The organism is Citricoccus muralis (genome assembly GCF_029637705.1).
Taxonomy (GTDB): domain Bacteria; phylum Actinomycetota; class Actinomycetes; order Actinomycetales; family Micrococcaceae; genus CmP2.
Genome location: NZ_CP121252.1, coordinates 2,991,435 through 3,047,989, shown reverse-complemented (window position 1 = coordinate 3,047,989; position 56,555 = coordinate 2,991,435). Strand labels below are relative to the sequence as shown.

Below are 56,555 nucleotides of genomic sequence, written 5' to 3'. Positions count from 1 at the left end.
AGACGCACCGCCACCTGGGCCGGGCTGCGTTCTCCGGCGGGCGGGCCGAGCCAGGGGCGCAGGCGCTGAGCCCACTGTTCGCGTAGTCGCTCGCGCAGGCGGGGATCGGCGAACAGGGCAAGATCCGAGGCGTCAAAGTCATGCACGCAGGCAAAATCCAGGTAGGAGCGTAACCGGGCGGTGGCGGTGCTACGGAAGGGGGTATCGCCCGCGTCCGGCCCCATCTGTGAGGGGAAGCGACGTAGCTCGACAGTCCACCGGTCCACCACCTCGTCGACGGCGCGCAGCATCAGATTCTGCTTGGATCCGATGTGGTGCAGCACCCCGGGTTTGGTGAGGCCGGTGGCACGAGCGACGGCGTCGATGGTGAGGACCTCGCCGTCGCGCAACAGCTCCAGGGCGGCGTTCACGACGTGGCGGTCGGTGGTGGGCTGAGAGCTCTCGTCCATGAAGGAATAGGTCACCCCTGCAGGCTACCTACCAACTGGAAGGTAGGCGAACTGCCAGGGAGGTATTTGGCCCCGGTGAGAGGCTCAGTCTCCGCCGCCCAGTTCGCCGGTGAGCCGGGTGTGGAACGCGGTCGTGTACTCGTTCATGCCCACGAATTCTGCGGTTTTGCCGTGTCGGGCGTACTTCGTCTCGATTGCGTCGAGCGCTGCCACGGTGGAGGCGTCCCAGACATGGGAGCGTGTGAGGTCGATGATCACGCGATCGGGGTCGTCCGCGTAGTCGAACAGGGTGGTGAGGTCGTTGCTGGACGCGAAAAGGAGCTGCCCCTCGACCGTGTAGTGCGCCACGGGTACGCCGTCGTGGTCGGTGACCTCGCGCTGGACGTTGATGAGGTGGGCGACGCGGCGCACGAACATCACGGAGGCGACGAACACGCCGGCGATCACGCCGATGGCGAGGTTGTGGGTGGCCACCACGACGGCCACGGTGATGACCATGACGGTCGTCTCGCTCTTGGGCATCCGTCGCAGGGTGGAGGGCTTGATGGAGTGCCAATCGAAGGTGCCCACACAGACCATGACCATCACGGCGACCAGCGCTGCCATCGGGATAATCGCGACGACGTCACCGAGGACGACGATGAGGATCAGCAGGAACACACCGGCCAGGAAGGTCGAGATGCGGGTGCGGGCACCGGAGGCCTTCACGTTGATCATGGTCTGGCCGATCATCGCGCATCCACCCATGCCGCCGAAGAAACCGGACACGATGTTGGCCACGCCCTGCCCCCAGGATTCGCGGGTTTTGTTCGAGTGCGTGTCGGTGACGTCGTCGACGAGCTTCGCCGTCATCAGTGATTCCATGAGGCCGACCAGCGCCATGGCCAGGGCGAAGGGGGCGATGATCGCCAGGGTGTCCCAGGTCAGGGGGACGTTGGGGATGAACAGCTCGGGCAGGCTGCGGGGGAGTTCACCTTGATCCCCCACGGTGGGCACCTGCAGCGCGAAGACCACCACGATGGCGGTGACGATGACGATCGCCACCAGCGGCGCCGGGACGACGTGGGTGATTTTCGGCAGGACCACCAGAATCACCAGCCCGACGGCGACGAGCGGGTACACCAGCCAGGGCACGTCAATGAGGTGCGGGAGCTGGGCGATGAAGATGAGGATCGCCAGGGAGTTGACGAAGCCGACCATGACGCTGCGCGGGATGAATCGCATGAGTTTGGCCACCCCGCACACGGCGAGCACAATCTGCAGCACGCCCGCGAGGAGGACGGTGGCAATGAAGTAGTCCATCCCGTAATCGCGGGCCACGGGAGCGATGACGAGCGCAACCGCTCCGGTGGCGGCGGAGATCATCGCCGGACGTCCGCCGGTGAAGGCGATGGTCACGGCCATAATGAACGAGGAGAACAGGCCGACCTTCGGGTCAACGCCGGCGATGATCGAGAAGCTGATCGCCTCCGGGATTAACGCCAGGGCGACAACCAGGCCGGCGAGGACTTCGCGGGTGAGGATGCGCGGAGTCTTCAGCGCGGTCATCACCGAGGGGTCGGGCTGGTAGCGAATGCGATCGTCGGACATGAGCCGAGAGGCCTCGTCCCTGGAGGAGTTAGTCACTCCTGCAGAATACCTACCAACTGGAAGGTCATCGATGTCGGGGGGTGAGCTCATCTCGACGACGCACAGGTTCGTCACAGCGTGCGCCGCTGCTGGCCACAACCGGGGCGTGGATCATGAGGACATGGTCCCCCCGAATGACTCGAATGACTCCTCCGCTTCGCCCCTGGAACCCGGATCCGGCACCGGACTGGCCGAGCTCAAGAAGGTACTGCCGATGTTGCAGCACCCGGATGGTTCCCCGGTGCGCGCCCTCGTCGTCGACGATGAGCCGATGCTCGCGGACCTGGTGTCGATGGGGTTGAGCATGTGCGGCTGGACGGTCAAGACAGCGCACGCCGGCCGCGCCGCTGTGGAAGCGGCACGCTCCTTCCACCCGGATGTGCTGGTGCTGGACTGGATGCTGCCCGAACTCGACGGCACCGAGGTGCTTGCGAAAATCCGGGCCTCGATGCCCGAGGTGCCCGCGCCGGGGAGGACATCGAGCTGACCGCCACCCAGTTCGAGCTGCTGCGGTATCTGATGGAGAACCCGAAGGCGGTGCTGTCGAAGTCGCAGATTCTGGACCACGTGTGGCAGTACGATTTCGCAGGTCAGGCCAACATTGTGGAGCTGTACATCTCCTACTACGCAAAAAAATAGACACCGGACGCTCACCGATGATCCACACCCTGCGCGGGGACGGGTATGTCATCCGTCCGGCCTGAACGCACGAACCGTGAGCGCACGAGCCAGCCTGAGCGGGTGCGCCCGCGACGCTCGGTGGCGAACCGCACGGTGGCCGGGGTGCTCGCCGTGCTCGCCGTCGTGCTCATCGCGCTCACGGCAACCACGATGACGCTGGCCACCCGGGTGGTGGAGACTCAACTGCAGGACCGCCTCGACGAAGTGTGGCAGCGCGCCGCGGGCTTCCTCTCCGAGGGGCGCGATGATCGTGACATCGACCGGCTCGAACCACCGGAGGGAAGCCCCGAGGCACCGGACCCGTTAGGTGCCCCCGGCGTGCCGCTGGACTCGGTCACGCTCGTCATCGACGCGCAGGGCAACCTCGACGCCGGTCACCTCACCGTGGAGCGTTCCGATCCGATCGAAACACTGGTGGTGGGGGTGTCTTCCGCTGAGGCCGATACCACGGTGGCCACGCTGCTCAGCGTGCAGGTGGCCGGTGGCGCTGCAGCAGCACCGGGTGCCCGCTGAACTGGGACAGCGCCGCGATGAGATCGACGACGTCGGCTCCGCCCTGAACACCCTGATCGATTCGGTCGATACCGCCCTGAGCGCCCGGAGTGACTCCGAGCGTCGGCTGCGGGAGTTCGTGGCGGATGCCTCCCACGAGCTGCGCACCCCGCTGGCTGCCATGCGCGGGTACGCGGAGATGCTGCAGCTCAGCGAACCGCTCAGCCCCTCCGGGCGCGACCAGCTGAAGCGGGTGATGCTCCAATCCGGGCGCATGAGCGACCTGGTGGAATCCCTGTTGCTGCTCGCCCGGCTCGACGCTGCGGAACAGCCAGAACAGTTAGAACAGTCTGCCACCCGGGCGGTGCCGCGCCGCAAACAGGTGGACCTCGGCGAGCTGGTGGTCGACGCCGCCATGGACGCGCACGCCGCCGCCCGCTCCACCACCGAGGGCTCCACCGGGCTGGGCCTGGCGATCGTCCGCTCGGTCGCCCAGGCGCACGGCGGCGACGTCGTCATCGAGACCCGCCCCGGCCGCACCGTCTTCACGGTCACCTTGCCCACGGACAATTCATATTTGAAGGAATGATCTGGCGCGCGGGATGGTTGAGATAGGCATGACTGAGCTTTCCGCCCCGCACCCCGGCGCCGCGCCCACCCCGAATCCGTCCACTCCGCTGGCTGACTCTCTGACCGAGGGCGTCATCGAGTTCGGGCTGCACACCTTCGGTGACGTCACCCAGGACGCCGCCGGCACCCGGGTGCTCGATCACCCGGAGGTGCTGCGCAATCTGGTGTCCGAGGGGGTGCTGGCCGATCAGGTCGGCGTCGACGTCATCGGCATCGGGGAGCACCATCGCCCGGATTATTCCGTCTCCGCACCCGACGTCGTGCTCGCCGCCATCGGTGCGCAGACGGAGCGCATCAAGCTGATTTCCGCCGTCACCGTGCTCTCCTCCGATGATCCGGTGCGTGTCTACCAGCGCTTCGCCACCCTCGACGGGATCACCTCCGGACGCGCCGAGGTGTCGCTGGGGCGCGGCTCGTTTATCGAGTCCTTCCCGCTGTTCGGTTATGACCTGAATGACTACGAGGTGCTCTTCGAGGAGAAGCTGGAGCTCTTCGATCACGTCCGCCGTGAGGAACCGGTGACCTGGTCCGGCACCACCCGCGGTGCGCTCGAGCGCCAGTCGATCTTCCCGACGACGGCGCACGAAGACGGCGTACCCACCTGGGTCGCCGTCGGCGGCTCACCTGAGTCCGCTATTCGAGCCGCCCGCTACGGGATGGGCCTGGAGCTGGCCATCATCGGCGGCGCCCCGCAGCGCTTCGCCCCCTTTGCGGATTTGTACCGCAAGCAGATCGAGGCCAACGGGTTCGCGCCCCGCCGGGTGGCCGTGCACTCTCACGGGTTCGTTGCGAACACCGATGAGGAAGCCATGGAACGGTACTACCCGTACTGGCACAACGCGATCAGTACCCTTGGGCGCGAGCGCGGCTGGCCCGCCCCCAGCCCCGAGCAGTTTGCCCAAGAAGTCCGCCACGGCGCCCTGCACCTGGGCGGCCCGGAGACCGTGGCCCGGAAGATCGCGAACACCGTGAAATCCCTGGGCGCGACCCGGTTTGGCATGAAGTACGGCAACGGACGGCTGCCGCACGAGTACATGATGGAGTCCATCGAACTGTACGGCACCCGGGTCAAGCCTCTGGTGCTGGACATGCTCAGCGAGTCCTGAGACCCACGCCGGGCGCGGCGAGAGGCCATCACCTGATGTTCGGCGGACTAGGGACGGTCCTCGGCGGTGACCGTTGGCCAGCCGCCTGATGTTGCGCGTTCCTGGGATATGCCCCCAATGTAACCAAGGTGATGCGCTCAGCCTTGAGTAAGGACGTCGATCAGACAGCGATGCGCGCACCCCTGCCGGTGCGCGCATCGCTACTGTAGGGGTGGGTCAGGTGTCGAGCTTGCGACGTCCGGTCAGGCGCAACACGGTGGTGATCAGCATCATCACCAACAGGATGATGCCGACGTAGCCGTTGATCACGTACACGATGTTGACCATCTGCGAAAACGGCAACACCAAACCGATCAGCGTGCCGACGGCCGCGAGGATGATCGTCAGGTACTTGAACTTCTTAGTCTTGTCTTGGTAGAAGCGTGAGGACACGGTCCACAGCAACGGAATCGCGGTGGTGTAGATACCGGCCAGGATCATCACGGAGATCGCGCCCGCCACCACGGGTCCGACGTCGCGCGCCAGAACCAGCATGGGGATCTCAGTGCCGGCGGTGCGGGAAATGTGTGCCAGCAGGCCCAGTGCGACGATCATGCAGGCCACGGAGAAGGCCACGCCACCGGTCACCGCACCCGAGGCGGCTTCTTTGCGGCTGGGGGCGGTCTTGCCCAGGGCCGTCAGGAAGGCTGCGAGCCACAGCATGCAGAATCCGACGTAGGACAGGGCGGCCATGAACCAGTTGCTCGAGGCCTGGGTGACGTCCAGGGTGGGCAGTAGTGCGTTGCCTTCGGCGATGCCGCCCGGATTGCTCATGACCCCGTAGATACCCAGGGCGATCGCGATGATGACGATCAGCGGGCCGATTTTGCCGATGACGTCCACGAGTGAGTTCAAGCCGAACCAGACGGTCACACCCACGGCCAGTGCGAGGGCGACGCCGCCGATGTATTTGGAGAGGCCATAGTGCTCTTGGAATACCGCGCCCGCTCCGGCCACCATCACGGTGAAGCTCAGGAAGACGAAGAGGATGGAGAAGAAGTCGAAGAAGGTGCCCAGATACTTGCCACAGTAGTAGTGGAAGATCGACTTGGGCTTGTCGAATTTCTTGGCCTGGCCGACCACGAGGAACTCGACGCTGACGTAGGTGATGAGCAGCAGGACCACGAGTCCGGTACCGAAGATGCCCCAGTATCCGTAGGACGTGAAGTACTGCATGATCTCTTGGCCCGTGGCGAAGCCGGAGCCAATGAGGAAGGCGATGATCGCACCCGCGTAGGTGACGACGCGAAGCAAGGAGGACTTCTCCGTGCTCTGCAGGTGTGCCTGAGTCGGCGCTTTCTGCGACATATGCGCTCTCTTACTTTCGGTTGGAGGGGGGCACAGCCTGATCGACGTGACACCTCTTCACTGATATATCAGTGATTCAGATCGTATTCCGAGGGAGAGGAGCGGTCAAGAGATTTCTTCCGTTGATTTCCTGGCGTGCGTCTACACCACCTGTGATCACAGAAGACTCGGGGCACAGCAAAGCCGCCGCCCGTCTTGGGGAACAGGCGGCGGCTGAGTTGTCTATGGACTGCCGGTGGGGCAGATCAGTAGCGAGCGGCGGTGCTCATCGGCGGGTTGTACTGCTGGTAGTGGGCCAGCGAGTTGACCGAGATGCCGGACTGCGGATTGCGGGCCTGGGCGATCTGGCCGTCGCCGACGTACACGGCAACGTGGTAGATGCCGGAGGCCGAGCCGTTGGAGGACCAGAACACCAGGTCGCCGACCTGGAGGTTGTCCAGGGAGACGTACTGGCTGGCGGCCGAGTACTGGGCACCGGAGGTGCGCGGCAGGTCGATGCCTGCTGCGGCGAAGGCGGCGCTGGTGAAGCCGGAGCAGTCGTAGCTGGTCGGGCCGTTGCCGCCGTAGGAGTAGGTGGCACCCGAGTTCGCGATCGAGATCGCGGTGGATGCCGCCGTACCCTGCCAGCCGCTGGCCGAGCTGGTGGTGGAGGCGGTCTGCATGGTCATGCCGGCGGACTCGGTGGAGGCCGGGTCGGCGGACGCCGTCTGCGTGGTCTCGGCGGAGGTGCCCGTGGAGGCGGTCTCGGTCGAGGTGCCGGCGGAGCCCGAGAGCTGCAGGGTATCGCCGGGGTAGATGATGCTGGAGGCGCTCAGGCCGTTGGCCGACATCAGCTCGTTCAGGGACACGCCCTGAGCGGAAGCGATGGAGGAGAGGGTGTCACCGGAGCGGACGGTGTAGCTGCCGCTGGTGCTGGCGGTCTCCGTGGTGGCGGAGCCCTGCTGGGTTTGCTCGGTGGCGGGAGCGGTAGTATCCTCCAGCGAGGCCGAGGCGGGGGTGATGCCAGCGACGGAAACGCCGGCAACTGCTGCGGCACCGGCCAGGCCGAAAGTCAGGGACTTGGCGCGGCCGAGGCGGTGCTGACGTGCCTGCTGGGCGGCTTCGATGCGCTCGGCTTCGATGCGGGCGCGGCGGGTCAGGTAAGACATGGTGTTTCTTTCGGTTGACGACTGGTTCGTGATCAGATCGTTATCAACCGTGACAGTCTCGTTATCAAAACGCAACTTGATCTCACCGGAGGTGGCGAAAATCGGCCAGATGCTCGGGGTGTGCACCGCGCCATGATGCGGATCCAGGCGGAGTCTGAATGCAACCTGTTATTAAACTGTGATTATTGATGCGGGGTGCGCGCGAAAAGTTCGCTGGCCGCTGCCGCAACGGCTGCTGCACGCGAGGTGAGAGGAACCTGATGGTCATGAGCGAGCACGATCGGCTCCGCTGGCAGGGCTGGTTCTGTGGGTAGTGACGCCAAGGCTCGGCCCTCATGGGAGACGTCAATGTGAGGGCGTTGAAAAAGGAGGGAGTAGCCGAATCCCCGGGCGACCATGGAGCGGACCAGTTCAAAGCTGGTGGTGCGGTGTGCGATGCGAGGGCGTAGGCCGTGCTGGCGCATCAGCTCCAGGGTGTTCTCGCCCGCCGGTGGCAGGTCCAAGAGGATCAGTGGATCCTCGGCGAGTTCCGTCAGGGGGACCGGGGCGCGGTGGGCGGCCAGGCGATGGTCGGCGGGGAGGATGACCTGCGGCTCGGTGGTGAAGAGGGTGCGCGCGGCCAGTTCGGGTGAGAGGCCGACCTCGTAGGCGATCAGCATGTCCAGGCGCCCGGCGGTGACTTGCTCGGCAAGCTCGGTGGCGGTGCCCTCCACCATGTCGAGCCGCACTCCGGGTAGGTGGGCGCTGACGTGTTCCCAGAGTGGCGGTATCAGGGTGGCGGCCAGGGTGGTGTAACAGCCGAGGCGGACCGGGCCGCGCGGGGCGCCGTCGTGGTCGCCAATATTTAGAACGAGGTCCTCGGCGGTGACGAGAAGGTGTTGCGCGCGGGCGAGGAGGGCCTCCCCGGCTCCGGTGAGTTCCAGGCCGCGGGCCCGGCGTCGCACGCAGAGGCGGACTTTGAGTGCGGTTTCCAGATCGGTGACGGCGCCGGCCACGGCGTTGGGGGTGACGTAGCGTTCCTGGGCTGCGGCGGTAAAGGAGCCCGTGCGGGCGGCGGCGCAGAAGAGTTCGAGCTGGCGCAGGGTGATCTGCGGGGAGCTCGGGGAGGTCGGTGACGAGGAGTCTGCATCCATAACGCAAGAATAGTGCGTTTTTATCGGAGAGATTCTCAGTTGAACTCCGGTTGAGAGGTGGCTCACAGTTAACGGTATGACGACGACTCAGATCGGACTGCTGTGGGGCGTGCACGCCCGGTTCCGCGGCTACCTCGAGCGCCTGGAGGATGGTCGCATTGAGGTGAGTGACGGCGCTCTGATCGATCCCGACCAGCGAATTTTCTTCCCGGCGATGGCGGAGGAGCCGGGGTGCTTCGCCGGGGCCGTTCACTTCACCGGACATCACGGGATGCTCGCCCTCACACTGGCGCGCCCGCAGTTGATGGACGGTCTGCTCACGGTGGAGGATCCGTTTCCGGATTCGGTTCCGGGGGCGCGGCTCGACGTCGTCGTCGTGCGTGAGACCGACGGAACCACGACGCTGACCGAAGCCGGCGCCGACCTGTTTTTGGGCACCTACGCGCCGGGGATGAGCTTCGACCCGGTGACTGTGACTTGTGGAGGAAACGGATGACCACGTCTGCTGGAATGACTGCTGATATGCCTGTTGATGTCGGTTCTGCGCGTCCGGCGCCGGTGGCTGACTGGGTGAGTATTCCCCAGCTGTACCGCGACCCTTTCCCGACGTTTGAGCGGTTGCGTGCCGAGGGTGGGGTGCATTGGGTGCCCGCGGTGGGCCGGTATCTGGTGACCAGCTACGACGCGGTGCACGACACCGAGTTAGACCAGGGCACCTTTTCTGCCGATGAGCAGGGGTCGTTGATGATCCGGGCGATGGGGCACTCGATGCTGCGCAAGGACGACCCGGCTCACCAGGTGGAGCGTCGGGCCTGGCAGCCCGTGCTGCGACCCTCGGCGGTGAAGAAAGCGTGGATGCCGATTTTCCATCGGAACGCCGAACGCTATCTGGCCGAGCTGAGGGCGAAGGGTCCGGAGGCCGACCTGGTGTGGGATTTTGCCGCATCCTACGTGTCGGAGAATCTGCGCGCGATCACGGGGCTGCACAACGTTACCCAAGCTGATCTGCAACGGTGGAGCCAGACCCTGATCGACGCTACCGGCAACTATGCGGACGACCCCGAGGTGTGGGCGCGCGGGGAAGCCTCGTTTAGTGAGGTGGATGCGGCGCTGGACGAGATGCTCGCCTGGCACCGGAAGCACCCGGACGAGTCGCTGATTTCGGCGCTGCTGGCCGCGGGGCAGGAGCAAATGCCGGTGGAATCGATCCGGGCAAATCTGAAGATGACCATCGGCGGCGGACTCAACGAGCCGCGCGATGCGATCGGGGTGGCGGCCTGGGCGCTGCTGCGCGACCCGGAACAGCGCGCACTGGCCACCGCCGGGGCCGGGAACTGGGATGCCGTGTTTGACGAGGCAATCCGCTGGGTGGCGCCGATTGGAATGTATTCGCGCCAGACCACCCGCGACACCGTGCTGCAGGGGGTGGCGCTGCCAGCCGGGGCGAAGCTGGGTATCTGCCTGCTCTCGGCGAACCGGGACGAGAGCCAGTGGCCGCATCCGGAGCGGTTTGAGCAGCGGCGGTCCGGGGAGGGCGCGCACCTGGCATTCGGCAAGGGCGTGCACGTGTGCCTGGGCGCCTGGGTGGCCCGCGCGGAAGTGGCCGAGGTGGCGTTGCCGCGGTTGTTCGCGGAGCTTCCGGAGCTGCGGTTGGTGCCAGAGCGGCCGGCGGTGCCGGGCGGTTGGGTGTTCCGCGGCATGGACGAGATGCCGGTGCGCTGGGGTCCCGCATCGGCGTCGCCGACGGTACCCGAGGCACCTGAGACGGCGGCGGGACCGGCGGTAGCGGTGGTCGGAGCCGGCCCTGCTGGTTGCTATGCGGCCCAGGCGCTGCGTCGTCGCCTGCCGGAGGCGCGGATCACCGTGCTCGATGCCGCCCCGGTGCCCTACGGGCTGGTGCGCACCGGGGTGGCGGCTGACCATCAGGGCACCAAAGCGGTGGCCTCTCAGTTCGCCACCCTGTTTGAGCGCGACGGCGTGGAATTCGTGGGCTCCACGCGGGTGCGGCCCGGTGCGGTGGCGGATGTTTCGATTCACGGTCGCCCCGCTGTGGGTGCCCCGGAGCTGACCAGCCAGCAGGCCGAGGGTGCGGAGCTTTCGTTGTCCCAGCTGCGGCAGTCGCACGACGTCGTGGTGGTGGCCACCGGGCTGCACGCCGATCGTGAATTGCCGGTGCCGGGCGCGACCCTGCCCGGGGTGTACGGATCGGGGCGGATCACCCGGCTGTTGAATTCGTGCCCCATCGAGCACGGGCGGCTACACGACGACGGCGCCTGGCCGGAGTTGGGCGAGACGGCGGTAGTGATCGGCCACGGCAATGTGGCCATGGATGTGGTGCGCCTGCTGGCCTCATCAGAGCAGGCGCTGGCCGCATCCGACGTGCACGCCGAAACGCACCGCCGGCTGCGGAACGGGCTGCGCACCCTGCACGTGGTGGGGCGCTCGCAGCCGGAGCAGGCCAAATTCGACCCGGTGATGCTGCGCGAGATTGTGGACGTGCCGGGACTACGGCATCAGGTGCGCGGTGTCGACGAGGCTCAGCTGGCTCGCGGGCTGGCCGCCGGTGACCCGCGCTGCCAGCTGGTGGCCGAGCTGCGTGAGGCCGGGGAATCGGAAGATCGTGAAGATCCGGACGGGCTGAAGCTGATCTGGTGGTTCGGCACGGCCCCGCACGCGGTGATAGGCACCCCCGACCAGTCCCGTGTGTCCCAGCTGCACCTGAGCTCGGCCGAACATGAGCGCCTGGAGGATTCGGTGCGGCTGCCGGTGGACGCGGTGATCACCGCCATCGGGTTCGAGGCCGAGCACGGGGTCGGCACCGCTCCGTTGGTGCGCGTGGATCCCGAGGCCTCGAGCACCGGACGGGTGGAGCCGGGGCTGTACGTGGCCGGGTGGCTGCGCCGCGGCCCCGTCGGGACGATCCCCTCGCAGCGCACCGACGCCCGCGAACTCGCCGAGACCATCGCCGCCGACCTGGAATCCCGGGGTGTTGTTGACGCCTCCGACGCGTCGGGGCTGACCCCGCTGCGCGCGCATCTGGCTCGGTCCACCACCTACGACGGGTGGCTGATGGTGGACGCCCGGGAGCGCCTCGAGTCCGGAAAAACGGGAGAACACGGGAACCGGCCCCGCACCAAGATCACGGATGCCCGCACCCTGCGGCTCATCGCCGCTTCGGCTACCTCGGTGCCGCAGGGCCAGCGGAGCGCCGGTGCGGCGTCGTCGGAGGGATCCGGGAAGCAACGCACGGACCTGCCAGAGTTGAGCATCCTGTTCGCCACCGAATCCGGGAACGGGGAGTTGGTGGCCGAGGAGCTCGCACAGTATCTGGCCGACCGGTTCGCGGTCACCCTAGTGGATGCCGCCCAGCTCACGGGTGCGGAGGATCTGCGCACTGACGTCCCGACCGTGGTGATCTGCTCGACCTACGGCGACGGCGAACTTCCGGCCTCGGCACGTCCGCTGCACGCGGGCCTGGCCGAGTACGCCCCGGATCTGTCCGGCCTGCGGTACGCGATGTTCGGGCTCGGTGATCGCTCTTATCACGCCACGTATTCGCGCGGTTCGGAGATTCTCGACGCCGCGCTGCGCGACCGCGGCGCTCAGCGGGTTGGGGAGTACGGCCGCCATGATGCCGCCGGTGGGCTGCTCGCCACCGACGTCGCTCGGGACTGGGCCGATGCTACGGTGACTGCGCTGACGGACACTCAGCCCGTCACCGTGAGCTGATCACTCAGCCTTCGGCGCGGCGGTTGGTGCGACGGCGCTGGCCGCCGGAACGAGCTGCCGTTCCGGAGGAGGAGCCACCGGTGCTGGTGCTGTAGCGCGTCTGGGTGCCTGAGTTGCTGGATGAGCCACCGGAGGAGCCGTTGCCGCGACCGCGGTTCCGGCCGCCACGGCCACCACCCTGAGGGCGCTCACCTTGCGTGCGGTCGCCCGGGGCCTCGCCGCCGGAGCGGCCTCGACCGCGACCGCGCGAACCGCTGCGCTGGGCGCCGCCGCGTCCGGCGTTGCGCGAGCCATTCGAATGGCCCGAACCACCGGAGCGGAAAGGCTGCTGGGGCGCCGGAGCCGCCACGGCCAGCTGGGTCTCCAGCTCGGAGGGCGACAGGAACACGCGTGGTCCGGGGGCCAGCTCGTCGAGCAGGGACTCGGTGATGCCGTCGGCGTGAACGGTCGGGTTGATCTTCGCGGCGCGCATCAGCGAGCGAACCTCTCCGCGCTGTTCCTGCCCGGCCAGGGTGATCACGGTCCCGGCCCGACCGGCGCGGGCGGTGCGACCCGAACGGTGCAAATATGCTTTGTGTTCGGCAGGCGGATCCGCGTGTACCACCAGGGCGACGTCGTCGACGTGAATCCCTCGAGCCGCAATATCCGTCGCCACCAGGGTTCCGGCCGAGCCATCGTGGAAGGCGTTCAGGTTGCGGGTACGGGCGTTCTGGCTCAGGTTGCCGTGCAGTTCCAGGGCGGCCACGCCGCGACCGCGCAGCTGCTTGGCGGTGCGCTTGGCGCCGTGCTTGGTGCGGGTGAACACGATGGTGCGGCCCGGGGTGGCGGTCAGCTCGGCCAGGGTGGCCAGGCGGTCGTCACCGTTGACCACCATCACGTGGTGATCCATTTTCGCCACCGGAGACACGGCAGAATCTGCTTCGTGGGTCACCGGGTCCTTGAGGTACTGGTCCACCAGCACCCCGACGCCGGCATCGAGGGTCGCCGAGAACAGCATCTTCTGCGCAGGGCGCGGCACCTGGTTGAGAATGCGGCGCACCATCGGCAGGAAGCCCATGTCGGCCATGTGGTCGGCCTCGTCGATCACCAGCACCTCAATGCCGGAGAGATCCGCGTGGCCCTGGCCCATCAAGTCCAGCAGGCGGCCGGGGCACGCCACCATCACGTCGACGCCGCGCTGCAGCGCCTTGACCTGGGGGTTCTGCCCGACGCCGCCGAAGATGGTGGTCACGCTCAGCCCGGCCACCTCGGCCAGTGGGTCGAGGGATTCGGCGATCTGCAGGGCCAGCTCCCGGGTCGGAGCCAGCACGAGGGAGCGCGGACGGCCCGGCTGGGTGCGGCCGGATCCGGCTTCCATGAGCCGTGCCGCCAGCGGCAGCGAGAAGGCGTAGGTTTTGCCCGAGCCGGTGCGACCCCGGCCGAGCACGTCGCGCCCAGCGAGCGAGTCCGGCAGAGTGGTCTGCTGGATCGGGGTGGGGGAGGTGATGCCGCGCGGGGTGAGGGCCGCTGCCAGAACAGCGGGCACACCGAGGTCGGTGAAGCCTGCGGGCGCGTCAACAGAAAGTACAGAAGAAGTCACGAAAAATAATCCGTCCGGGTGGATGAAAAGTCCCGGCCCTGGCACATCGGAAAATTGCAGCGGCATCAGTGGGCGGCCCGTCAGGGCGCCGGGATGGTGCTGAAAAGAGTGGTGCTGACCGGCATCAACGAGGAAGGTCCAGGTCGATGGGTACTTTCCATTCTACGCTACGACGACGCCGACTGGCGCATCGGCTCGGTCACGCTGTCGCTGCGCTGGCCCGTTCGGTCGGCCCAGCGCGGCGCCGGCGGCGCCCAGTGGGCCAGCCCTTCCAGCAGCTCCTCCGGGGCGCTCGCCACGATGAGTCCCGCCCGGGCCTCGGGCTTCATGAATCCCTTGGCCACGAGGTCGTCGAGCGCAGCGATCAGCGGATCCCAGAATTCGGCGGGGGAGTACAGAGCGACCGGTTTGCGGTGGTTGCCGAGCACCTGCCCCACCCAGACGTCGAAAAACTCCTCGAGAGTGCCAGCGCCGCCGGGTAGTGCGACCATTGCGTCCGAGAGCAGTGTCATCTGCGCTTTGCGGGCGCCCATATCCGGCACCACGGCCAGGTCCGTCAGCCCCGGGTGTGCCAGCTCGGCATCCACCAGATTCTGCGGGATCACCCCGAACACCTCGGCGCCGGCCTGAAGAGCCGTATCGGCGACGACGCCCATCAGTCCGGAGCGACCGCCACCGTAGACCACCGCGTGGCCGGCCTCGGCCAGTGTCCGGGTGACGACTGTGACGTCGTCCACCCAGCGCGGGTCATCCCCGACGGCGGCACCGGTGAACAAGGCAATGCGCAGTGAAGTCATTCTCTTATTCTGCCCGAGCCCGGCCGTCGATTCTCGTTGCCGCCGCGACAGGGACGGTGTGCGGCGCGAGCGCGTTGCTCAGCATGGACAGCGCTTCGGGCACGATGGCGTAGTAAGCCCATCTGCCGCGCTGCTCACGGGTGGCCAGGCCGGCATCGACGAGCTGTTTCATGTGGTGGGAAACCGTGGGCTGCGACAGGCCGACCGGTTCGGTCAGGTCGCACACACAGGCTTCCCCGCCGGACTGCGCCGCGATCATGGACAGCAGCCGGACGCGTGTCGGATCGGCCAGGGCCTTGAACATCCGAGCCAACTGCTGGGCGTCTTCGACCGCGAGTACTCCGCCGGTGACCGGAGTGCAACACTCACCCGCACCAGCGGAGATCAAGGGCAGTGATGTCGTCATGCGTCTGATTCTAGGCCACGTATTGACAAGTATCGATGTATCGAAGAATATCGATACATGGTTGGCCATCCAAGGACGAAGGAGCACGACGATGAGTGCAAGCATTGAGCTGCTCGAGCAGGTCCGCGCTACCAAACCCGCCCACTAATCCCTGCGTTTCCGATATGACGACACCCCTGAATACCACGAAGACCCCAGTGCCTGCGGCTACGACGAGGCGACGGTTGTCAACCCTGGATCAGTGGCTGCCACTCTGGATCGGGCTGGCGATGATCGCTGGCCTTCTCCTTGGCCGCTTCATTCCAGCCCTGGCCGACCAGCTCGCGCGAATGGAAGTTGCCGGTGTTTCGGCGCCGATCGGACTGGGTCTGCTGGTGATGATGTATCCGGTGCTGGCGAAAGTCCGTTATGACAAGATCGCGGCCGTCACCGGTGACAAGCCCCTCCTCGTGTCCTCGCTCGTGTTGAACTGGCTCGTCGGACCGGCGGTCATGTTCGCCCTCGCCTGGGTGTTCCTGGCCGACCTGCCCGAGTACCGCACCGGGCTCATCATCGTGGGCCTCGCGCGGTGTATCGCGATGGTGGTGATCTGGAATGACCTGGCCTGCGGCGATCGAGAAGCCGCCGCCGTGCTGGTCGCGATCAACTCGATCTTCCAAGTCATCGCGTTCTCATTCCTCGGCTGGTTCTACCTCACGGTGCTTCCTGGCTGGCTCGGCCTCGATACCCAGGGACTGGACGTCTCGGTATGGCAGATTGCCCTCAATGTGCTCGTCTTCCTGGGAGTGCCGCTCATCGCCGGGTTTGCCACCCGGTGGATCGGTGAGAAGCGCAAGGGTCGCGACTGGTACGAAGAGCGTTTCGTTCCGAAGATCGGGCCGTGGGCGCTCTACGGTCTGCTGTTCACCATCGTGCTGCTGTTTGCCCTCCAGGGCGAAGCCATCTTGTCCAGCCCACTCGACGTTGCACGCATTGCCCTTCCGCTGCTGATCTACTTCGGCATCATGTGGTTCGTTGGCCTTTTGCTCGGCAAGGTTCTCGGCCTGGGCTATGCGCGCTCGACCACGTTGGCGTTCACCGCAGCAGGCAACAACTTCGAGCTTGCCATCGCTGTCGCCATCGGCACGTTCGGAGCCACCAGCGGACAGGCCTTGGCCGGGGTTGTCGGGCCGCTGATCGAAGTTCCCGTCCTCGTCGGCCTCATCTACGTCTCCCTCTGGACAGCCCACCGGTGGTTCCACGTCAACCCCTACCCAGAAGAAACCGAGGCATCATGACCACCTCACAGCCCCCGATGGTGTTGTTCGTCCGCGTACACAACGCCGGACGATCCCAAATGGCCGCCGCCTACCTCACCCGGCTGGCGGCCGGGCGGGTCGACGTTCGTTCTGCCGGCTCCGAACCCGCCGACCGGCTCAATCCAGCCGTGGTCGAGGCGATGAACGAGGTGGGCATCGACATCACGGACGAACACCCGAAGCTGCTGACCGCCGATGCTGTGCGAGCTGCCGACGTCGTCATCACCATGGGGTGCGGCGATACCTGCCCGATCTACCCCGGCAAACGCTACGACGACTGGCAACTGGATGACCCCGCAGGGCGTGGGATCGAGGCGGTGCGCCCCATCCGCGACGACATCGAGAGCAGAGTCCGTGCGCTCATCGCTGAGCTGACGTGACCAACGAACCTTCCGGAGCACCTGCCAGCGTTCACGTTTCACGCGCTGGCGCGGTTGCCATTCACGGGGCGACGGTCAGGCTGGCCACGTCCAACTCCTCTGAGATGATCCCGTATTCCACCATCAGATCCGCTCCGGACTGCAGGGCGTCGACTTTCAGCTCCGCATCGTAGTCGGGCAGCGCCAGCTCCTCCGCGACGTCGGCGCTGATCTGCGTGTATTCAGGGACCAGCTCCAGATGCAGTTCGCGGTTGTCCGTCAGGTCTTCGGTGGACTGGCGCAGGGCCTCCTGAAAGGCTGCGATCACTTCCGGATTGTTCTCCGCGAACTCGCGGGTGGTGACCCAGCCGCCGACGGGCATGTCCTGGGCGGGGCCAGCGAACATGTCAGCAATGCGCTTCAGGCCAGCCTGACGAGCGAGGGTCTGGAAGGGTTCGACCTGCCAGATCGCATCGACGTTCCCATTCGTGGCGGCAGCGGCCATGTCGGGATTCGGCATCTCGACCAGATCCACCGCGTCGCGGGTCAGTCCCAGTTCCTCGAGCTGTGCGTAGAGCGCGACGGTGCCGATGTTCTGAAGATTGTTGACGGCGAAACTCTTCCCTTCCAGGTCTTCCAGGCTCTCGACGGGGGAATCTTCGGGGACGAAGATGCCGTGATCGTCGGCGGCAATATCGTTACCAGAGATCATCACCACGGGCAGACCGCGCTCGGCCGCCAGAAGTACTGAGGTGTAGTTGCTGTAGAGGATGTCGACGTCGCCGGAAATCAGGGCAGGGATAGCAGCGGCACCACCTTCGGTTTGGGTGAGTTCCGCATCAATCCCGCCGTCGGCGAGGTATCCAGCCTGCTCCGCGTGCACGATGCTTGCGGTATGCACCAGCGGAAAATAGCCGATGGTCACATCGAAGCCGTCGCCACCAGCGGCGGAGCCTTCCGTGGCCGGGGGCTCCTGTGCAGACGAGGCGGAGCCGCATCCGGTGGCAACCAAGGCCGCGCAGACGAGACCGATGACTCCCCAGAGGCGGCGCGGACGGGGTGTGGTGGTCGTGGACATGGTGTTCTCCCTCAGATGGTGGTGATGACGTGCGTTAATGGTCAGGTGGTGTGCAGGCGCAGGGGCAGCGAGGCCCATCCCAGTAGGGTGTTGTTGATCTTGCGCTCCGGTGCGGCGGCGAACTCGAGATGCTCGACTCGCTCCAGCAGGGCGATAAGAATGCAGGCGGCTTCTAGCCGCGCCACATGCTGGCCGGCGCACTGATGAATGCCGCTGCCGAAGGCCACATGACCGGAGGGGTTCCGGTCTAGGTCGAAAGCGTCTGGATTCTCCCAGCGCCGCGGATCACGATTGGCGGCCCCCAAAAACATCAAGACCTTCTGGTCGGTGGGAAGCGTGGTGCCGCCGATACTCACCTCGCGGGTGGTGGTCCGGAAGAAGGTCTGGACCGGGGACTCTAAGCGGAGCGCCTCCTCAAAAGCCCGGCGAACCAGACTCGGATCGTTGCGGAGGCGCTGATACTGCTCCGGGTTCGACGCCAGGTGATACAGCACCGCGGAGATTCCGTACACCGTAGTGTCGACGCCTGCAGTTAGCAGGGACCGGACGATCATCGGGGCCTGCTCCTCGGTGAGATCGCGATGATCCGTCCGTGCCCAAATGTCGGCACCGAAGCCTTCCGCTGACAATGCCTCGCGCGGGCATTGTTGGGCAACCCAGGCCATGACCGGCTTGATGGACTCCATCTCGTCGGTGACGAGGCGGTTGCGTGGACCGAAGGCGTTGAATGCGAAGTTGCCGTAAGGGAGCAGATTCTCGAGCCCGCCTTGCGTCAGGCCCACCGCATCGGGGAAGACCTGCAGCGGATACACCTCCGAGATGGCGGTAACAGCATCCAGCTCCCGGGTGCTACCGATTCCCTGACCCAGCAGCGAGTCCACGAGCCGGTGAGCCGTGTCCATCCAACCCGACTCATAATGGCGCAACCGCCGAGGACCGAGGATCTTCTCCAGTGCGGCCCGCGGTGCATCGTGGCGCGGCGGATCTGCTTCCAGCAGCAGAGATGGTGCGCGCCAGGGTTCCTCCCGGTTGAAGTTACTCAGGCCCACGCCAGCACCGCTGGCGAAATCCTGCCAATTCTCCAGGGTTTCGCGGACCACCTCGTAGCGGGCCACCGCGTAGGTGTCGTACTGGGGGAGATACACGAGATCACGGCCGGCTTCACGCAGCTGCTCGTGCATCGGGTGGGGGTTGGCGAGGACAGCCTCGTCGAAGGGATCAACGTCCACGACGGCTGCCGTCGATGCGATCCGAGGTGCTTCATGAGTAGCGGGACCATCCGCGGATGATGATGGAGCACCAGTGGCTCCCGAGAACGGGCAGCGAGAGGCGGCGAGCGACGTCATGGGAATCCTTTCAGAGATCGAGGACAAGAGAGTCAGACAGGGACCGGGATACGCACGGAAACATGCAGTCGTTGCGGGATCGTTCGTCGTCGTCGAGCAGCGCGTCGCGATGATCGACACGCCCCTCGATGACGCCCACCTCGCAGGTGCCGCAGACACCACGGGAGCACGACGTGATGACGTCGATGCCCGCGTCCGAGAGCACATTCACGACGGAGTCGGAGCTCTTTGCGGTGATGCGGCGACCGCTGCGCGACAGCACGATGTCGAAGGACTCCCGGCTGACCGGCACATCTGCCAGGGGGCTGCTGAATCGCTCGAGGCGCAACTGTGACGGCGGCAAGACAGCACATTCATCCGGTAGAGCGTCCAGCAAGTGCTCCGGCCCGCAGGCGTACACGAGGGTGTGCGGGTCTGGTGTGCCCAGCCACTGCTTCACGGAGGCACGGTGGCCATGGCCTGAGGTGTGCACCGTGACCTGGTTCGAATAACGAGAGGCCAGTTGACGGTAGGCCATGCGTCGCTGATCGCGGCCGAGGTAGAGCAGACGCCAGAGGATGTTCAGATGCTCTGCCTGCTGAATCATCGGTAGCAGCGGGGTGATGCCGATTCCGCCGGCAATGAAGCGATACTCAGTGGCCGGGGCCAGCCGGAAGTTGTTGCGGGGCCCGCCGAAGCGAACCCGGTCGCCGACCCTGAGCTGGTCGTGGATCTCCTGTGAGCCTCCGGAACCGCGAGGATCTCGCTGTACGGCCACTCGGTACTGGTGTGCCTGCCAGCGGTCACCGCACAGGGAATACTGCCGTACGCGGCCGCTTGGCAGAATGAGATCAATATGAGCACCAGGGGCCCAGTCTGGGAGTCGGCCGCCATTTCCGCGCTGCAGAGTGAGCTCGACGACACTGTCAGACACCGGAGTGCGCTGAGTGATGACGAGATCATCGCCGTGTTGATAGATGCTGTCGTGCAATGGACTCCTCCGATCCGCCGAAGTGGTGGTGAATGACGCTGACGCGTCGCCAGCCCACTGTGACATGCATCACGTAAGATGGTGATGCAAGGTTTCCAGTCACCGGAAATGAGGAGAATGTGCCGCAACGACGCGAAGGGCCGGTGTCTGCCTTGGGGCGGCATCTGCGCATTCTTGATGCCTTTGCGGTGGGCACTGCTTTTTTGACGTTGTCAGACATCGCGAGGAGGTCAGAGCTCCCGATCTCCACGGCGCATCGACTGGTGGCCGAGTTGGAGTACGAAGGCCTGCTTGAACGGTTGCCGGATCGTTCGTATCAATTGGGGTTGCGCCTGTGGGAGCTGGCCGCGCGGACACCACGAGCCTTGGGGTTGCGGGAAATCGCTGCGCCCCTGATGCGCCTGGTGCAGGACCAGATTCGGCAGCATACGCAGCTGGGGGTGGATGGTGGATATGACGTGGTGTATCTCGACCGACTCTCGCGGCATGACGCGGTGGTCAACGCCACCGTCGTGGGCGGACGGATCAGCCTGGGGGCCTCTGCCATCGGGCATGTCTTGCTCTTGAACAAGTCAACGGAATTCCTGCAAGAACTCGTCGATTCCGGGATTCGGCATTACACGGATGCCACCCCTCGCACCGTGGCGGAGCTGCAAAGCGTGCTGGACGAGGTGCGATGTCGAGGTGTGGCGATCGCCAACGGCTTTGTTCATCCGCTCGCGCGAGGCATGGCGGCGCCCATTTATGGACCTGACGGCGCGGTGGTAGCCGGCTTGGGAGTGGTGGTCCCGTCAGCTGATCCGGTGAAATCTCGGGACGTGGAGTTGCTACGCTCGGCTGCTGCAGCGATCACCAAACAGTTGCGTAGAGCGTATGTTGATCCTCGGCATCCACATGCATTGCCTGGCGCAAAATTTCGTGTGCTGATCAATTCTTCGGCCTCGTCGATGCAGTACTTCGATGAGGAAACGGGAACTATCTCGGAGCGGGGCGCCCCGGGGCACTAGGGCTACTCGTGGCCATCACGCGCTGGCGCGGATGACCATTTCGGGGGCCAGCTGCTGGGCGGCGACGTCGCGGCCGGCGAGGAGATCGATCAGGGCCTGGAACCCGGTGCGGCCCATCTCATGCATGGGGGAACGGACCGTCGTCAGGTGTACCGCCGAAGCCAGGGGAGTGTCGTTGAACCCGATGAGGGCCAGGTCCTCGGGCACGCGCACGCCGTGCTGGGTAAAAATTCCGATGGCACCAATGGCGGAGAAGTCGTTGGCGGAAAATACGGCTTCCGGCAGGGGCCCGCGCTGGATGAGTTCTTCGGCCGCGGCACGTCCGGCGTCGGCGTCGAACCCGCCCGGAATCACTCGATCTTCCGGCAGGGTGTGTCCGGCTTCTTCAAGGGCCGCGCGGAATCCGGCGAGGCGGTCGCGCGCAGTGGAGGCGCGCAGGTCGCCGGCGATCACGCCGAAACTGGTGCGCCCGCTGGCCAGAAAGTGCTGGGCGGCGAGGCGCCCGCCCTCGTAGTCATTGCAGGTCACCGAAAGATGTCCGGTGGAGCGTCGGTTGACCAACACGAACGGGATGCCGCGGTCCTTCAGCTCATCCAGGTAAGGGTCCTCGAAGAGCGCGTCGCCGAGAATGAGCCCGTCCACACGCCGGTCCAAGAGTTTCTCCACCTTGGCCCGATGCGCCTCCTGGTGGTCCAGGGAGTTGGCCACCACGGTGAAGTAGTCCTGCTCGGTGGCAGCCTCGTCGATGCCCTCATAGATGGTCGCCAGCACGAAGTCCTGTAGGCGCGGGACCACGACGCCGATCATCCGCGACTTCGCGGTGCGCAGCGAGGCGGCGTACGGATTTTTCGAGTATCCGCGCTCGCGGGCCAAATCCAAAATGCGTTGAGCGGTCTCCGGTGAGGCCCAGCGCCCATCAGTGGCATCCGGGTTGTTGAGTACCCGAGACACGGTGGAGGCGTTGAGGCCCAGCTCTTCGGCGAGAGCTTTGAGGGTGACGGAGGACCGACTGTTCACACTGAAACCTTTACACGCTCGAAACACGTTCGAAAACTTTTGTGTTGCGCCTCACATACTCGTGAGCTAATGTCATCATTGCACACGCTACGCAAACGTTTGCGGCATTCGATTGGGTAAGCGTGTGCCCATAGGTTCAACAGCCACAGAAAGCAGGGCGACACAACGTGACCACGGTCAAAATTCTGGGAACGGGCGGAACCATCGCCTCCCGTGCAGTCGACGGGCACGGCGCCGTGGCGTCCGAGCCGGTCGAGAACCTGCTCGACGGTGTGGATCCCGAGGTGACCGTGCGCTCCCGCGATGTGATGACCACCGGCAGCTATCGGCTGACCTTGCGTGACATCCGGCTGATCGCCGAGTCGGTACTCGACGAAGCCGCTCGGCCTGAGCACGACGGCATCGTCGTCACCCACGGCACCGACACCATGGAGGAGACCGCATTTCTGGTTGACCTGGTGCTCGCCGAGCGCGTGCCGGTTGTGTTCACCGGCGCCCAGCGCTCCGCCGATGCCACCGATACCGACGGTCCACGGAATTTGGCCGATGCCGTGCACACAGCGGCCGATCCACGTACCCAGAACTGGGGTGCCGTGATCTGCTTCGACGGCGAGATACGCGCAGCCACACAGACCGCGAAAATGCACACCCTGGCCAGCGCTCCCTTTGCAGGCGGTGCGCTGCTGGGACGCGTGCACTCCGGCCGGCTCTCGCCAGTCGCCGACCCCGTGCGTCGAGCAACCCTAGGGCGCCCGAGTGCAGAATTCGACACCACCCGGGTCGACATCGTTCCGATCTATCCCGGTTCCGACCCGGAGCTGCTCGATCTGCTGGTGGAGCGCAGTACCCAGGGCATCGTGCTGGCCGGCACGGGCTCGGGCAATGCGGGCGCAGGCTACGTCGAGGCGGTGCAGCGTGCCCGCGCTGCCGGCGTCGTCGTCGCTCTCTCCACCCGTGTGCCCTACGGCCCCGTGGTTCCAATCTATGGCAACGGCGGGGGAGTGGATCTGGTGGCCGCCGGAGCGATCCCCACCGGTGCACTGCACCCCTTCCAAGCCCGCATGCTCATGGCGCTGTTGCTGTCCCACGGCGTCCGCGAACCAGATGTGGCCGCGGCTTTTGCGGCCGATGCCACTGACCTCAAACCATCATGCACCCCGCAACACCCATCTGAGTAAGGAGTCACCATGACGAAGAAGATCTATGTTTCCGTGGGCATTGACGTCGACGCTGTCGGCGGATGGCTCGGTTCTTACGGCGGCGAGGACTCTCCCGGCGATATTTCCCGGGGCCTGTTCGCTGGTGAAGTCGGCGTCCCCCGTTTGCTACAGCTAGGTCAGCGCCGCGAGATGCCGGTGACCTGGTTCTGGCCCGGCCACTCCATCGAAACCTTCCCGGAACAGTTCGACCAGGTGGTTGCCGCGGGCCACGAGATCGGCGTGCACGGCTACTCGCACGAGAACCCGCTGGCCATGACGCGCACGCAGGAAGAGGAGATCCTCGATTACTGCACCGATCTCATCACCACCCGTACCGGTACCAAGCCCGTGGGTTACGTGGCCCCCTGGTGGGAGTTCTCCACCGTCACCAACGAACTGCTCGCCGAGCGCGGCTTCCTCTACGACCACTCGCTGATGCACGACGACCACACCCCGTACTACGTGCGCGTCGGCGACGAGTGGACCAAGATCAACTACGACGCCGCCTCCGCCCACGAGTGGATGAAGCCGCTGGTCCGTGGCCAGGAAACAGACCTGATCGAGATCCCGGCCTCCTGGTACCTCGACGACCTTCCCCCGATGATGTTCATCAAGTCCTCGGCCAACTCGCACGGTTTCGTCTCACCGCGCGACATCGAGGACCTGTGGCGCGACCAGTTCGACTGGGTCTACCGCGAGATGGATTACGCCGTCTTCCCCATCACCATTCACCCCGATGTGTCGGGCCGCCCGCAGAACCTGCTGATGCTGGAGCGCCTCTTCGACCACATCGCCTCCCACGACGGCGTCGAATTCGCCTTCATGAAGGACGTTGCCGCCGATTTCGCACAGCGTTTCCCTCGCGCCCAGTAGTCACTCGAGAAGCCTGACTCCCCCGAAAGCTCACCGAAAAGAGCCACCATGACCACCTCCAGCACCACACCTGTGTCCACGGCACCTGCCCCGTGGGATGTGGAGATGACGCCGAAACTGATTCGGAAAGTCTCCCTGGTCTGTTTCGTCGCCTGGGTCGTCTCCGTGTACGACTTCACGCTATTCGGCACCCTGCTGCCCGTCATCGCCGAGGACTTCGGCTGGTCCACCGCCCAGTCCACCAGCATCAATACGCTGGCCCACGTAGGTGTCTTTATCGTCTCGTTGGTCGTAGGCTCCATCATCGACCGGCTGGGACGCCGCAATGCCCTGGTGATCCTGATGCTCGGTGGGGCCCTGGCCTCCGGATTCACCGGTATGGCCACCGGTGCGGTCACCATGATCATCATCCGCTCGATCACCGGGCTCTCGCTGTCCGAGGAAGTCGTCAACGCGGTCTACCTCTCCGAGATCTACCGCAAGGTGAAGAACAAGGGCCTCTTCTACTCCGTGGTCCAAGCCGGCTACCCGATCGGTGCCCTGGTGGCTGCCGGCATGTCGGCCCTGCTGCTGCCCGTGATCGGTTGGCGTTGGAGCTTCGCCGTGGCCGGGCTGCTGGCGTTGTGCGTAGCACTCTGGGCCACTCGCTTGCCTGAATCCCCGGTGTTCGCCGCCATGAAGGAGGCGCGACGCCGCAAGGAGGTGGGCGACGACGACGGTGCCCAGCGACTGCTGGACCAGCACGGTCTGGAGGCAGAATCACACGCACGCACCGGCGTGAAGGACGTCTTCACCCGTGATCTGTGGCGGCACACCACGCTGTTGGCGGCGGCATGGCTCTTCAGCTGGATCGGCATCCAGGTCTTCTCGGTGCTCGGCACTACGGTGCTCGTTGAGGCCAAGGGTGTCAGCTTCGAAAACGCACTCGTCATCCTGGTGGGCGCCAACGCCGTCGGCTTCGTCGGCTACCTCTTCCACGGCTGGCTCGGTGATGCGATCGGGCGCCAGAAAACCGTGGTGCTGGGCTGGCTTGCCGGAGCGGCGTCGTCGCTGATCATGCTGCTGGTGCCTGGCTCGACCTGGTTCGTGATGGCCCTTTACGGCCTGACCCTGTTCTTCCTCACCGGACCCTTCGCCGCGCTGCTCTACTACATGGGCGAATCGTTCCCGGCCCATGTGCGTGGCATGGGCACCAATGTGGCCCACGTGATGGCCCCGCTGGGTGGCATCGTCGGATCCGGGCTGCTCAGCCTGTTGCTCTTCCTCGGACTCGAGATGACCTGGGCCGCCCTGTGCTCCGGCACCATCGGACTGCTGCTGGCGGCCCTGTGCATGATGGGCACGCGACGCATCGACCAAACCGCTACCGACGAATCTGCGGCTGCCCTGACCGTGGTCGACACCCCTCCCACCCCCGAACACTCAACGAAGGAGCACACCCGATGACACGCGACGACGGACTGGGCGGCAAGGTTGCCCTGATCTCGGGTGGCGCCAGCGGGATCGGCCAGGCACTCGCCATCGCCTACGCCCGCGCCGGCGCCCACAGCGTGGTCAACTACTTCCCCGGTGACGAACACGACGTCCAAGCCACGATCGACGCCGTGGAACAGGCCGGAGGTCGCTGCGTGGCCGTGCCGGCGGACGTCCGCTCCGAAGCGGACTGTGCCGAGATGGCGGCGACAGCCGTGCGGGAATTCGGTCGCCTGGACATTGCGGTCGCGGCCGCGGGAATCCTGCGTCGCAACGCCCTGCACGAGATGACCGACGCCGCTTGGAACGACATGCTCGACGTCGATCTGAACGGGGTGTTCCGTGTCTTCCGCGCCGCTGCGGCCGAGATGCACGACGGCGGGGCCATGGTGGCTACCTCCTCGATCGCCGGCGGCGTCTACGGCTGGGAAGAACACGCCCACTACGCCGCGGCGAAATCCGGGGTGCTCGGTCTGTGCCGGTCCCTGGCGGTGGAGTTGGCGCCGCGCGGCATCCGTGTCAACGCGGTCATCCCCGGACTCATCGAAAGCCCGCAGTCCCTGGACGAGAAGAACTCGCTGGGCAAGGACGGGCTCGACGCCGCCGGTGACATCATCCCCTGGGGCCGCGTGGGCACCGTGGACGAATGCGCTCGCACCATCCGCTTCTTGACCAGCGATGACTCCACATATGTCACCGGCCAGCAACTGATCGTCGACGGCGGACTCACCATCCGCTGGCCGAGCTGAGCTCCCGCGGCGACCGGTGACCCCACAGAACCAGACCCAAGGAGTGAAGAACTGATGGCAGAACAGAGCCTGACAAGCAAAACGGCGGTGATCACCGGGGCGGCCAGCGGTATTGGTGAGGCCATCGCCGACCTGTTCATCGCCGAAGGCGCGGCCGTCGCCGTGCTCGATCTCAACGAGGAGCGCGCTGCGGCCACGGCGGAGCGGCTGTCCGAGCGGGGCGCCGCCCACGCGGTCGCCGTGGACGTCATGGACTCCGATTCCGTGCGCGCCGGCATCGACCGGGCAGCGGAGCTGCTGGGCGGCATCGACATCGTGGTCGCCGCGGCGGGAATTCTGGATGAGACCCCGCTGGCGGAGATGAGCGTGGAGACATTCGACCGCACGGTTGCGGTGGATCTGCGCGGTGTCTTCCTGGCGTCGCGCTGGGCCTTGCCGCATCTGATCGAGCGCGGCGGCGGGCGCATCATCAACATCGCCTCGCAGCTGGGCATCAAGGGCGGGGTGGGGCTGACCCACTATGTGGCGGCCAAGGCTGGGGTGATCGGCATGACCAAGGCCATGGCCTTGGAGCTGGCGCCGCATCAGATCCTGGTCAACACCATCGCCCCTGGTCCGATCGAGACTCCGTTGGTCGACGGGCTGAGCCCGGAATGGAAGCAGACGAAACAAGCCGAGCTGCCGATCGGACGCTTCGGTACCGCGGCCGAAGTGGCGCCGACCGCGTTGTTACTCGCCTCATCGCCTGGTGGCGACCTCTACACGGGGCAAACCCTCGGGCCGAACAGCGGCGACGTGATGCCCTAATGTGTGGCGCTTGCGGAGGTGGTCGACCGGTCTCGGCGACCACCGCCCTGATCAACCAGCACGGTGTGAAAAACACCGTGCTGGTTGCGTTGCGCGCCCAGCTGCCCCGAGGGTGGGCGCTCAGCGTACAGGGAGATACCTGGGTTTTGCGGTCGGCGACCGGATCACAGCGTGTTTACCCCGATATTGACGATCTATTGCACGAGCTTTTTCAGCGGTGGAGCATCTCGGCTCCCGCAGTATTGCAACGATCCTCAGGCTTGTGACGCGATTCACTGAAGATCTGATGAAGTTTTTTCGTGAGGATTTGTTCGCGGCCTCGTCTGTAGTGGTGTCTGGACAAAACATGCCTCGCCCGTCATGACGGCAGGGGCGGTAAGACACCAATGAAGGGGGCGATGGCTGCCGCGAGCAACTCAACGACTCCGTGCCGTGTGGCATGGTGTCAATTCGGCATGAGTGGGTGTGCGAGCGCCGCTGGGTGATCTGCTCTGACGGTCGTGCGCGCCTGCCTAGGATGCCCGTCAGTACTTTAATGCTACTTGCCAGTATGTTCCTGATGCGAATTCGGTGCGCGTAACACTTCTCCGAAGACCCACCGTTATTGGCGTCTTCATGTTATTTTTAATTGAAGAATCACCTGGTGACTCAGTTCAATGGCATAACACTCGCTCCGGCATCGGTAGACCGTGGTTCGCCGCGCCCTCATCTCCATACTCCAGAGGAATAGATCACTGTGACTCCCGTTTCAGAATGCCTGGATCAGGCGTGCGAAATTTCATCGACGAGCTTCGACATCATGATGACCGTCGGGCGATTCTTGATGACGCTCTCGGCAGGTCTGTTCGCGGCCTATGTCGTTTTCTTCGGCGGCGCACTGCTGCTGTTCGCTCTGCGTGACCGGCTGTCCCCGAAGACAGTTACCACCGGTCGCGACGGCGATAGCCCTGCTTCTCCATCGAAGGGCCCGGTGACCGTGTCGGCGCCGGTTCTCGAGGGTCGATCTGCCGCACCGGCGTTTGCGCGCACCTCGGCCGCCAAGCACAGCTACGGCTCACCTAGCCGTACGTTCCAGCCGTCCAGCGCTCAAGGGGGCGCATCGCTGTGATCATGCTTTTCGGCCACCGGGTCGATGTGGTCCTGATTATCGCGTTGCTGCTGATCGTCAGTGCCGTCGCCTACGGTGTCACGCTCTTGATTCTGTCGCGCTTTGAGCGCAAAGGTCGCCCGGCGGATGAGAATACTGAAGCGGCTGCGGCCTTTGCCGAGCAGGCGCACGTCGTTTTCGTCATCCCCTGCCTGAACGAGGAACGGGTGATCGGCAACAGCCTCGATCGCCTCAGCTCCTTTGAGAGCGACCGGATGACCTTCCTGGTGATCGATGATGGCTCTGACGACAACACGGCGGCGATCGTGGAGGCGCACCCGGATGAGCGCGTGAAACTCCTGCGTCGCGTGGCCCCGAATGCCCGTCAGGGCAAAGGGGAGGCGCTGAACGCGGCCCTGCCGTTGATCCGCCGCGGTCTGGTGGCCCCCGGTGTGGACCCGCAGAGTGTGATCGTCTGCGTTATTGATGCCGACGGTCGACTCGACCCCGAGTCCATGGACAAGGTGCTGCCGCTGTTCATCGACCCTGATTTGGGTGCCGTGCAGATCGGCGTGCGCATCAACAACCGCTCGTCCAACCTGCTGGCACGCATGCAGGATATTGAGTTCGTGCTCTACACGAAGGTGTTCCAGCGAGGTCGGCGTCACTTCAACAGCGTGGGCCTGGGCGGCAATGGCCAGTTCGTCCGCCTGGCGGCGCTGAACATGCTGGGCGAAAAACCATGGTCGCGCAGCCTCGCCGAAGATCTTGATCTGGGCGTGCAGTTGATGGTCAACGGGTGGAACACGGAGTTTGAATCCTCCGTTGCCGTGCATCAGCAGGGGCTGGAAGATATCAATCGCTGGGTGAAACAGCGCACCCGCTGGTTCCAGGGGCACCTGCAGAGCTGGACCATGATCCCGTGGGTCATGCGTAATCTCTCGGGCCGACGGCGCGTGGACCTGACCTACCACCTCAGCTCGCCGATCCTGCTGTTGCTTGGTTCGCTGATGTCGATCGCCTTCGCGATGTGGTCGGGCTACCTCGTGGTCGCCGCTGCCACCATGACCCTGCAGTTTTCGCCATGGTGGATCACCGCGTACCTCATTGCCTTCGGTGTGCCGCTCCTGTACGGGCTCGTCTATTGGCAACAGAACCGCCACGACGGCAGCGGGCTGATCAAAACGTTCTTGTTAATGCACGTGTTCACCTTGTACTCAACACTGTGGTTCCTCGCCGGATGGCGCGCCACCTGGAAGACCCTGCGCGGTGAGATGGGCTGGTCCAAAACCGAGCGCATCGAAGAGCACGCCGTCGAAGATGCCGCAGAAGACCCGGTGAACCACCACGCCAAGGCGTGAGGACGATGACCATGATGACGACCGAGAAGCGAGGGGCCTACCGCATGGTTGCACGCACCCGACGGCGAACCGCGATCTGGGCGGCGGTAGCTGCCCTGATCCTGGTCGTCACGTTGGTCATCGTCATGATGACGCGCGCTGAAAACGAATGGCACGAGGGGGAAACCTACGGCACCTGGCAGGTCCGCTATAACGGGCACGGCACTGTGACCGGGGATGAATCGTCGGTCACCCTCGAACCGAAATCCGCAGAATCCTGGGACGTCACCCACGGCGGGCTGGTGCACACCGTCGGTCAGTGCGACAGCCCCGAATTCTCCCTCACGGTGCATACCGAGGCCGCCGTCCGACAGGGCGAGCCCAACGTGTGGGAAGTCGGCTGGGTGCTGTGGAACTTCACGGACGACACCCACTTCTATGCGATCGTGCTCAAGCCCAATGGCTGGGAGCTGTCTAAGCAGGACGCCGACTACCCCGGGAACCAGCGCTTCCTCGCCTCCGGCTCGGACCGTACCTTCCCCATCGGCCAGGACTATCGCGTCACCGTGGAACAGGACGGCGCCACGGCCACCGTGTACGTCGACGGGGAAGAACTCGTCACCTACACCGACGAAGACCAGCCCTACCTTCTCGGCAGCATCGGCCTCTACACGGAAGACGCGCGCGTGCGCTTCTCCGATTTCGAGCTCCCCGACTGCGCTCGCACCACCGGCTAGGCCGCAGCCCACCACGAACGCTCCAGTACACAAGGACAGATAGAACATCATGGACAGTCCGTCATATCGACTTTCCCGCAAGACAAAATTCGGATGGATTTCGGCCGCCCTGCTCGTGCCGATCATCGCCGTCGGCGCCATCTTTTGGGTGACCGACGATTCCCTGGTTCCCTTCGAAAACTCCGCGCTCACCGAGGAATTCATCCACGGTGTGCCCGCCGGCGTGGCCGCTGAAGACACCAGCCCCATCCTGGACACCCGCTACGGCAACGAAGGCGGCACCGAAACCCTGGTGGTCTATGACGAAAACGCCCCCGAAGACGTCAAGGCCGATATTTACGCCATCCTGGCGGCTAACCTGGCCACCCACTTCGGCATGACCGAGATCCGGCAGCTGGACGAGTACAAGGCCGGCGACATCAACGCCTACGACGCCCTGATTTACGTCGGCGCGAGTTACTCCACCGAGGTGCCGACCGCCCTGCTCGACGACGTGCGGGCCGGAGAGGTACCGGTGATGTGGCTGGGCTACAACGTGTCCCAGCTCGCCGACCGTGATGCCGAAGCGGGTGTCTCCTTCGTGGATCAGTACGGCTGGGACCCGATGAACCGCGTCGCCGTCGACGGCACCGTGGTTGACGAGCTCGAGTACGGTGAGCACACCGTGACCCGTGCGGTGGAAACCGGTGGATCCGTCAACGTGCCCCGTGAGCTCTCCGACGACGTCGACGTGCTGGCCACCGGATACTGCCACCAGGAAAACGAGCCAGTGGTGTGCGCCGAGGGCCTCGACGAGACCAGCGCCCCCTGGGTGTTCCGCTCGGATAACCTCACCGTGGTCACCGAGATCCCGTTCCACTACCTCAACACCAACGGGCTCTACACCATCTACTCCGACCTCTACTACGAGCTACTCGACTCGGACATTGAGCCCGTCCGCCAGGCCGCGGTGCGATTCGAAGACGTGGGCCCGGAAGCCAACCCCCAGCACCTGCGCGACATTGCGGACTACCTCTCCTCTGTTGATGTGCCCTTCCAAGTGGCTGTGGTGCCGGTGATGGTGGACGTCACCCCGGACGGCGATGACTATTACGGACTGTCGCTGCTGGATTCCCCCGAGGTAGTGGAGGCGCTGAAGTACATGCAGGAGCGAGGCGGAACCCTGATCCAGCACGGCACCACGCACCAATATTCCTCGGACCGTAACCCCTACTCGGTGCGTTCCGGTGAGGACTACGAGTTCTACGCCCACCGTTGCTCGGCTACCGAGGAACCGCCCTACGAATGGGAAGAATGCAAGCAGGACTCCTGGATTCGTAAGCTCGGACCGGTTGCCGCCGACTCCATTGACGACCACAAGGCCCGCATGGAGCGCGGCAAGGAAATCATGATCGAGGCCGGGCTCGGCGAGCCCACCGTCTTCGAAACCCCGCACTACTCCGGGTCCATCAATTCCTACCTGGCCATGGCCGAAGAATACGACGCCCGCTACGACCAGGTCGAGTACTACGGCGGCTCCATCTCCCACGGCGAGATCACCCCGGAAAACAGCGTCAGCCAGGTGTTCCCGTACTCGGTAAACGATATCTACGGATCCACCGTCTACCCGGAGAACATCGAGAACGTCACCGAAGTCGAGCAAAACAACCACGCCCCACGGCCGCCATCGTCACTCTTGAAACGCGCGGAAAACAACCTGGTGGTGCGCGAATCCACCGCCAGCTTCTACTTCCACCCGTTCCTCGACCACGACTACCTGCGCCAGATGGTCGAAGGGCTCCAAGAGCTGGATTACGAGTTCGTCTCCGTCACCGACCTGCGCTGATCCAGGGCGATGCGCAGAGTGTGCGCCACCGAGAGGGCCGTGAGCCCGGAGGTCTTCGGATTCTCCGGGCTCGGCGCGGACTCGAAGCTGAACATCAACCGACCCGCCGGCCCGGAGGCGCTCATTTCGTGCGTGCTCAACTCGGCGTCGGGATCGGCCAACAATTCAACCTCGACCCGCTGCAACGACGCCGCCAACTGCTCGACGTCGTCACCGGGAAACCCGCCGCGGGTGGCCCAGGCCAGGGCGACCGCCACATTGACATTGCCCGGAAACAGTTCGATGGCCTCGGCAGGATGACCCGAAAACACGGTCACCGGATCCTCGCCCGGGGCGAGGCGACGCAGCTGCTGGGTTTGCTCCGTATCCATCCACGGGCGGATCAGCGACGATGCCAGCTTCCGAGTGCGGATCCGCACGGTATCGAGCCCGCCGGCCTCCGCGGCCGAGGCGAGCACGTCGAATCCGCCGATCGCCCCGTGGGTGACCCACAGCCGCCCCGGGCCCGACAGCAACGCCCGGGCGGTGTCAGGATCGGCTAGTGCCCCCACCGAAGCGAGCACGAGGACGCGCCCGGAGCCGATCACGTCGGGGCCGCGCTGCCGGGCGGGGGACACCCCGGCGCACTCCACCACCAGATCGACGTCGTCCAGGGCCGCCTGCCAGTCCACGTTGGTGACGCCCGGGCGGAGGTCCACCCCGTGATCACCCCGCTCACGATGCGCTTCGACGTCGCGTACCACCGCGGTGAGGTGCATCGCACCGGACTCACGCTCCGGACGCAACTGATCCGCCAGCTGGCGCCCGATCGCTCCGAATCCCCACAGCAACACCCTGATAGTCATGCCCCTAGCCTGTCATGCCGCTGCGCGTAGCGTCACGCATCACACCAGCCCGGAGTTCCGGCACGAGATCGATAGACTGGGGCACCGTGCCCACCCCAGCCGCCGAGGAGCCCCGCACGATGACTGAGACCCCTGAGAACACCACGCCGCCCCACCGCCGCACTTCCGTGGTCGGCAATCTGGTGCGCGGTGCGCTCATCGGCGCCGTCGAGACCGTGCCCGGCGTCTCCGGTGGCACGGTGGCCCTGGTGGTGGGGATTTACCACCAGATCATCGACTCCGCCTCGGCCGTGATTTCGGCGTTCAGGAAGCTGGTGACCGGTCCCGACCGCAAAGCCGGGTTCACCGCTGAGCTGGCCCGTGTGCATTGGCGCGTGGTGCTACCCGTAGCGATCGGAATGCTGCTGGCGGTGTTCACCGTGGCCGGGCCGATGGCCGACGCGATGGAAAACCACCCGGTGACCATGCGCGGGCTGTTCTTCGGCATGGTGCTGGCCTCAGTGGCCGTACCCGCCCGCATGATGCTCGAGGACCTGACGTTCCGCCGGGTGCAGCACGAAATTCTGGGGAAAGACTCCACCCACATCCGGTTGCGCCCCTGGCATCTTGCCCTCGGGGTGGTTGCCGCGGTCGGAATTTTCTTCCTGGTTTCGCTGCCGCCCACCGACGTCGATCCCAGCCCGCTGGTGCTGATTCCGGCCGCCGCCGTCGCCATATCCGCGCTGGTGCTTCCCGGGCTCTCGGGATCGTTCCTGCTGCTGACCTTCGGGCTGTACGAGCCCACGCTGCGCGCCGTGGATGAGCGTGACTTCGGTTATTTGGGCATCTTCTTCGTGGGCGCGGTGCTAGGGATGATCGTGGTGGTCAAGGTGCTGAAATGGCTGCTGGAGCACTATCACACGCTCACCCTGGCGGTACTGACCGGGGTGATGATCGGCGGGCTGCGCACCCTCTGGCCCTGGCAGGATGAGGCGCGGAACCTGTTCCTGCCCGACACCTCCGGCGAGGCGTGGAGCGTGGCCGGGCTCGCACTGCTCGGCTTCGCTGTCGTGATCGCCCTGGTGATCATTGACGCGCGCATGGTGCGACGGCAGCGGGCCGAACAGTTGGCCCAGCTGCGCCGCACCCAGCGCGGCCTGAGTTCCTGATCAGAAGGTGACGATCGGCTTGATCGTCTCACCCGACTTCGAATCTTCGAAAGCCTGGTTGATCTGATCCAGCGGGTAGGTCTTGATCAGCTTCTCGATCGGGAATTGTCCGTTGCGCCACAGGTGCACCAGCCGCGGAATGAAGTCCTGCGGCACGGCGTCACCCTCGATGATGGTGCGGAACGACCACCCCTTCAGCAGTGAGGCACCCACCTCGAAGGTGGCCTCATCGCCCAGTGCCGGTGCGCCGACCAGTCCGACGCGACCCTTAATGCCCACCGCATCGGCCGCTTGGCGGGTCACCGCGGTGATCCCGGTGGTGTCCAGGGCAACGTTGACGCCCTGCTCGGCGGTGATCTCGGCCAGGCGCGCGGTGAGATCTTCGGAACCGGAGTTGATGGTGTGGGTGGCGCCGTACTCGCGGGCGCGCTCCAGGCGGGAATCCACCAGGTCGATGGCAATGATGGTGGTGGCACCCACGGCGGCAGCCGCCATGATGGCGGCGGAGCCCACGGCACCGGTGCCGAAGATCGCCACGGACTCACCGGCCCCCACGGACAGCGAGTTGATGATGGAACCCGCGCCGGTCATCAGCCCGCAGCCCAGAGGGCCAAGCAGCTCGAGCGGGGCGTCGTCGTCGACCTTCACCACGGAGCGAGCGGAGACGTTGGCGTGGCTGGCGAAGGAAGACTGACCGAAGAAGTGGGACGAAACGGCGGTTTCGCCATCGGAGAGGGCGGTGGTGCCATCGGGGCGGGTGCCGGAGAAGTTGTAGTCGTAGAAGTGCTGGCAGTAGGCGGGCATGCCGCCGAGGCACTGCTGGCAGGAGCCGCAGGAGTTGAACCCCAGCACTACTTTGTCCCCGGGGGCTACGGTGGTGACGCCCTCGCCGACCTTCTCGACGACGCCGGCGCCCTCGTGGCCGAGTACGGCGGGCAGGGGAGTGGGGTAGACCTGGTCGCGCACGATGGCGTCGGTGTGGCAGATGCCGGTGGCGGTGAGTTTGACCTGCACTTCCCCGGCGCGGGGGTCATCCAGCTCCAGGGTGGTGATCTCGAAGGGTTCTCCGGTGCCCCGGGTGATGGCGGCGGTGATCTGCATAGTATTCCTCTTTCCGTTGCGGTGACCGCCCTTGCGTGGGCGATCAGGATTCGAGGTGTGCCCGAACGGGCAACGCCATCTCCACCGTACTCCTCCTTTTACAGGTGATCAAAATTTGAAAAAAGTGCGACGGCGAGTGTCCGTGGGTGGCCAGCAGGCGCGCTCAGCGCATGTGGCGGGCGGCCAGGTGGACTGCCTCGGTGAGGCGGTCCAAGGCGGGGGTGCCGGAGGTCCAGCGTTGCCAGTGCAGGGTGACTCGGGAGGGGTTCAGCGCGGTGATCAGCTCCAGATCAGGGTGGGTGCCTTCGGTAACGCTGGGTGGGATCTGATCGGTGAGCAGCATGCCCCAGCCCAGGCCGGCCTCGACGGCGCGCAGATACGCCTCGGAGGATGGCACCAGGTGGCGCGGCGGGTCGAGCCGCGGTACTCCGATCGTGCGGGCGTGCTCGGATAACCGGGATCGTTGTAAGCCGTCGCGGGTTCCGAAGTCGATCACTGGGAGGTGTCCGAAGTCGGGGCTGCCGTCGCCGTCGCGAAACTGATTCAGCAGGGCGGTGGCCGCCGCTGGGTAGTAGTCCATGGTACCCAGGCGGGTGACGGTGCAGCCGCTTACCGGAGTCGGATGTTCGGTGATCGCGGCAACCACAGCCCCGGATCGCAGCAGGTCGTGGGTGTGCTCCTGATCCTCCATGTGTAGCTGCAGCACGGCGTCGTCCCAGGTGGCGGCCTGGCGTAGCACCTCGACGAACCAAGTAGCTAGTGAATCCGCGTTGACCGCCACCGGCAGCACGGTTCGCCCACCGGTGCCCCGGCCCAGGGCGCGTCGGGTGTCGTCTTCCAAGGCGATGACCTGACGGGCTAGGCGCAGCATCTTTTCCCCGGCCGGGGTGGCGGTGACCGGGATGGTGCGAGCCAGCAGCACCTGCCCGGCGTCGCGCTCGAGCGCCTTGATGCGCTGGGAGAAGGCGGAGCCGGAGATGCCGAGCAGGGCGGAGGCGGCGTCGAAGGTGCCCTCATCCACAGCGGCAGCCAGCGCACGCAGGTGATCCGTGTTCATGAAGTAAAGCTTAATACCCTGAAGAATCTTGCGCTGGTGCGGATGCGCATCCGTTCGTAGCGTGGAGCCATGACCTTCCTCGTGACCGGATTCTTCACTGCTCTCGCCCTCGTCGTCGCCATCGGGGCGCAGTCGGCGTATGTGCTGCGTCAGTCCATCCGGCGAGACCGGGTGGCGCTGATTGTGACGATCTGTCTGGTCTCGGACGTGATCCTCATCTTCGCCGGCACCGCCGGGGTGGGCGTGATTTCGGAGCAAGCGCCGTGGCTGCTCATGGTGCTGAAGTGGGCCGGGGTGGCCTACCTGATCGGCTTCGCCGCCATGTCATTCCGCTCCGCCTGGCGTCCGAGGGCCGCCGGGCTCTCAGCGGACGACACCCCGGCGCCGGCGCCGTCGACGAATACCGGCTCCGAAGCAGCGCCTCGCGACGGCGGCGGCACTGCGGTGCTCACCCAGCCGACCACCCAGCAGATGACCGTGGTGGTGGGCCGCAGTACCCCGCGGAAAACCTCGCTGCGCAACGTTGTGCTGGCTGCGCTGTCGGTCTCGCTGCTGAATCCGCACGCCATTCTCGACACCGTGGTGCTGCTGGGGACCGTGGCCAACTCCTTCGGTGACCAGCGCTGGATGTTCGCCGTCGGCGCGGTGCTAGCCTCGTCGCTGTGGCTCGGCGTGCTGACCGTGGGCGGGCGCGCGCTCTCGCCGGTGCTCGATACCCCGCGTACTTGGCGGATCATCGATTTCTCGGTGGGCTGCATCATGCTCGCCATCGTCACCACGCTGATCCTGCATTGATCCCGGTACAGTGACTGCCATGAGCGCAGTCCCCGGAACGATCACCGTCTCCGCTGTCGTGGTGCGTCGTAACGACGGCGCGGTGGCCCTGGTGCGCAAACGCGGCACCGACTCCTTCATGTTCCCCGGTGGCAAGCCCGAACCCGGCGAGAGCCCGTGCGAGACGGCGGTCCGCGAGCTGCTCGAGGAAACCGGCATCCGTGTGGCCCCGGAGCACCTGCAGTACCAGGGGAGTCGTCTGACCAGCGCAGCGAACGAGCCCGGCTGGGACCTGCACGCCGAGATGTTCGTACTTCCCGCCCCCGCTTGGGCCGGACAGGAGTTGCGGGTGCGCGCTGAAATCGAGGAACAGACATGGGTGATCCCGGGAACGAAAACCGCTCCCGGGATCACTCTCGCCCCGCTGTCTCGCGAGGTACTCAGCGCGTCTGAATGAGCTCACGCGACCTGTCAGTGGTCGTGGTCGTGCTCTTCTTCGTCACCGTGATCATGGTCCCCGCTACCTGACGCCTTGTGCTTCGGGGCCTCGGCGCTGCCCGTCACCACGGCCATCTCCACCGGGGTCACGTCCAGGTCGATGCGCTGCTCCACCTCGGCGGAGTCCAGGTCGATGATGACCAGCTGCTGGTTCTCGGCGTCGGTCACGTACGCCTTGCCGTCGGCAGCCTTGAGAATCGGTCCGGGCTGCTGCCAGTCCTCCTTCTCTTCCCATGCCTCGATCGCGTCGATCCGCTCGGTGACCTCGCCGGTTTCCTCGTCGATCACGTTGAGCTGGCCGTTGTACGTCAGCACCATGGCCTCGCCGTCATCGCCTCGTGCCAGCGAGCGGAACCAATAGGAGGAACCAAGATCCACGGTCTCCACCGAATCCTCGAGGCTGTTGATCAGTGCCACCTCGGTGGGCCGCTCCTGCTCGGCATCTGGGTCGACCTTCCAATCGCCCAGCACGATGGACGACTCTTCGGAGCCGGCCAGGTTTCCGGAGCGCTGGTACTCGGGCTCGACGTCGACCTTGTGGAAGTCCCCGTCACGGAAGACCACCGGACCGTTCTCGCAGCCGAACACGACGACGTCGCTCGGTTCTGCTGACTCCTCAGCGGCCGCTGCCGCCTCGCCATGCACGCCGGGGCAGTCGGTGGTCTCGGCAAGCACCTCGGTGGAGCCGTCCTCGGCCACCTCCATGTGCTGCACCGTGGAACGCGACTCTTCCGTGCCCTGCGTGGTGAGCATGGTGCCGTCGGTCAGCTCGATGGCCACGCCATGGTGCGGGTTGTCGGCCCCGGTCTGATCCACACTCGGCTCGCCGTAGGCCAAATCGGCCGAGGTGAAGGTGGTGATCTCGCCGGTGCCGTCGGCGAACAGGGTGGTGCGGCCATTGTGCAGCACCACGTGCCCCGCGTAGTCGGCGTCAAATGTCGCGCCGGTGAGCCCCGGGTTGGACTCGTAGTAGTGGAAGTGGTCCCCGTGCGGCTGTGCCTGAACGCCGGCGTTGTAGACGCGGAACTCGTTGCCCGCGGTGACTATCACGTGCTGGCCATCGCCGGCATTGTTCAGCCGGAAGAACCCTGGCTCCTCCACGGTGTCTAGGGTTTCTCCGGATTCCCCATCGAGGGTGACCAGTCCCTCTTCGTGGCTGATCACCACGCGCGGGGCAATGGAAGCGACCTCGCGCGGTTCGGCGCGAATGACTTCGGCGTCGCCTGCGGTGTCAGCGGAGGCGGTGGTGTCGTCTTCGGCCGCTGGGCTGCCGGGGGAGCAGGCCGAGAGGAATAAGAGGGAGGACAATGCCGCGGCGGACCACGCCAGTCGAGACGGGTGAGATGGGTGAGATGGACGGGATGAGTGAGTCTTGTTGAGATTCATTCTCGCAATCTATCTTTAACTGAGAATCAGTTGCAATAACTCTCGCGAAGATGACGTCCCGGGCGTAGCATGGGGGTCATGCGCATCGCCGTCCTGGGAGCGACCGGAACCCTCGGTTCATTGATCGTCCGCGAGCTGGAGTACCGCGCTCACGAGGCGGTGCCGATCCACCGGGGCATGGGGGTCGATGTCACGGATGATCGCGACCGGCTCATTGATGCGTTCACCGACTGTGACGTAGTGATCGACACGCTGAACATGACGACCCTGAACGCGGCCCGAGCCCGCGAGTTCTTCACGACGGCGGCCGTGGAAGTCATGGCTGCCGTGCAGGCCGCCCAGGTGCCGCACGTGGTGGTGGTCTCGATTGCTGAGGCCGACCGACCTGCAGTGGGGCGTGGCTACCCGTACTACGCGGCGAAAGCGGCCCAGGAGCGCGCATATCGTGGGCACAGCCGTGGGCGCACCGCACTCACCGTGATCCGTTCTACCCAGTGGTTCGAACTGGTCCCGGTGATGGTGTCCATGGCGGCGGCCGGCCCGGTGGTGGCGCTGCCGGTGATGAAAATGGCACCGGTGTCGGTCTCGAGTGTGGCCCGGATTCTGGTGGACCGGCTCGAAGACGCCGAGCGCTGGCCGGGCCACCCGCCGCGCACGGTGACCGTGCACGGCCCCCAGGAGCTCACCGCCCTGCGCGTGGCAGAAGCCATGCAAGCCGCGGATCGGCTGCCGGGCGCGGAGAACCAGAAGCTGATCGAGATCCCCTACCTGGGGCCGACCATCGCCTCCGGTGGACTCATCCCGCAGCAAGGCATCATCGATAGCGTCACCTTGCGTGAATGGCTGGACACCGCCGACACTGCCGTCGACGCCGCTGAGTCCTGACGTTGCTCGCGGTTCAGCGGAACGCAGGCACGCCCGTGAGCTGGTGACCCAAGATCAGGGTGTGCACCTCGTCGGTGCCCTCGTAGGTGCGCACCGATTCCAGGTTGTTCGCGTGCCGTAGCGGTGAATAGTCGGTGGTGATGCCATTGCCGCCGAAGATCGTGCGCGCCTCGCGGCAGATCTCGATTGCCGCCCGACAGTTCGCGAGCTTCGCCACCGAGATCATGTGGTTCTCCAGGGTGCCGGCGTCCTTGGCGCGACCCAGCTGCAGTGCCAACAATTGACCCTTGTTCAGTTCCACGGTCATATCGGCCAGCTTCTTCTGGGTCAGCTGGTATCCCGACAGCGGCTTGTCGAACTGCAGGCGCTGTCCCGCATAGTCGATCGCGGCTTCAACGGAGTCGCGGGCCGCACCCATCGCGCCCCAGGCGATGCCGTAGCGGGCCTCGTTGAGGCAGCCGAACGGGCCGCGCAGCCCGGGGTTCTCGGTGAGGAGAGACTCCGGGCCGAGCTCGACGTCGGTGAGTTCGATGTCGCACTGCAGGGAGGCGCGCATCGACAGCTTCTGGGTGATCGGGGTAGCGGTGAATCCGGTGGAATCCGTGGGCACGATGAACCCGCGCACCGTTTCGGTCACACCCTCCTTGACAGTGGACTCATCCAACGCGCCCGCGGCGCGCGCGTCGTCGTGAGAGACCTGGGCCCAGATGATCGCCACCTGAGCGATGGACGCCAGGCCGATCCAGCGCTTGGCGCCGGAGAGCACCCAGGCGCCGTCGCGCCACACCGCGCGTGTCGCCATGGTGGAAGGATCCGAGCCTGCGGTGGGCTCGGTGAGGCCGAAGCAGCCGATCACCTCGCCGGCGGCCATCCGCGGCAGCCAGGTCTGCTTTTGCTCCTCGGAGCCATTTTTGTAGATAGCGGACATGGCCAGCGAGCCCTGTACCGATACGACGGTGCGCAGTCCCGAATCACCGGCTTCCATCTCCTGCATGGCGATGCCGTACTCGGTGGCAGATTTTCCGGCGCAGCCGTACCCCTGAAGGTGCATGCCGAAGAGCCCGAGCTCGGCCATCTCGGGCAGCAACTCGGTGGGCAGTACCGCCTCATCGAACCAGGTGCCGATGTTCGGACGGACCCGGCGGTCCACGAAATCGGCCACCGCGTCGCGGACCTCCAGCTCGGAGGTGGAGAGCTGACCCTCGATGTTCATGAGATCGGTGACGTGCTTCGGCATGATGCTCCTCAGGTGAGTGCGACAGTGGGTGACTAGTGCCACTCAAGCACCGATGCGGGGTGGATTCAACGGATCTCGGTGCAGCCGTGACTCCTATATGGAGAACGACAACAATTGTTTCGCGTCTGTCATCAATAGGGGCAGAGCCTGTTGAAATCAGTTGGCCGTGGCGGGGTAGAGCCGGTGAGCGGCCTGCAAGATCCGGGGATGCGCCGGGTTCTTGTTGGTCTTCCGCCAGATCAGGCGCAGCTCCAATGAGGTGTGCCCGCCAGCGACTTTCACAAAGGAGACGCCGTCGGTAGTGGCATTGTCGCGCACAGAATCCAAGGTGAGCGCGTTTCCCATGCCAGCGGCCACCAGGACCAACAGAGTCCACGAGTCCGGCGCAGTCTGCACGACTCTGGGCGAGAAGCCGGCGGCCATGGCTAAAGAATTGAGTCGATTCTGTAGCGCGGCGCCGAGCCCGGAAGGCAGGGTCACCCAAGGGTCGTTCGTTAGGTCTTTCATGCGGACCTCGTGCTCATTGGCTAACCGGTGACCAGAGGGGACAACGACGAGGGCTTCCTCCACCGTCAGTACATGTGAATCAACCTCGGCGGGGACGAAATCCCAGCGGCCGATAGCGAGATCCAATGATCCATCGAGCACACGTTGAAGACCGGTGTGCGAGAACTGCGCGGAATGAAAATCAAGACTGACGCCGTGGTGGTTCTTGCGCACTTCCCGAGCCAGCGCGCCGACGATCCTCTGCGTTGAAGCGCCTGCGAAACCGATATCGACCTGACCCATCTCACCCGTCACCGTATTTTGCACGACACGACGCGCGTTTTCTGCGGCTCGAATCAGTGTCTGTGCGGGTTTCACTAGAGCCTCCCCTGCTGCCGTCAGGGTGACGGAGCGGGTGGTCCGTTCGAAGAGTGAAGCGCCGAGCTCCTTCTCCAATTGCTTGATCAAACGGCTCAACGGCGGCTGGGCAATACGCAGGCGCTCGGCGGCCCGTCCGAAGTGAAGTTCCTCGGCGAGCGTGAGGAAGGCTTCCGCCTGATGAACTTCCATAGTGCCTCCGAGTTCCCGCCAGATTGATGCTCCCGAGTCATATAAGAAGCCCGATTTTGGTATTGGACAAGCAATAATCACCATGATTGCATCGCAGTGACATCCGACACAAACTTTGATGGGATGACATTCAATGCAGATTCCTCGTCCTGATACTTCAGGCAATAGTGAGATGGCGTCCGCCGGACCCCTGTCCGGCGTGGTTGTCGCCGACTTCAGCCGCGTTCTCGCCGGTCCGTACTGCACCATGTTGCTCGCAGATCTCGGCGCCACGGTGATCAAGGTCGAGTCCCCGGGTGGTGATGACACCCGGGGATGGATTCCTCCGCAGCGTGATGGCGTGAGTACCTACTATCTGTCGGTGAACCGAAATAAGCAGTCCATCGTGCTTGACTTGAAAAATCAGGACGACCTGAACATGGCTCATCAGATCATCGATCGTGCTGACGTGTTCGTGGAGAATTTCAAACCAGGTGGTCTCCAGCAGTTTGGCCTCGACGCAGAGTCAGTGGCCGAACGCTGGCCTCACCTCATCCACGCGTCCATTACCGGATTCGGCACCCACGGCGGGGCATCCATGCCCGGCTATGACCTGCTGGCCCAAGCCGTTTCCGGAATGATGCATGTCACCGGTAGCGCGGATGGGCCTCCGCAGCGCGCCGGAGTCGCGATTTTTGACGTCGTGGCCGGACTTCATGCTGCCGTGGGGATCCTTGCGTCACTGATCGATCGGGGCGGCACCGCGAAGGGCCAGCACGTAAGCCTGAATCTGTTGTCTTCGGCGCTGTCGAGCCTGGTCAACCAGTCCGAAGGAGCGGTGGCCGCGGGCAACTCCCCGGTGCGTATGGGCAATGAGCACCCCAGCCTGTTCCCGTACGGTCCCTTCCGAACCCGCGACCGCGATATCGTCATCTGCTGCGGCAACGACGCTCAATTCCGCCGTCTTGTCGAGTGTTTGCGGCGCAGTGATCTCGCCGATGATCCACGCTTCACCACGATGGAACAGCGTAACGCCCAGCGTGCTGACCTGCGGGCCGCCCTGGAGACTGCACTGGATGCCGCCACCGCAGAGGAATGGTTCGAGCGCCTTCAGCGGGCGGGGGTTCCGTGTTCACCCATCCTGACGGTCCAAGAAGGCGTCCGGTTCGCTGAGGATCTCGGCCTGGAGCCCGTGGTCGACGCGGGCGCCGGAGTTGACACTGTTCCCACCGTGCGCAACCCGATCGGGATGAGCCGCACCCCGCCCCGCTACGACAAGGCTCCACCCGCATTGGGAGCTGACGCCGCCGAAGTTGAAGCATGGATTCTGCGCACCCCGCCGCGTGCTGACCGCCGGGCGTGATATCACTGGCACCAGGGTTTTCATCCGCGCCGCCCGAGACTGAAAAGGGGACCTCACTCATGCCAATGACTGCGAGCACCGCGCCCGCGAATGCTTTCACCTGTGACCTGGAGGTGCGCTGGTCAGATCAGGATCTCAACGGCCACGTCAACAACGCCCGCGTGCTCACCCTGGCCGAGGAGGCCCGGGTGCGAGCCGACACGGCGTGGTCGGGCACGGGCAGTGCTGGAGTCGGCGGCCGCGTGGTGCGCAATCTTGAGGTGGAATTCGCTCGCGCCCTGCACTATGGGCGCCCGGTTCGGGCAACCGTCTGGGTGGGGCGCATTGGCCGTACGTCGTACACCATCTGCCACGAGTTGTCTCAACAGGGACAGCTCTGCGTGTATGCCGAATGTGTGATGGTGAACCTCGACGCCGAGACCGGCCGCCCGGCCGAGCTGGATGCCGACGCCAGGCAGGTGCTTACTCGCCAGCAGGCGAGCTGATGTTGACCTGCCAGTTCACACCGAACCGGTCGGTGAACGCGCCGTAGGTGTCGCCCCACATCTGCTTTTCCAGGGGCATCTGGACGGTTCCGCCCGCGGAGAGCTTCTCGAAGGCGGAGCGCAGCGTCTCCTCGTCGTCGCCCATCAAGGAGAGGGTCACATTGTTGCCCACCACGAAACCGTCCGGGGTCATTCCCTCGATGTAGTCGGACACGTAGAGCCGAATGAGATCGGAGACCTCGAGGGAGCCGTGCATGATCAGATCCATGCCCGGGTGTCCCTCGGGCAGGGCGCCGAACTCGCCGAAGGTGGCGTAAGTGGGAGTGCCGCCGAGGGCTTCGCCGTAGAAATCGAACGCCTCGCGGGCGTTGCCGTTGAAGTTGAGATACGGGTGCAGTGCTGCGGGCATGACGAGCTCCTGAAAGTCGATCCGGGATGGGGCTTTTACTGTCCGTCGGTGGCGTGGGTCACGTCAAGGGTGGCAGGGCGGCACAGCGCACGTGGTGTCGATGATCCGTTGACCTGCATCAGAGAGCGGTTTAGCGTCGTGACGGACAAAGGAGGAATCCATGTCCGATCACACTCCACCCGCACCTCGCCCCGAGAACCTGAACAAGGGAGCCTCCCGCAGCTGGCTCGGCCCCGGGTTGTTGATCAGCGCTTCGTTTATTGGTCCCGGGACCATCACTACCGCCACCGTGACCGGCGCCGACTACGGTTTCGCCCTGACCTGGGCGGTGGTGTTCTCCATTATCGCCACCATCATCCTGCAGGAGATGTCCGCCCGGCTGGGCGTGATGACGGGCAAAGGCCTCGGCGAGATCATGCGCGAGACGTTCGACCACCCGGTCGCTAAGTCCCTGATGATCATCCTCATCGTGGCGGCGATCGGTGTGGGCGGATCCAGCTACGCCGGCGGTGACACCACCGGAACGTCGCTGGCGATCGAAAGCGTGCTGCCGCTGCCATTCCCGGCGATTGCACTGATCGTGGGCGCGATCCTGCTGTTCCTGCTGCTCTCCGGCTCATACAAGATCGTGGAGCGGGTGATGACGGTGCTGGTGATCGCGATGGCCGTCGCCTTCATCCTGACCGTCGTGGTGGTGCAACCGGACTTCGGCGCCATGTTCCGCGGCATTTTTGTGCCGACGATTCCCGCGGGTGCACTGCTGACCACGATTGCGCTGATCGGCACCACAGTGGTGCCCTACAACGTGTTCCTCCACGCCTCGCTGGTGCAAGAAAAGTGGGGCGCGGACCCGGACCGGGAGAAGTCGCTACGCAGGGCGAAAGTCGACAACACGGTGTCGATCTCGATCGGCGGGCTAATCACCCTGGCCGTGCTGGCCACCTCCGCGGGCACGCTGTTTGTCCATGGCGTCTCGGCAGAATCCGCCGCCGACATGGCGGTGCAGTTGGAGCCGCTCCTGGGCCCGGCCGCGGACTGGGTGTTCGGGATCGGGCTGTTCTCGGCGGGGCTGACGAGTGCGCTCGCGGGTCCCCTGGGCGCCGCCTACGCGATTTCGGGCATCCTGGGTTGGAGTACCGACATGAAGTCCAAGCGGTTCCGCGCCATTGCCGTCGCCGTGGTACTGATCGGTGTGGTCATCGCCGTCACCGGGGTGAACCCCATTCAGGTGATCATCGTGGCGCAGGCGGCCAATGGTCTGTTGCTACCGATCGTCACCGGGTTCCTGCTCTACACCATGAATAAAGCCAAGTCGCTGGGCTCGCACCGCAACGGGGTGGTGGCCAACGTGCTGGGCGGGATCGTCATGGTGGTGGTCACCGGGCTGGCGATCTACCAGCTGGCGACCCTGGTCTGAGCGGTCTGCGCCCGTCACGCAAACGGAGGCACCCGGCCTGAGCAGCTCAGTCCGGGTGCCATCACAGTGTTGGAATTAGCGCTCGTGGGTGTGAGCGATGTAGACGTCGCACGGGGCATCGGCGGCCACCGAGCGGGCGATGCTGCCCAAAATGCGGGAGGCACCCTGCACGCGCTTGTTGCCCACCACGATCACCTCGGCCGAGTGCTCCTGGGCTTCGCGCACCAACACCGAACTGGGGCTACCCTCCGCGGCGCGAGCAACGAAGGCGACATCGCCGAATTTCTTGGCGAGTTGGGCGACGACAGCGTCGGCAGTCTCCTGGGCCTCTTGCTCACGCACTTCGGTGGCGCGCTTGACGGCGGTGACGATGGCGGAGGGGTTGCGCTCGTTCATGTTGGCGCGCACGGTGCGCGTCAGGTCCACGCTGAATGCGGAGATCACGTGCAACTCCGTGTGCAGAGCCTGGGCCAGGGAGGCTGCCTTCTCAGCAGCTCGGAGGGCGGTTTCGCTACGGTCAACGCCTGTGAGAATAATGCCGGTCATGGTCGTCCTTCGGTCGCATGAATCAAGGGTTCACGACGAGGTGGATCGTCCTCATCGAGCCTACTACAGGGCGGGAGGACAACGGCGGGGTCGCCGAGCTGGGATGCGCGGCGACCCCGTCGTCGTCTTTCTCTTCAGTAGTTTGGCTGCCCGCCTACTCGACGGCGAGTCCTTCGACCGGTTGTAGTTTCACCGCACGCCGGGCCGGAGCCACCGAGGCCAGCAGGCCGGCGAGCACGGCGACGGCGAGGATGGCCAGCAGGTTCAGCCACGGCACGGAGACCGGGACCAGTTGGGTGAGCCCGGAGTCCACGCGAAGCTCGCCGAACACGGTCTGCGCGCCGAACCAGCCGTAGACCACACCGAGCACGGAGCCGATCAGCGCGGCCACTCCGGAGACCAGCACGGCCTCCATAGCGAGCATGCCGCGCAGTCCCTGCTTGGTCAGCCCCAGCGCCCGCATCAGCGAGTTCTCGCGGGTCCGCTCGATCGTGGACAGTGACAGCGTGTTGGCCACGCCGATCAGCGCGATGAGCACCGAGACCGCCAGCAGCGCTGTGACGATCAGCAGCATCATGTCGATGATCTGGGTGTAGAGGATGCGCTCGGCCACCGGACCGGAGATGCTCTCCGGAGTGATGTCCGCGGCCTGGCCGATGTCAGCGATCAGCTCGTTGAGCGAGTCCATATTCAGGTCATCGCTCACGTTGATCCACAGCAGTGAAATCCCGGCCTCGATACCGTCCTGGGGATTCAGCCCCAGTTGCTCGGCCGTCTCCAGGGAGACTAGCGCGTCCAGGGAGGAGGCTTCGGTGCCGTGGGTGGTTACCTCGGTTTCGGCCCCCGACGCACCGGGGACCGTGACGGTGTCGCCGAGGTTCTCAGCAACCCAGCTCGGAGCGACCAGGGTGCCGGTCTCACGCAGCGCCTCACGGTCGGCGGCGGGCAGTGAGGCGGCGAAGGTGTCGGCGTCGTTGGGATCGATGGCGAACACCGAGATACCGTCCTCCAGGGTGGCGACCTGGGGCAGGGCCAGGGCGCCTTCGACATGCTCCACTGCCGCGACCTGCTCCGCAATCTGCTCGGCGTCGTCGAAACCGGAAACATTCTCCGGGTTGAGCTGGGCGTAGAGGTCCACCGGGTAGTTCGCGCCCAGCACGGAGTCTGCCTGATCCTGGGCGATCTTGCCGCCGGTGAGCATCATCGCGACCAGCGTGGTGCCGACCAGCAGCGCAGTGGCTGTGGCGGTGGTCCGGGAGCGGTTGCGCACCGAGTTCAGCTGGGCCATGCGGCCCGGTACACCCGTGGCGCGGACCAGTCCGCCCACCGAGTACACCGCACCCGGAACGAAGAGCACCGCCAGCATCAGCAGACCGATGAAGGACAGGGCGCCACCGCCAACGGCGATGAGCAACTCGCCCTGGGCCGCACCCAGCACCAGCAGTCCAACGCCGGCCAGGGTGAGCAGCCCGCCCACCACCAGGCGGAAGATGCCGGCGCGGGAGCCGACGGTGGCGTCGTCCACGGGGCGCATGGCGGCCAGCGGGGACACCCGGGTGGCGCGGGCTGCGGGGACGAGTGAGGCGATCACGGTCATCACGATGCCGATGAGGATCACGATGCTCAGGGACACTGGGTCCATGGCGAAGGTAATCGCGGCCATGCCCTCGAAGCTGCGACCGATGGCGACCAGCCCGGCCACCAGGCCGGAAGCCAGGGCCACACCGAGCACGGACCCGACGAGCCCCACGAGCAGGGCTTCGGTGAGCACCGCGCCGCGCACTTGGGCGCGGGTGGCACCGAGCACGCGCTGCAGGGCCAGCTGGCGGGTGCGCTGGGCAACCAGCACGGAGAAGGTGTTGGAGATGACCAGCATGGTGACGATCAGGGCGATGATGGCGAAGCCGGCCAGAATGTAGACGAACACGTTGGAGCCGGCCAGGTCGCCGACTTGTGCCTGGGCGGCGGCATCCGGGGTGTCTACGGTGGCGTTCACGCCGGCCCGGTCGAGTCGGTCCTGCACCGCGGCGGCCACGGTGGCCGGGCTGGCCCCGTCGGCGACGTCGATCAGCACGTAGTCCGCGGTGGTGCTGTACTCCGTGGGCGCTTCCTCACCGGGGAACGGCTGCAGATTGAGCGAAGAGAACAGGTCGGTGCCCGAGTACAGCTGGGCGGCGCCGATCGAGAAAGGGTTGGAGGATCGCTCGGTGATGCCCACAATGGTCACCGCCAGCCCCTGGGAGGACTCCTCGCCGGTGTCTTCGGCGAAGGCTGGCAACTGCAGGGTGGTCTGGTCGCCGACGCTGAGTTTCAGGCGTTCGGCGGTGGCGGCGTCGACCGTGATCTCGTCATTCGAATCGACGGCGGGGTACTCACCCTCGGCCAGGGACTCAGGGATCATGGCGGAATTCTGCGGCACCGGGGTGACCATCGCGAAGTCGGAGGTCGAGGTGTAGGTGCCTTCCTGGCCGGAGTCCACGATGTTCTGCGGCAGGGTCAGCCCGGCGCCGGCAGCCACGGAGGGGTGGGCCTCGGCGACGCCGTCGACATCCTGAAGTGCGCCGAGATCGCTGGCGGGATCACCGTTCTCGTCGGTCACCGTCTCGCTGGTGGCGGGCGGGCCGGCGAGACGGCCGAGTGCGTTACTGACGTCGAAATCGTTCTGGGATGGGACGACCACCAGGTCGGCTCGGGAATAGGTGGAGCCGAGCGATTCGCGCAGGGTGGCGTTCGAGGAGGAGCCGACCAGCATGGCCGAGGCCAGGAAGGTCACCCCGATGAGGATGGCGAGCAGCACCGACACATAGCGGCGCGGCGTAGCGCGGAGTTGGGAGAGGGCTAGTTTCAACATGTCAGGCCACTCCCAGCTGGGACAGGGCGTTCAGCACGGTCTGGGGGGTGGGGTCGAGCAGCTCGCCGTGCAGCGCGCCGTCGTCGAGCAGCACCACCCGGTCGGCGTAGGAGGCGGCGTTGGGGTCGTGGGTGACCATGATGATGGTTTGACCCATTTCGCGGGCCGAGCGGCGCAACAGGGAGAGCACTTCAGCGCCGGTGGCGGAGTCGAGGGCGCCGGTGGGCTCATCGGCGAAGACCACATCCGGGCGGGTGAGCAGGGCACGGGCCACCGCCACACGCTGCTGCTGGCCGCCGGAAAGCTGGTGGGGTTTGTGGCTGAGGCGGTCGCCCAGTCCGAGGATCCCGACGATCTCCTTCAGCCAGGCCTCGTCCGGGCGGGTGCCGGCCAGCTCGAGAGGCAGCACGATGTTCTGGTGGGCGGTCAGGGTGGGTACGAGGTTGAAGGATTGGAAGATGAAGCCGATGCGCTGCCGGCGCAGCTTGGTGAGCTGGTTGTCGCTCATTCCGGTGATGGTCTGGTTGCCGACGACGATCTCGCCGGAATCGACCGTGTCGAGCCCGGCGAGGGTGTGCATCAGGGTGGACTTGCCGGATCCAGATGGTCCCATGATGGCGGTGAACGCGCCGACGGCGAAGTCGATGGAGACGTTCTTCAGCGCATGGACTTCGGTGTCGCCGGTGCCGTAGGTCTTGATGAGGTTCCGCGCAGAGACGGCGGATGCGGTGGGTGCGGGGGCAGTCGTTGGATTCATGGTTCCATCGTGTCGCGTCGGCACCACTGCGCACATCGTCCTGAAGGTGGGTTTCCAGGGTTCCTTCAGGTGGACGAACCACTCTCAGGGTCCTCCCAGAGGATGACCCTCGGTACAGCTGACGGTGCTGTGCTGCCTACATGCCAGCGAAGTCCGCGGAGAAGACGACGCCGGCCTCGGCGGCGGCAACAGCGATCTGCACTCGATTCGACAACCCCCGTCTGCGACATGGCTCGGGCGAGGCAGAATTTCACCGTGCCTTCACTCATGTGGATGCGGCGCGCGATCTTGGCATTGGTCATCCCGAGGGCTACCAAGCGTGCGACTTCAAGGTCTTGGGGCCGCAGCTTCTTGAAGGCCTGGGCGGCTTCCCCTTGTGCGTTGGTACGTGGAGGTGTTCGAGGCGTCCGTTGATTGCTTCGGTGGGGCCGTTGCTGGTGCCGGGGTGATCGAAGAACGCGAGGATGCCCGCAGCGGGTTTCTTATGGTTGCCAGGCCTCTGGCGATCGGGACGTCAGCGCTTCGGCCGATCTCGGAGAAGCGACACCTGACGGAGTACGCTTGACCGCGGGACTATGCTGATCGGACGACGGTTACGTCGTCCCCCTGGAAGATCCATCGGATTCTTATCGCGGAGTTTAAAGGAGCAGCAGCGTGTCAGTGTTTATGGCGGTGCTGCCTATTCTGATCACGCTGGGCCTGTTGCCGCTGCCGCGCATCTCGGCGGCCATCCCGCCACTGCTGGGCACCATCAGTGCCGCGCTGATCGCCGTCTTCTATTTCCACGCCCCGCGCGGCGACCTGGTGGAGGCCTGGAACGGCTCCTTCTGGACACTGGTGAAAGTGCTGGCCATCATTGGCGGCGGTGTGCTGCTCTCCAGGGTGATGGACCGAACCGGCGCGCAGCGCAAGCTGGCCGGATGGTTGGCTGCGGGTGGGCCAACCGTGGCTTCGGCGCTGTTGATGGCGCACGGGGTCGTGCCGTTCCTCGAGACAGTCACGGGGTTCGGTGTCTCCGTGCTCATCGGGTTGCCCCTGCTGTTGTCGTTCGGGTTCTCGCCCTACCGGGCGGCCCTGCTCACCCTGGTGGGTCTGATGATCGGGCCCTGGGGATCCATGGGGCCGGGCACGCTGCTCGGTGCCAGTATCGCCGGGGTATCTATGAACGACCTGGGCCTGGCGTCGGGCGTGTTCAACGTGATTGCCTTCGTGGCTTCCGGAGTTGCCGCGGCGGTGATCGCGGGCCACGCCGCCCACGACGCTACCTCAACGAAAGCCACCTGGAAGGAATTCCTGGGATGGTGCGCCACCGGGCTCGGCTCCGGGATTCTGCTGTGGGCGCTGGTGTTGACGGCGAACTTCCTGCTCGGTGCCGCGGTGGCAGGCGCAACGGCGACCCTGCTGGTGGCCGTGATCTGGTTGGTGATCATCCGCCGCGGGCGGCTCACCCCGGGGCCGGGTCGATCCCTCATTCCATACGTGGCGCTGCTGTTGGGCACGATCGCCGGGCAGATGCTCTACCGCAACCTCGAGCTGGGCGTGTTCGGCGAGATCATCTCCTCTCCGGCCCTGTGGTCGACCCTCGCCGCGCTGTCTTCGCTCACGTTCCTGCCGATCGAGCGCCGAGACCTGCGGCGGCTGCCGCGCGAGGCCGGGCTGATGTGGTGGCAGGTGTCCATCCCCACCGCGCTGTACGTTTTGCTCGGCGTGATCGTGGCCGGCGGCGGACTGGCTGCGGTGCTGGCGGAATCCCTGGCCGTGCTGGGGCACATCTACCTGTTCCTGATGCCGTTCGTGGCCGGGCTCTCCGGGTACATCACCGCCTCTGGCACCGGTGCGAACGCCATGATGGGCGCAACCCAGGTGGCGGCGGGCGCCGAGCTGGGGGTAAGCCCGCTGTGGTCGATGGCGATGCAGAACTCGGCGGCGAACTGGGCCATTATTGCGAGCCCGGCTCGCCTGGAGCTGGCGTATCGGCTGGCCTCCCCGTACCAGCGCCCGGACACCCCCGGCCCCGAGGTATCCCGCGGACGACTGCTCTCGCGGCTCATCCCGCTGGTACTGGTCTCGATGGTGATCTACGGATTGGTGATGGTGCTGGCGTTCTGAGCACCGCCCTCGAGCTGCTCAATGTGTATGCCGTGCGCCGGATTCTTGAGGTGGAGGCCACCCGCGTGGGCGTGAGCCACATCCGCAACCAGGAACTGGAGTCGGTGGGCCACGAAATACGGCGCATGGAGGCCGCACTGAACCGCGACGTCGAGAGGGCCGTGGCTGCCACCGAAGCCTCCCTCGACGCCGCGATCGAACGCATCCGCTCCGCCTTCGCACAGGAGTGAGCCGCGTCCGGGTGGGTCAGCGTGGGAACGGGAAGGCGGCGTAGCGGGATTCGAGCTGGGCGGCGCGGGAGGCCGAGACGGTGCCGAACGGTTCGTGGACGAAGCGGCGCACCCCGGAGGCGGCGGAAGGACCACGCTTCCAGAAGCCGATCACCTGGGCTCCGGCCACGGCGGCGGAGCGGAACACCCCGTTGTTACCGGGCACCAGGGCCTCGTGGTGGGCTTCCGGGACGATGTACATTCGGTCGGGGTAGCCCAGGATCACCTCGTCGAAGGCGGGCAGCAACAGGGGTGCGTCCACGCGGCGTCCGACGGTGGCGACCTCCTCGGGTAGGCCAGCCCGCCAGTACTGGGGCTCGTCGTCGCGGTGGGCAGAAGCAGCGGAGGTGGGCCCGGCATTGGTCCAGGTGCCGATCTCCACATCGTCGTGCTCGGCCAACATCTGCTCGGCGGCCGGGCGGAGCAGGCGCAGGGGCAGCTTGGTCCACCAGGCGGCGTCGCGCAGGGTGAGCGGTCCGCGGGTGAGCACGTAACGGTGCAACAGCTCGGCGGTGGCGGCGACCTCGTCGTCGTTGAACCGGGAGGCCAAGTCGGAACCGGCGGGAAGCCACTGGGCGCCGAGCATGACGTCGTGGTCGCGGTGGCCGTCGGTGGACAGGGTGCCGTAGATGGCGTGGCCCGTGGAGATGAAGTGCACCAGCAGGTGGTAGCCGCGCCCGCCGTCGGTGGCGATGCCCGCGGCGTTCCAGGCGGCGAGGACCTGGGAGCGGGGCACCCCCGGGGTCGGCGCCTCGGTGATGGTGCGTTCCAGCACCTCGGCGGCGGTGGCCACGTGGTGGTTCTCGAGGCCGAGCTGGCCGCGGCGGTTGATGGCGGCGCGCACCGGGGCGGCGTTGCAGAGCTGGGAGATCCAGAGCGCGTCCTCGGCGGCCAGGGCGAACACGGTGCCGCGCATGGGGTAGGCTCGCACGATCTCGCCCCGGTTGAACGCGTCGACGACGGTCTGGGCGGAGGTGCCAGCGCGCAGGGCGATCGAGGAGAGCACCCCGGGCAGGTCCTGGCCCTGCAGGGCGGCGAAGGCGCGGGCGACCTCGTGCGGAGTGGGATTGCGCGACGTCGAACCGGGAGTCGTGCCGGATCCGATCCCGGCACCCGCAACGATGCCCTGGGCGACCAGCCGAGCCCGGGCCAGAGGGCGGTTCGTCACGGCCGCATTTCCTTGAGCATCAGCCCGACGATCGCCGCCGCGATGAGCACGATGCCGATCACCAGCAGCACCAGGTTGAGCTCGTGCGTGAGGAAATTCAGGCCGAGCGCGGTGGCAAGGACGAGCCCGCCGACGACGAGCAGGATCACGAGCCCCAGCGTGGCCGGGGAAGGACGACGGGTGGGGTGGGTCATGCGTTCATCGTCTCACGGAGCGGCCACGCCGGTGCGGTAGGCAGTGACGACGGCTTGCACCCGGTCGCGGGCGCCGAGCTTATGCAGCACCCGGCCGACATGGGTCTTCACCGTGGTTTCGGAGACGAACAGTTGCGCGGCGATCTCCTGGTTGGACAATCCGGCGCTCATCAGCACCAGCACCTCGTTTTCGCGCGGAGTGAGGCTACCGACGGCGGCCAACCGGGCGTCATCCTCCGGGGTGGTGGGGGTGGCCGGCTGCAGGCTCGGCGCTAGATGGTCCAGCAACCGCCGGGTGGTGGAGGGGGCGATGACGGCGTCGCCGCGGTGCACGGCCCGGATCCCGGCGAGCAGCTCTTCCGGCGGGGCATCTTTGAGCAGGAACCCGGAGGCCCCGGCGTCAATGGCATCGAGGGCGTACTCGTCGAGATCGAACGTGGTGAGCACGACGACGCGCGGGGTGTGCCCGTCCTCGGCGCTGGCCGAACCATTGCCGCCGAGCAGTGCCCGAGTGGCGGCGATGCCGTCCAGCACGGGCATGCGGATGTCCATCAGCACGATGTCTGCCCCACGCACCTCGGGAGAGTCGAGCGCGGCCTGCCCGTTGTCGGACTGGGCCACCACCTCGAGATCGGGCTGGGAGCTGATCAGCATCGCCATGCCGGAGCGAATCAGGTGCTGGTCGTCCACCAGGGCGATGCGGATGCTCGGGGATGCGGTCATGTGCGGTCCTCAGTTCTCACGGTCAGGTCCGGTCAGGTCTCTTGGTAGGGGATGGTCGCGTCCACGCGGAACCCGCCACCGGGGCGCGGCCCGGCGGACACCACGCCCCCGTACAGGCCGACTCGCTCGCGCATGCCGAGCAGCCCCTGTCCGGCGCCGGTGGTGTCTCCGCGCTGGGCGGCGGCACCCCGCCCGTCGTCGTCGATGCGCAGGTGAATGCCCTGTGCGGTCCAGGTGATCTCCACCTGCACCTGGGTGCGGGGTCCGGCGTGCCGGGCTGCGTTCGTCAGCGCCTCCTGCACCACGCGGTACGCCACCAGCTCGCCACCAGCAGCCAGCGCCCCGCGTGCCTCCCCCTCGGAGGCGACGTCGATGGAGATGCCGGTCAGCCGCACCGTCTCGATGAGCCCGGGCAGGTCCGCCAGCGTGGGCTGGGGCCGGTGCTCGGCCTGCTCCGGGCCGCGCAGCACCCCGAGCAGCCGGCGCATCTCGGCCAGCGCGTCACGCGAGGCGGTGCCGATGGTTTCCAGGGTGTCGACGGCGACCTGCGGGTTGGCGGCACCCGCGTAGCGCCCGCCGTCGGCCTGGGAGATGATCACCTGCAGCGAATGGGCCACGATGTCGTGCATCTCGCGGGCGATGTGGTTGCGCTCGTCGGCGGCGGCGAGCTCGCGCTCCTGGGCCGCCTCGATTTCGAGTTGCCGGGCGCGGTCGGCGGTCTGTTGCAGGGCCAGACGGCGGGTGCGGGCCAGGTCACCGAACGCCCAGGCAGCGGTCACCACCGCCCCGCACAGCAGGGTGACGATGATGAAGGCAAGCAGCCCGCCCGGCGACATTACCGTAGGCACTCCGTCGAAACCGGTGGTGCTGAAGGGTACGTAGCCGAAGCGGAATCCGTAGGCCACCGCGCCGCCCAGCGCGACGATCAGTCCGAGTCGGGAGGCCCAGCGCGGGGCACGCACCGCCAGATTGTGCACGGTCAGGGGCGCGAAGAAGATGGTGCCGATCAGCGGCGGCCCGGTAAATAGCTGGAGCAGGAACGCGCCCACGGTGATCGACGCCGAGGTCACCGGTCGCACGCGACGCACGGCCCAGGGCAACGCTTGAGCCAGCGACAGCACGAGCATCCAAGCTGCATCGAGTGCGGACCCCGCGTAGCCCAGGGTGAAGACGGGGCCCAGAACCAACCAGAGCAGCCCGGCCACACAGCCGTCCACCAGGACAGGGTGGCGGGCCGAGAACTGATCCATGGCGCGCAACGGGTTCACCCCTCCACTCTAAGCGGGACGCGTGCGCGCGGGCGTCCTCCCGCAGGAGGGTTCTGGGGCGATAGGCTCGTCAGTATGAGCGACCAAGCACACCAGACCGCCCCGTCTATCCCGACGCACACCCTCAACGACGGCACCACTCTGCCGGGTATCGGCTTCGGCACCCTCGTTCGCGGTGACAATAAGTCCGAGCGCGGCATCATGGTGCGCTCCCTGCGCAGTGCGATCTCCCGCGGGTACCGCCTGCTGGACACCGCCCTGAGTTACGGCAACGAGGCCGAAGTCGGCCAGGCCGTGCGCGCCTCCGAGGTCGACCGTGAGGACCTGCTGATCACCACCAAGGTCCCGGGCCGGTTTCACGGTTACCGGGGTGCGAAGGAATCGCTGCGGGTCTCCCTCGAGTCCCTCGGATTCGACTACGTCGACCTGGCACTGATCCACTGGCCGCTGCCGCGCCTCGACCTCTACGTCGACACCTGGCGCGCTCTGATCGAGATGCGCGAGGAGGGGCTGATCCGCTCTATCGGCGTCTCCAACTTCACCGCCGAGCACCTGCGCCGCCTGCACGAGGAAACCGGGGTGATGCCCGCGGTCAACCAGATCGAAATGCATCCCTACTTCCCGCAGGCCCAGCTGCGCGCCGTGCACGACCAGCTGGGCATCGTCACCCAGGCCTGGAGCCCGCTCGGCCGCGCCTCCACACTGCGCGAAGAGTCGGTGCTGACCGAGATCGCCGACG

The 56,555-nt window shown here is 65.7% G+C and carries 54 protein-coding genes and 1 pseudogene (2 of these 55 cut by a window edge); 28 read left to right on the top strand and 27 right to left on the bottom strand.

The annotated features are described in order from the left end of the window. On the bottom strand, positions 1 to 464 hold the 5' portion of the coding sequence (locus P8192_RS14020; RefSeq protein WP_278157614.1) for a TetR/AcrR family transcriptional regulator. 151 nt of this gene lie to the left of the window's left edge; the window shows 464 of its 615 coding nt (coding positions 1–464); it begins with the start codon at positions 462 to 464; its stop codon lies beyond the left edge, outside the window. A gap of 69 nt (positions 465 to 533) precedes the next feature. After that, positions 534 to 2,039, bottom strand: a complete 1,506-nt coding sequence (locus tag P8192_RS14015) for a SulP family inorganic anion transporter (RefSeq protein WP_278159846.1) — start codon at positions 2,037 to 2,039, stop codon at positions 534 to 536. Positions 2,040 to 2,292: 253 nt separating this feature from the next. Here P8192_RS14015 and P8192_RS14010 point away from each other — a divergent pair. The 4 genes and pseudogenes from P8192_RS14010 to P8192_RS13995 all read left to right on the top strand — a co-directional run bounded on the left by P8192_RS14010 (position 2,293) and on the right by P8192_RS13995 (position 4,987). Next, a pseudogene (locus P8192_RS14010) lies at positions 2,293 to 2,782 on the top strand (response regulator transcription factor). A gap of 37 nt (positions 2,783 to 2,819) precedes the next feature. Next, positions 2,820 to 3,272: a hypothetical protein gene (locus P8192_RS14005; protein WP_278157613.1), complete on the top strand. Its 453-nt coding sequence runs from the start codon at positions 2,820 to 2,822 to the stop codon at positions 3,270 to 3,272. Continuing rightward, entirely contained in the window at positions 3,241 to 3,840 is a 600-nt protein-coding gene (locus P8192_RS14000) for a histidine kinase dimerization/phospho-acceptor domain-containing protein (protein ID WP_278157612.1), read from the top strand. The genes P8192_RS14005 and P8192_RS14000 overlap by 32 nt, the downstream gene beginning before the upstream one ends. A gap of 28 nt (positions 3,841 to 3,868) precedes the next feature. Then, complete coding sequence (locus tag P8192_RS13995) at positions 3,869 to 4,987, top strand: LLM class flavin-dependent oxidoreductase (RefSeq protein ID WP_278157611.1); 1,119 nt, start codon at positions 3,869 to 3,871, stop codon at positions 4,985 to 4,987. A gap of 216 nt (positions 4,988 to 5,203) precedes the next feature. Here the strand turns inward: P8192_RS13995 and P8192_RS13990 are convergent, their stop codons facing one another. The 3 genes from P8192_RS13990 to P8192_RS13980 form a co-directional block, all read right to left on the bottom strand. Then, positions 5,204 to 6,334 (bottom strand): YkvI family membrane protein, encoded by a 1,131-nt coding sequence (locus P8192_RS13990; RefSeq protein ID WP_278157610.1) that lies wholly within the window; start codon positions 6,332 to 6,334, stop codon positions 5,204 to 5,206. 245 nt (positions 6,335 to 6,579) lie between these two features. Next, on the bottom strand, positions 6,580 to 7,608 hold the full coding sequence (locus P8192_RS13985) for a C40 family peptidase (protein ID WP_278157609.1): 1,029 nt from the start codon (positions 7,606 to 7,608) through the stop codon (positions 6,580 to 6,582). A 56-nt stretch (positions 7,609 to 7,664) separates the two neighbouring features. Next, positions 7,665 to 8,615 carry a LysR family transcriptional regulator gene (locus P8192_RS13980; protein WP_278157608.1) on the bottom strand — a complete coding sequence of 317 codons (951 nt, stop codon included), beginning with the start codon at positions 8,613 to 8,615 and terminating at the stop codon, positions 7,665 to 7,667. 76 nt (positions 8,616 to 8,691) lie between these two features. Between P8192_RS13980 and P8192_RS13975 the strand changes: the two genes are divergently transcribed. Then, positions 8,692 to 9,111 carry an HtaA domain-containing protein gene (locus P8192_RS13975; protein WP_278157607.1) on the top strand — a complete coding sequence of 140 codons (420 nt, stop codon included), beginning with the start codon at positions 8,692 to 8,694 and terminating at the stop codon, positions 9,109 to 9,111. Further along, positions 9,108 to 12,344: a cytochrome P450 gene (locus tag P8192_RS13970; RefSeq protein ID WP_278157606.1), complete on the top strand. Its 3,237-nt coding sequence runs from the start codon at positions 9,108 to 9,110 to the stop codon at positions 12,342 to 12,344. The genes P8192_RS13975 and P8192_RS13970 overlap by 4 nt, the downstream gene beginning before the upstream one ends. 4 nt (positions 12,345 to 12,348) lie before the next feature. Here P8192_RS13970 and P8192_RS13965 read toward each other — a convergent pair whose 3' ends face one another. The 3 genes from P8192_RS13965 to P8192_RS13955 all read right to left on the bottom strand — a co-directional run bounded on the left by P8192_RS13965 (position 12,349) and on the right by P8192_RS13955 (position 15,126). Further along, positions 12,349 to 13,923 carry a DEAD/DEAH box helicase gene (locus P8192_RS13965; RefSeq protein WP_278157605.1) on the bottom strand — a complete coding sequence of 525 codons (1,575 nt, stop codon included), beginning with the start codon at positions 13,921 to 13,923 and terminating at the stop codon, positions 12,349 to 12,351. Positions 13,924 to 14,090: 167 nt separating this feature from the next. Next, positions 14,091 to 14,720: a TIGR00730 family Rossman fold protein gene (locus P8192_RS13960; protein WP_278157604.1), complete on the bottom strand. Its 630-nt coding sequence runs from the start codon at positions 14,718 to 14,720 to the stop codon at positions 14,091 to 14,093. Positions 14,721 to 14,724: 4 nt separating this feature from the next. Next, a complete protein-coding gene (locus P8192_RS13955; RefSeq protein WP_278157603.1) occupies positions 14,725 to 15,126 on the bottom strand; it encodes an ArsR/SmtB family transcription factor in 402 nt (133 codons plus the stop codon). A gap of 164 nt (positions 15,127 to 15,290) precedes the next feature. On the opposite strand from P8192_RS13955, the gene arsB reads away from it, so the two are divergent. Both arsB and P8192_RS13945 read left to right on the top strand, forming a co-directional pair. Next, complete coding sequence (arsB, locus tag P8192_RS13950; protein WP_278157602.1) at positions 15,291 to 16,403, top strand: ACR3 family arsenite efflux transporter; 1,113 nt, start codon at positions 15,291 to 15,293, stop codon at positions 16,401 to 16,403. After that, positions 16,400 to 16,804 carry an arsenate reductase ArsC gene (locus P8192_RS13945; RefSeq protein ID WP_278157601.1) on the top strand — a complete coding sequence of 135 codons (405 nt, stop codon included), beginning with the start codon at positions 16,400 to 16,402 and terminating at the stop codon, positions 16,802 to 16,804. Before arsB ends, P8192_RS13945 begins: the two co-directional genes overlap by 4 nt. A 61-nt stretch (positions 16,805 to 16,865) precedes the next feature. Here the strand turns inward: P8192_RS13945 and P8192_RS13940 are convergent, their stop codons facing one another. The 3 genes from P8192_RS13940 to P8192_RS13930 are packed head-to-tail and all read right to left on the bottom strand — an operon-like array spanning position 16,866 to position 20,177. After that, the gene (locus P8192_RS13940; protein ID WP_278157600.1) at positions 16,866 to 17,861 is read right to left on the bottom strand and encodes an ABC transporter substrate-binding protein; all 996 of its coding nucleotides are present in this window, start codon (positions 17,859 to 17,861) and stop codon (positions 16,866 to 16,868) included. A 41-nt stretch (positions 17,862 to 17,902) separates the two neighbouring features. Continuing rightward, complete coding sequence (locus P8192_RS13935) at positions 17,903 to 19,207, bottom strand: cytochrome P450 (RefSeq protein WP_278157599.1); 1,305 nt, start codon at positions 19,205 to 19,207, stop codon at positions 17,903 to 17,905. A gap of 10 nt (positions 19,208 to 19,217) precedes the next feature. Beyond that, the gene (locus P8192_RS13930) at positions 19,218 to 20,177 is read right to left on the bottom strand and encodes a PDR/VanB family oxidoreductase (protein WP_278157598.1); all 960 of its coding nucleotides are present in this window, start codon (positions 20,175 to 20,177) and stop codon (positions 19,218 to 19,220) included. 119 nt (positions 20,178 to 20,296) lie between these two features. On the opposite strand from P8192_RS13930, the gene P8192_RS13925 reads away from it, so the two are divergent. After that, entirely contained in the window at positions 20,297 to 21,184 is an 888-nt protein-coding gene (locus tag P8192_RS13925) for an IclR family transcriptional regulator (protein WP_278157597.1), read from the top strand. A 15-nt stretch (positions 21,185 to 21,199) separates the two neighbouring features. Here the strand turns inward: P8192_RS13925 and P8192_RS13920 are convergent, their stop codons facing one another. Further along, the gene (locus tag P8192_RS13920; protein ID WP_278157596.1) at positions 21,200 to 22,201 is read right to left on the bottom strand and encodes a LacI family DNA-binding transcriptional regulator; all 1,002 of its coding nucleotides are present in this window, start codon (positions 22,199 to 22,201) and stop codon (positions 21,200 to 21,202) included. A gap of 167 nt (positions 22,202 to 22,368) precedes the next feature. On the opposite strand from P8192_RS13920, the gene P8192_RS13915 reads away from it, so the two are divergent. From P8192_RS13915 to P8192_RS13875, 9 genes are all read left to right on the top strand, one after another. Next, positions 22,369 to 23,379: an asparaginase gene (locus P8192_RS13915; RefSeq protein WP_278157595.1), complete on the top strand. Its 1,011-nt coding sequence runs from the start codon at positions 22,369 to 22,371 to the stop codon at positions 23,377 to 23,379. 9 nt (positions 23,380 to 23,388) lie between these two features. Beyond that, entirely contained in the window at positions 23,389 to 24,273 is an 885-nt protein-coding gene (locus P8192_RS13910; RefSeq protein WP_278157594.1) for a polysaccharide deacetylase family protein, read from the top strand. A 48-nt stretch (positions 24,274 to 24,321) separates the two neighbouring features. Continuing rightward, positions 24,322 to 25,719, top strand: coding sequence for an MFS transporter (locus P8192_RS13905; RefSeq protein WP_278157593.1), 1,398 nt, complete (start codon positions 24,322 to 24,324; stop codon positions 25,717 to 25,719). Next, positions 25,716 to 26,495, top strand: coding sequence for an SDR family NAD(P)-dependent oxidoreductase (locus P8192_RS13900; RefSeq protein ID WP_278157592.1), 780 nt, complete (start codon positions 25,716 to 25,718; stop codon positions 26,493 to 26,495). The genes P8192_RS13905 and P8192_RS13900 overlap by 4 nt, the downstream gene beginning before the upstream one ends. Positions 26,496 to 26,549: 54 nt before the next feature. After that, complete coding sequence (locus P8192_RS13895) at positions 26,550 to 27,302, top strand: SDR family NAD(P)-dependent oxidoreductase (protein WP_278157591.1); 753 nt, start codon at positions 26,550 to 26,552, stop codon at positions 27,300 to 27,302. Between the two features lie 736 nt (positions 27,303 to 28,038). Next, positions 28,039 to 28,410 (top strand): hypothetical protein, encoded by a 372-nt coding sequence (locus P8192_RS13890; protein WP_278157590.1) that lies wholly within the window; start codon positions 28,039 to 28,041, stop codon positions 28,408 to 28,410. 2 nt (positions 28,411 to 28,412) lie between these two features. After that, positions 28,413 to 29,750, top strand: coding sequence for a glycosyltransferase family 2 protein (locus P8192_RS13885; RefSeq protein WP_278157589.1), 1,338 nt, complete (start codon positions 28,413 to 28,415; stop codon positions 29,748 to 29,750). Between the two features lie 11 nt (positions 29,751 to 29,761). After that, positions 29,762 to 30,466 carry a calcium-binding protein gene (locus tag P8192_RS13880; protein WP_278157588.1) on the top strand — a complete coding sequence of 235 codons (705 nt, stop codon included), beginning with the start codon at positions 29,762 to 29,764 and terminating at the stop codon, positions 30,464 to 30,466. A gap of 49 nt (positions 30,467 to 30,515) precedes the next feature. Then, the gene (locus tag P8192_RS13875) at positions 30,516 to 32,291 is read left to right on the top strand and encodes a DUF2334 domain-containing protein (protein ID WP_270106928.1); all 1,776 of its coding nucleotides are present in this window, start codon (positions 30,516 to 30,518) and stop codon (positions 32,289 to 32,291) included. On the opposite strand, the gene P8192_RS13870 is transcribed toward P8192_RS13875, so the two are convergent. Next, positions 32,258 to 33,136 (bottom strand): aspartate dehydrogenase domain-containing protein, encoded by an 879-nt coding sequence (locus tag P8192_RS13870; RefSeq protein ID WP_278157587.1) that lies wholly within the window; start codon positions 33,134 to 33,136, stop codon positions 32,258 to 32,260. The genes P8192_RS13875 and P8192_RS13870 overlap by 34 nt on opposite strands. 119 nt (positions 33,137 to 33,255) lie before the next feature. On the opposite strand from P8192_RS13870, the gene P8192_RS13865 reads away from it, so the two are divergent. Beyond that, complete coding sequence (locus P8192_RS13865) at positions 33,256 to 34,284, top strand: DUF368 domain-containing protein (protein ID WP_278157586.1); 1,029 nt, start codon at positions 33,256 to 33,258, stop codon at positions 34,282 to 34,284. On the opposite strand, the gene P8192_RS13860 is transcribed toward P8192_RS13865, so the two are convergent. Both P8192_RS13860 and P8192_RS13855 read right to left on the bottom strand, forming a co-directional pair. Then, complete coding sequence (locus P8192_RS13860; RefSeq protein WP_278157585.1) at positions 34,285 to 35,385, bottom strand: NAD(P)-dependent alcohol dehydrogenase; 1,101 nt, start codon at positions 35,383 to 35,385, stop codon at positions 34,285 to 34,287. It abuts the gene before it with no gap. Positions 35,386 to 35,548: 163 nt separating this feature from the next. Further along, positions 35,549 to 36,442 (bottom strand): ArgP/LysG family DNA-binding transcriptional regulator, encoded by an 894-nt coding sequence (locus P8192_RS13855; protein ID WP_278157583.1) that lies wholly within the window; start codon positions 36,440 to 36,442, stop codon positions 35,549 to 35,551. Between the two features lie 69 nt (positions 36,443 to 36,511). On the opposite strand from P8192_RS13855, the gene P8192_RS13850 reads away from it, so the two are divergent. After that, positions 36,512 to 37,237: a LysE/ArgO family amino acid transporter gene (locus P8192_RS13850; RefSeq protein ID WP_278157582.1), complete on the top strand. Its 726-nt coding sequence runs from the start codon at positions 36,512 to 36,514 to the stop codon at positions 37,235 to 37,237. 19 nt (positions 37,238 to 37,256) lie between these two features. Continuing rightward, positions 37,257 to 37,673 carry an NUDIX hydrolase gene (locus P8192_RS13845; RefSeq protein ID WP_278157581.1) on the top strand — a complete coding sequence of 139 codons (417 nt, stop codon included), beginning with the start codon at positions 37,257 to 37,259 and terminating at the stop codon, positions 37,671 to 37,673. Between the two features lie 14 nt (positions 37,674 to 37,687). Here the strand turns inward: P8192_RS13845 and P8192_RS13840 are convergent, their stop codons facing one another. After that, positions 37,688 to 39,022, bottom strand: coding sequence for a hypothetical protein (locus tag P8192_RS13840; RefSeq protein WP_278157580.1), 1,335 nt, complete (start codon positions 39,020 to 39,022; stop codon positions 37,688 to 37,690). Between the two features lie 156 nt (positions 39,023 to 39,178). Between P8192_RS13840 and P8192_RS13835 the strand changes: the two genes are divergently transcribed. Further along, positions 39,179 to 39,985: an SDR family oxidoreductase gene (locus tag P8192_RS13835; protein ID WP_278157579.1), complete on the top strand. Its 807-nt coding sequence runs from the start codon at positions 39,179 to 39,181 to the stop codon at positions 39,983 to 39,985. 13 nt (positions 39,986 to 39,998) lie between these two features. Here the strand turns inward: P8192_RS13835 and P8192_RS13830 are convergent, their stop codons facing one another. Both P8192_RS13830 and P8192_RS13825 read right to left on the bottom strand, forming a co-directional pair. Further along, positions 39,999 to 41,222: an acyl-CoA dehydrogenase family protein gene (locus P8192_RS13830; RefSeq protein ID WP_278157578.1), complete on the bottom strand. Its 1,224-nt coding sequence runs from the start codon at positions 41,220 to 41,222 to the stop codon at positions 39,999 to 40,001. A gap of 156 nt (positions 41,223 to 41,378) precedes the next feature. After that, positions 41,379 to 42,278 (bottom strand): LysR substrate-binding domain-containing protein, encoded by a 900-nt coding sequence (locus P8192_RS13825; RefSeq protein ID WP_278157577.1) that lies wholly within the window; start codon positions 42,276 to 42,278, stop codon positions 41,379 to 41,381. 172 nt (positions 42,279 to 42,450) lie between these two features. Here P8192_RS13825 and P8192_RS13820 point away from each other — a divergent pair, with 172 nt between their 5' ends. Both P8192_RS13820 and P8192_RS13815 read left to right on the top strand, forming a co-directional pair. Beyond that, positions 42,451 to 43,620, top strand: coding sequence for a CaiB/BaiF CoA transferase family protein (locus P8192_RS13820; RefSeq protein ID WP_278157576.1), 1,170 nt, complete (start codon positions 42,451 to 42,453; stop codon positions 43,618 to 43,620). Between the two features lie 65 nt (positions 43,621 to 43,685). Continuing rightward, positions 43,686 to 44,105 carry an acyl-CoA thioesterase gene (locus P8192_RS13815; RefSeq protein WP_278157575.1) on the top strand — a complete coding sequence of 140 codons (420 nt, stop codon included), beginning with the start codon at positions 43,686 to 43,688 and terminating at the stop codon, positions 44,103 to 44,105. On the opposite strand, the gene P8192_RS13810 is transcribed toward P8192_RS13815, so the two are convergent. Next, on the bottom strand, positions 44,083 to 44,514 hold the full coding sequence (locus tag P8192_RS13810; protein WP_278157574.1) for a VOC family protein: 432 nt from the start codon (positions 44,512 to 44,514) through the stop codon (positions 44,083 to 44,085). The two genes, P8192_RS13815 and P8192_RS13810, sit on opposite strands and share 23 nt — an antisense overlap. 160 nt (positions 44,515 to 44,674) lie before the next feature. Between P8192_RS13810 and P8192_RS13805 the strand changes: the two genes are divergently transcribed. Beyond that, complete coding sequence (locus P8192_RS13805; RefSeq protein WP_278157573.1) at positions 44,675 to 45,931, top strand: Nramp family divalent metal transporter; 1,257 nt, start codon at positions 44,675 to 44,677, stop codon at positions 45,929 to 45,931. Between the two features lie 75 nt (positions 45,932 to 46,006). Here the strand turns inward: P8192_RS13805 and P8192_RS13800 are convergent, their stop codons facing one another. From P8192_RS13800 to P8192_RS14560, 4 genes are all read right to left on the bottom strand, one after another. Beyond that, positions 46,007 to 46,477, bottom strand: a complete 471-nt coding sequence (locus tag P8192_RS13800) for a universal stress protein (RefSeq protein WP_278157572.1) — start codon at positions 46,475 to 46,477, stop codon at positions 46,007 to 46,009. Positions 46,478 to 46,631: 154 nt separating this feature from the next. Beyond that, entirely contained in the window at positions 46,632 to 49,328 is a 2,697-nt protein-coding gene (locus P8192_RS13795) for an ABC transporter permease (RefSeq protein ID WP_278157571.1), read from the bottom strand. A 1-nt stretch (position 49,329) separates the two neighbouring features. After that, positions 49,330 to 50,085: an ABC transporter ATP-binding protein gene (locus tag P8192_RS13790; RefSeq protein WP_278157570.1), complete on the bottom strand. Its 756-nt coding sequence runs from the start codon at positions 50,083 to 50,085 to the stop codon at positions 49,330 to 49,332. Positions 50,086 to 50,150: 65 nt separating this feature from the next. Next, positions 50,151 to 50,387: a hypothetical protein gene (locus tag P8192_RS14560; RefSeq protein ID WP_431521121.1), complete on the bottom strand. Its 237-nt coding sequence runs from the start codon at positions 50,385 to 50,387 to the stop codon at positions 50,151 to 50,153. A gap of 352 nt (positions 50,388 to 50,739) precedes the next feature. Between P8192_RS14560 and P8192_RS13780 the strand changes: the two genes are divergently transcribed. Then, positions 50,740 to 52,194, top strand: a complete 1,455-nt coding sequence (locus P8192_RS13780; RefSeq protein WP_278157569.1) for an L-lactate permease — start codon at positions 50,740 to 50,742, stop codon at positions 52,192 to 52,194. A 32-nt stretch (positions 52,195 to 52,226) separates the two neighbouring features. Next, positions 52,227 to 52,424, top strand: a complete 198-nt coding sequence (locus P8192_RS13775) for a hypothetical protein (protein WP_278157568.1) — start codon at positions 52,227 to 52,229, stop codon at positions 52,422 to 52,424. Between the two features lie 16 nt (positions 52,425 to 52,440). Here P8192_RS13775 and P8192_RS13770 read toward each other — a convergent pair whose 3' ends face one another. From P8192_RS13770 to P8192_RS13755, 4 genes are read right to left on the bottom strand one after another with little or no spacing between them, the layout of a single operon-like run. Further along, positions 52,441 to 53,631 (bottom strand): winged helix DNA-binding domain-containing protein, encoded by a 1,191-nt coding sequence (locus P8192_RS13770; protein WP_278157567.1) that lies wholly within the window; start codon positions 53,629 to 53,631, stop codon positions 52,441 to 52,443. Next, entirely contained in the window at positions 53,628 to 53,825 is a 198-nt protein-coding gene (locus P8192_RS13765) for a hypothetical protein (protein WP_278157566.1), read from the bottom strand. The genes P8192_RS13770 and P8192_RS13765 overlap by 4 nt, the downstream gene beginning before the upstream one ends. A 12-nt stretch (positions 53,826 to 53,837) precedes the next feature. After that, positions 53,838 to 54,548 carry a LuxR C-terminal-related transcriptional regulator gene (locus tag P8192_RS13760; protein WP_278157565.1) on the bottom strand — a complete coding sequence of 237 codons (711 nt, stop codon included), beginning with the start codon at positions 54,546 to 54,548 and terminating at the stop codon, positions 53,838 to 53,840. Between the two features lie 32 nt (positions 54,549 to 54,580). Beyond that, positions 54,581 to 55,816: a sensor histidine kinase gene (locus P8192_RS13755; protein WP_278157564.1), complete on the bottom strand. Its 1,236-nt coding sequence runs from the start codon at positions 55,814 to 55,816 to the stop codon at positions 54,581 to 54,583. Positions 55,817 to 55,891: 75 nt separating this feature from the next. On the opposite strand from P8192_RS13755, the gene P8192_RS13750 reads away from it, so the two are divergent. Continuing rightward, positions 55,892 to 56,555 carry the 5' portion of an aldo/keto reductase gene (locus P8192_RS13750; RefSeq protein ID WP_278157563.1) on the top strand. The gene runs 206 nt beyond the window's last position, so only the first 664 of its 870 coding nucleotides appear in the window; its start codon is at positions 55,892 to 55,894; the stop codon falls past the right edge of the window.

Excerpts from the sequence above, each read along its gene's own strand:
- P8192_RS14015 (WP_278159846.1), bottom strand. The coding sequence starts at position 2,039 with ATGTCCGACGATCGCATTCGCTACCAGCCCGACCCCTCGGTGATGACC.
- P8192_RS13995 (WP_278157611.1), top strand. The coding sequence starts at position 3,869 with ATGACTGAGCTTTCCGCCCCGCACCCCGGCGCCGCGCCCACCCCGAAT.
- P8192_RS13990 (WP_278157610.1), bottom strand. The coding sequence starts at position 6,334 with ATGTCGCAGAAAGCGCCGACTCAGGCACACCTGCAGAGCACGGAGAAG.
- P8192_RS13980 (WP_278157608.1), bottom strand. The coding sequence starts at position 8,615 with ATGGATGCAGACTCCTCGTCACCGACCTCCCCGAGCTCCCCGCAGATC.
- P8192_RS13975 (WP_278157607.1), top strand. The coding sequence starts at position 8,692 with ATGACGACGACTCAGATCGGACTGCTGTGGGGCGTGCACGCCCGGTTC.
- P8192_RS13970 (WP_278157606.1), top strand. The coding sequence starts at position 9,108 with ATGACCACGTCTGCTGGAATGACTGCTGATATGCCTGTTGATGTCGGT.
- P8192_RS13960 (WP_278157604.1), bottom strand. The coding sequence starts at position 14,720 with ATGACTTCACTGCGCATTGCCTTGTTCACCGGTGCCGCCGTCGGGGAT.
- P8192_RS13955 (WP_278157603.1), bottom strand. The coding sequence starts at position 15,126 with ATGACGACATCACTGCCCTTGATCTCCGCTGGTGCGGGTGAGTGTTGC.
- arsB (WP_278157602.1), top strand. The coding sequence starts at position 15,291 with ATGACGACACCCCTGAATACCACGAAGACCCCAGTGCCTGCGGCTACG.
- P8192_RS13945 (WP_278157601.1), top strand. The coding sequence starts at position 16,400 with ATGACCACCTCACAGCCCCCGATGGTGTTGTTCGTCCGCGTACACAAC.
- P8192_RS13940 (WP_278157600.1), bottom strand. The coding sequence starts at position 17,861 with ATGTCCACGACCACCACACCCCGTCCGCGCCGCCTCTGGGGAGTCATC.
- P8192_RS13935 (WP_278157599.1), bottom strand. The coding sequence starts at position 19,207 with ATGACGTCGCTCGCCGCCTCTCGCTGCCCGTTCTCGGGAGCCACTGGT.
- P8192_RS13910 (WP_278157594.1), top strand. The coding sequence starts at position 23,389 with ATGACGAAGAAGATCTATGTTTCCGTGGGCATTGACGTCGACGCTGTC.
- P8192_RS13905 (WP_278157593.1), top strand. The coding sequence starts at position 24,322 with ATGACCACCTCCAGCACCACACCTGTGTCCACGGCACCTGCCCCGTGG.
- P8192_RS13900 (WP_278157592.1), top strand. The coding sequence starts at position 25,716 with ATGACACGCGACGACGGACTGGGCGGCAAGGTTGCCCTGATCTCGGGT.
- P8192_RS13895 (WP_278157591.1), top strand. The coding sequence starts at position 26,550 with ATGGCAGAACAGAGCCTGACAAGCAAAACGGCGGTGATCACCGGGGCG.
- P8192_RS13885 (WP_278157589.1), top strand. The coding sequence starts at position 28,413 with ATGCTTTTCGGCCACCGGGTCGATGTGGTCCTGATTATCGCGTTGCTG.
- P8192_RS13880 (WP_278157588.1), top strand. The coding sequence starts at position 29,762 with ATGATGACGACCGAGAAGCGAGGGGCCTACCGCATGGTTGCACGCACC.
- P8192_RS13875 (WP_270106928.1), top strand. The coding sequence starts at position 30,516 with ATGGACAGTCCGTCATATCGACTTTCCCGCAAGACAAAATTCGGATGG.
- P8192_RS13870 (WP_278157587.1), bottom strand. The coding sequence starts at position 33,136 with ATGACTATCAGGGTGTTGCTGTGGGGATTCGGAGCGATCGGGCGCCAG.
- P8192_RS13865 (WP_278157586.1), top strand. The coding sequence starts at position 33,256 with ATGACTGAGACCCCTGAGAACACCACGCCGCCCCACCGCCGCACTTCC.
- P8192_RS13860 (WP_278157585.1), bottom strand. The coding sequence starts at position 35,385 with ATGCAGATCACCGCCGCCATCACCCGGGGCACCGGAGAACCCTTCGAG.
- P8192_RS13855 (WP_278157583.1), bottom strand. The coding sequence starts at position 36,442 with ATGAACACGGATCACCTGCGTGCGCTGGCTGCCGCTGTGGATGAGGGC.
- P8192_RS13850 (WP_278157582.1), top strand. The coding sequence starts at position 36,512 with ATGACCTTCCTCGTGACCGGATTCTTCACTGCTCTCGCCCTCGTCGTC.
- P8192_RS13845 (WP_278157581.1), top strand. The coding sequence starts at position 37,257 with ATGAGCGCAGTCCCCGGAACGATCACCGTCTCCGCTGTCGTGGTGCGT.
- P8192_RS13835 (WP_278157579.1), top strand. The coding sequence starts at position 39,179 with ATGCGCATCGCCGTCCTGGGAGCGACCGGAACCCTCGGTTCATTGATC.
- P8192_RS13830 (WP_278157578.1), bottom strand. The coding sequence starts at position 41,222 with ATGCCGAAGCACGTCACCGATCTCATGAACATCGAGGGTCAGCTCTCC.
- P8192_RS13825 (WP_278157577.1), bottom strand. The coding sequence starts at position 42,278 with ATGGAAGTTCATCAGGCGGAAGCCTTCCTCACGCTCGCCGAGGAACTT.
- P8192_RS13820 (WP_278157576.1), top strand. The coding sequence starts at position 42,451 with ATGGCGTCCGCCGGACCCCTGTCCGGCGTGGTTGTCGCCGACTTCAGC.
- P8192_RS13815 (WP_278157575.1), top strand. The coding sequence starts at position 43,686 with ATGACTGCGAGCACCGCGCCCGCGAATGCTTTCACCTGTGACCTGGAG.
- P8192_RS13810 (WP_278157574.1), bottom strand. The coding sequence starts at position 44,514 with ATGCCCGCAGCACTGCACCCGTATCTCAACTTCAACGGCAACGCCCGC.
- P8192_RS13805 (WP_278157573.1), top strand. The coding sequence starts at position 44,675 with ATGTCCGATCACACTCCACCCGCACCTCGCCCCGAGAACCTGAACAAG.
- P8192_RS13800 (WP_278157572.1), bottom strand. The coding sequence starts at position 46,477 with ATGACCGGCATTATTCTCACAGGCGTTGACCGTAGCGAAACCGCCCTC.
- P8192_RS13795 (WP_278157571.1), bottom strand. The coding sequence starts at position 49,328 with ATGTTGAAACTAGCCCTCTCCCAACTCCGCGCTACGCCGCGCCGCTAT.
- P8192_RS13790 (WP_278157570.1), bottom strand. The coding sequence starts at position 50,085 with ATGAATCCAACGACTGCCCCCGCACCCACCGCATCCGCCGTCTCTGCG.
- P8192_RS14560 (WP_431521121.1), bottom strand. The coding sequence starts at position 50,387 with ATGACCAATGCCAAGATCGCGCGCCGCATCCACATGAGTGAAGGCACG.
- P8192_RS13765 (WP_278157566.1), bottom strand. The coding sequence starts at position 53,825 with ATGACCCACCCCACCCGTCGTCCTTCCCCGGCCACGCTGGGGCTCGTG.
- P8192_RS13760 (WP_278157565.1), bottom strand. The coding sequence starts at position 54,548 with ATGACCGCATCCCCGAGCATCCGCATCGCCCTGGTGGACGACCAGCAC.